The sequence below is a fragment of the Bacillus manliponensis genome, assembly GCF_000712595.1.
Classification (GTDB): Bacteria; Bacillota; Bacilli; order Bacillales; family Bacillaceae_G; genus Bacillus_A; species Bacillus_A manliponensis.
Genome location: NZ_JOTN01000008.1, coordinates 115344 through 173014, shown reverse-complemented (window position 1 = coordinate 173014; position 57671 = coordinate 115344). Strand labels below are relative to the sequence as shown.

Annotated in this window: 54 protein-coding genes, 3 riboswitches and 1 other annotated feature (1 of these 58 only partly in view); of the genes, 12 read left to right on the top strand and 42 right to left on the bottom strand. The window is 36.1% G+C overall.

Going from position 1 to position 57671, the window contains the following annotated elements:
• Window positions 1–71: 71 nt before the first annotated feature.
• Window positions 72–1571 (bottom strand): N-acetylglucosamine-specific PTS transporter subunit IIBC, encoded by a 1500-nt coding sequence (gene nagE, locus BAMA_RS11670; protein ID WP_034639172.1) that lies wholly within the window; start codon window positions 1569–1571, stop codon window positions 72–74.
• A gap of 307 nt (window positions 1572–1878) precedes the next feature.
• Between nagE and glsA the strand changes: the two genes are divergently transcribed.
• The gene (gene glsA, locus BAMA_RS11665) at window positions 1879–2808 is read left to right on the top strand and encodes a glutaminase A (RefSeq protein WP_034639170.1); all 930 of its coding nucleotides are present in this window, start codon (window positions 1879–1881) and stop codon (window positions 2806–2808) included.
• Between the two features lie 110 nt (window positions 2809–2918).
• Window positions 2919–3260, top strand: a complete 342-nt coding sequence (locus BAMA_RS11660; protein WP_034639167.1) for a DUF3969 family protein — start codon at window positions 2919–2921, stop codon at window positions 3258–3260.
• A gap of 23 nt (window positions 3261–3283) precedes the next feature.
• Here the strand turns inward: BAMA_RS11660 and BAMA_RS24900 are convergent, their stop codons facing one another.
• The 11 genes from BAMA_RS24900 to BAMA_RS11610 form a co-directional block, all read right to left on the bottom strand.
• Window positions 3284–3442: a hypothetical protein gene (locus BAMA_RS24900; RefSeq protein ID WP_200874679.1), complete on the bottom strand. Its 159-nt coding sequence runs from the start codon at window positions 3440–3442 to the stop codon at window positions 3284–3286.
• A 135-nt stretch (window positions 3443–3577) separates the two neighbouring features.
• Entirely contained in the window at window positions 3578–4852 is a 1275-nt protein-coding gene (locus tag BAMA_RS11655) for an acetylornithine deacetylase (protein ID WP_034639165.1), read from the bottom strand.
• A gap of 130 nt (window positions 4853–4982) precedes the next feature.
• A complete protein-coding gene (gene truA, locus BAMA_RS11650; protein WP_034639163.1) occupies window positions 4983–5720 on the bottom strand; it encodes a tRNA pseudouridine(38-40) synthase TruA in 738 nt (245 codons plus the stop codon).
• 489 nt (window positions 5721–6209) lie between these two features.
• Complete coding sequence (locus BAMA_RS11645) at window positions 6210–6962, bottom strand: iron ABC transporter ATP-binding protein (RefSeq protein WP_034639161.1); 753 nt, start codon at window positions 6960–6962, stop codon at window positions 6210–6212.
• The gene (locus BAMA_RS11640) at window positions 6959–8023 is read right to left on the bottom strand and encodes an iron chelate uptake ABC transporter family permease subunit (protein WP_034639159.1); all 1065 of its coding nucleotides are present in this window, start codon (window positions 8021–8023) and stop codon (window positions 6959–6961) included. The genes BAMA_RS11645 and BAMA_RS11640 overlap by 4 nt, the downstream gene beginning before the upstream one ends.
• Window positions 8020–9036 (bottom strand): ABC transporter permease, encoded by a 1017-nt coding sequence (locus BAMA_RS11635; RefSeq protein WP_034639158.1) that lies wholly within the window; start codon window positions 9034–9036, stop codon window positions 8020–8022. Before BAMA_RS11635 ends, BAMA_RS11640 begins: the two co-directional genes overlap by 4 nt.
• A gap of 20 nt (window positions 9037–9056) precedes the next feature.
• Complete coding sequence (locus BAMA_RS11630; RefSeq protein ID WP_034639157.1) at window positions 9057–10070, bottom strand: siderophore ABC transporter substrate-binding protein; 1014 nt, start codon at window positions 10068–10070, stop codon at window positions 9057–9059.
• Between the two features lie 515 nt (window positions 10071–10585).
• On the bottom strand, window positions 10586–11965 hold the full coding sequence (rlmD, locus tag BAMA_RS11625) for a 23S rRNA (uracil(1939)-C(5))-methyltransferase RlmD (RefSeq protein WP_034639155.1): 1380 nt from the start codon (window positions 11963–11965) through the stop codon (window positions 10586–10588).
• A gap of 76 nt (window positions 11966–12041) precedes the next feature.
• Window positions 12042–12824, bottom strand: coding sequence for a delta-lactam-biosynthetic de-N-acetylase (gene pdaA, locus BAMA_RS11620; RefSeq protein WP_034639153.1), 783 nt, complete (start codon window positions 12822–12824; stop codon window positions 12042–12044).
• A gap of 135 nt (window positions 12825–12959) precedes the next feature.
• A complete protein-coding gene (locus tag BAMA_RS11615) occupies window positions 12960–14483 on the bottom strand; it encodes a fumarate hydratase (protein ID WP_034639152.1) in 1524 nt (507 codons plus the stop codon).
• 185 nt (window positions 14484–14668) lie between these two features.
• Complete coding sequence (locus tag BAMA_RS11610) at window positions 14669–14851, bottom strand: SE1561 family protein (RefSeq protein WP_034639150.1); 183 nt, start codon at window positions 14849–14851, stop codon at window positions 14669–14671.
• A 323-nt stretch (window positions 14852–15174) separates the two neighbouring features.
• Between BAMA_RS11610 and yfkAB the strand changes: the two genes are divergently transcribed.
• Window positions 15175–16302, top strand: coding sequence for a radical SAM/CxCxxxxC motif protein YfkAB (gene yfkAB, locus BAMA_RS11605; protein ID WP_034639149.1), 1128 nt, complete (start codon window positions 15175–15177; stop codon window positions 16300–16302).
• 35 nt (window positions 16303–16337) lie between these two features.
• Here yfkAB and BAMA_RS11600 read toward each other — a convergent pair whose 3' ends face one another.
• Together BAMA_RS11600 and cax are read right to left on the bottom strand one after the other, a co-directional pair.
• Window positions 16338–17132 (bottom strand): YfkD famly protein, encoded by a 795-nt coding sequence (locus BAMA_RS11600; protein WP_034639148.1) that lies wholly within the window; start codon window positions 17130–17132, stop codon window positions 16338–16340.
• Window positions 17133–17213: 81 nt separating this feature from the next.
• Window positions 17214–18269 carry a calcium/proton exchanger gene (gene cax, locus BAMA_RS11595; protein WP_034639147.1) on the bottom strand — a complete coding sequence of 352 codons (1056 nt, stop codon included), beginning with the start codon at window positions 18267–18269 and terminating at the stop codon, window positions 17214–17216.
• 418 nt (window positions 18270–18687) lie between these two features.
• Here cax and BAMA_RS11590 point away from each other — a divergent pair, with 418 nt between their 5' ends.
• Both BAMA_RS11590 and BAMA_RS11585 read left to right on the top strand, forming a co-directional pair.
• Window positions 18688–19104 (top strand): pyridoxamine 5'-phosphate oxidase family protein, encoded by a 417-nt coding sequence (locus BAMA_RS11590; protein ID WP_034639146.1) that lies wholly within the window; start codon window positions 18688–18690, stop codon window positions 19102–19104.
• A gap of 376 nt (window positions 19105–19480) precedes the next feature.
• The gene (locus BAMA_RS11585; RefSeq protein WP_034639145.1) at window positions 19481–19627 is read left to right on the top strand and encodes a BH0509 family protein; all 147 of its coding nucleotides are present in this window, start codon (window positions 19481–19483) and stop codon (window positions 19625–19627) included.
• Between the two features lie 78 nt (window positions 19628–19705).
• On the opposite strand, the gene BAMA_RS11580 is transcribed toward BAMA_RS11585, so the two are convergent.
• The 5 genes from BAMA_RS11580 to BAMA_RS11560 form a co-directional block, all read right to left on the bottom strand.
• Window positions 19706–20386 carry a lysoplasmalogenase gene (locus tag BAMA_RS11580; protein WP_034639144.1) on the bottom strand — a complete coding sequence of 227 codons (681 nt, stop codon included), beginning with the start codon at window positions 20384–20386 and terminating at the stop codon, window positions 19706–19708.
• Window positions 20387–20501: 115 nt separating this feature from the next.
• Window positions 20502–21449 carry a DMT family transporter gene (locus tag BAMA_RS11575; protein WP_034639143.1) on the bottom strand — a complete coding sequence of 316 codons (948 nt, stop codon included), beginning with the start codon at window positions 21447–21449 and terminating at the stop codon, window positions 20502–20504.
• A gap of 390 nt (window positions 21450–21839) precedes the next feature.
• Window positions 21840–22709 carry a YihY/virulence factor BrkB family protein gene (locus BAMA_RS11570; protein ID WP_034639141.1) on the bottom strand — a complete coding sequence of 290 codons (870 nt, stop codon included), beginning with the start codon at window positions 22707–22709 and terminating at the stop codon, window positions 21840–21842.
• A 9-nt stretch (window positions 22710–22718) separates the two neighbouring features.
• The gene (locus BAMA_RS11565; protein ID WP_034639139.1) at window positions 22719–23225 is read right to left on the bottom strand and encodes a DUF4075 domain-containing protein; all 507 of its coding nucleotides are present in this window, start codon (window positions 23223–23225) and stop codon (window positions 22719–22721) included.
• Window positions 23226–23263: 38 nt separating this feature from the next.
• The gene (locus tag BAMA_RS11560) at window positions 23264–23728 is read right to left on the bottom strand and encodes a low molecular weight protein-tyrosine-phosphatase (protein WP_034639138.1); all 465 of its coding nucleotides are present in this window, start codon (window positions 23726–23728) and stop codon (window positions 23264–23266) included.
• 167 nt (window positions 23729–23895) lie between these two features.
• On the opposite strand from BAMA_RS11560, the gene BAMA_RS11555 reads away from it, so the two are divergent.
• The gene (locus BAMA_RS11555; RefSeq protein ID WP_034639137.1) at window positions 23896–24120 is read left to right on the top strand and encodes a DUF1128 domain-containing protein; all 225 of its coding nucleotides are present in this window, start codon (window positions 23896–23898) and stop codon (window positions 24118–24120) included.
• Window positions 24121–24178: 58 nt separating this feature from the next.
• Here the strand turns inward: BAMA_RS11555 and proS are convergent, their stop codons facing one another.
• Window positions 24179–25609, bottom strand: coding sequence for a proline--tRNA ligase (gene proS, locus BAMA_RS11550; protein ID WP_034639136.1), 1431 nt, complete (start codon window positions 25607–25609; stop codon window positions 24179–24181).
• A gap of 47 nt (window positions 25610–25656) precedes the next feature.
• Window positions 25657–25862: a binding site (T-box leader), on the bottom strand.
• Window positions 25863–25943: 81 nt separating this feature from the next.
• On the bottom strand, window positions 25944–26219 hold the full coding sequence (locus BAMA_RS11545; protein ID WP_034639135.1) for a YesK-like family protein: 276 nt from the start codon (window positions 26217–26219) through the stop codon (window positions 25944–25946).
• 402 nt (window positions 26220–26621) lie between these two features.
• On the opposite strand from BAMA_RS11545, the gene BAMA_RS11540 reads away from it, so the two are divergent.
• Complete coding sequence (locus BAMA_RS11540) at window positions 26622–27905, top strand: MFS transporter (RefSeq protein WP_034639133.1); 1284 nt, start codon at window positions 26622–26624, stop codon at window positions 27903–27905.
• Between the two features lie 39 nt (window positions 27906–27944).
• Here the strand turns inward: BAMA_RS11540 and BAMA_RS11535 are convergent, their stop codons facing one another.
• The 7 genes from BAMA_RS11535 to BAMA_RS23490 form a co-directional block, all read right to left on the bottom strand.
• Window positions 27945–28238 (bottom strand): DUF2087 domain-containing protein, encoded by a 294-nt coding sequence (locus BAMA_RS11535; RefSeq protein ID WP_051758930.1) that lies wholly within the window; start codon window positions 28236–28238, stop codon window positions 27945–27947.
• Between the two features lie 80 nt (window positions 28239–28318).
• Window positions 28319–29512: an MFS transporter gene (locus tag BAMA_RS11530; RefSeq protein WP_034639132.1), complete on the bottom strand. Its 1194-nt coding sequence runs from the start codon at window positions 29510–29512 to the stop codon at window positions 28319–28321.
• A 68-nt stretch (window positions 29513–29580) separates the two neighbouring features.
• Complete coding sequence (locus BAMA_RS11525) at window positions 29581–30162, bottom strand: TetR/AcrR family transcriptional regulator (protein WP_034639130.1); 582 nt, start codon at window positions 30160–30162, stop codon at window positions 29581–29583.
• 81 nt (window positions 30163–30243) lie between these two features.
• Window positions 30244–30387: a hypothetical protein gene (locus BAMA_RS24520; RefSeq protein WP_157405990.1), complete on the bottom strand. Its 144-nt coding sequence runs from the start codon at window positions 30385–30387 to the stop codon at window positions 30244–30246.
• 93 nt (window positions 30388–30480) lie between these two features.
• On the bottom strand, window positions 30481–30711 hold the full coding sequence (locus BAMA_RS11520) for a hypothetical protein (protein WP_034639129.1): 231 nt from the start codon (window positions 30709–30711) through the stop codon (window positions 30481–30483).
• A gap of 20 nt (window positions 30712–30731) precedes the next feature.
• Window positions 30732–31040, bottom strand: a complete 309-nt coding sequence (locus BAMA_RS11515) for a thioredoxin family protein (RefSeq protein WP_034639127.1) — start codon at window positions 31038–31040, stop codon at window positions 30732–30734.
• 63 nt (window positions 31041–31103) lie between these two features.
• On the bottom strand, window positions 31104–32726 hold the full coding sequence (locus tag BAMA_RS23490; RefSeq protein WP_051758929.1) for a C39 family peptidase: 1623 nt from the start codon (window positions 32724–32726) through the stop codon (window positions 31104–31106).
• Between the two features lie 729 nt (window positions 32727–33455).
• Here BAMA_RS23490 and BAMA_RS11505 point away from each other — a divergent pair.
• Complete coding sequence (locus BAMA_RS11505) at window positions 33456–35486, top strand: glycosyl hydrolase family 18 protein (protein ID WP_034639126.1); 2031 nt, start codon at window positions 33456–33458, stop codon at window positions 35484–35486.
• Window positions 35487–35530: 44 nt separating this feature from the next.
• On the opposite strand, the gene BAMA_RS11500 is transcribed toward BAMA_RS11505, so the two are convergent.
• The 7 genes from BAMA_RS11500 to BAMA_RS11470 form a co-directional block, all read right to left on the bottom strand.
• Complete coding sequence (locus tag BAMA_RS11500) at window positions 35531–36199, bottom strand: methionine ABC transporter permease (protein ID WP_034639125.1); 669 nt, start codon at window positions 36197–36199, stop codon at window positions 35531–35533.
• Window positions 36174–37214, bottom strand: a complete 1041-nt coding sequence (locus tag BAMA_RS11495; RefSeq protein WP_034639124.1) for a methionine ABC transporter ATP-binding protein — start codon at window positions 37212–37214, stop codon at window positions 36174–36176. Before BAMA_RS11495 ends, BAMA_RS11500 begins: the two co-directional genes overlap by 26 nt.
• 12 nt (window positions 37215–37226) lie before the next feature.
• Window positions 37227–38039, bottom strand: coding sequence for a MetQ/NlpA family ABC transporter substrate-binding protein (locus tag BAMA_RS11490; protein ID WP_034639123.1), 813 nt, complete (start codon window positions 38037–38039; stop codon window positions 37227–37229).
• Window positions 38040–38123: 84 nt separating this feature from the next.
• Window positions 38124–38237, bottom strand: a riboswitch (SAM riboswitch).
• 169 nt (window positions 38238–38406) lie between these two features.
• Window positions 38407–39156, bottom strand: a complete 750-nt coding sequence (locus BAMA_RS11485; protein ID WP_034639122.1) for an ABC transporter ATP-binding protein — start codon at window positions 39154–39156, stop codon at window positions 38407–38409.
• Window positions 39153–40145: an ABC transporter substrate-binding protein gene (locus BAMA_RS11480; protein ID WP_034639121.1), complete on the bottom strand. Its 993-nt coding sequence runs from the start codon at window positions 40143–40145 to the stop codon at window positions 39153–39155. The genes BAMA_RS11485 and BAMA_RS11480 overlap by 4 nt, the downstream gene beginning before the upstream one ends.
• Window positions 40142–40918: an ABC transporter permease gene (locus BAMA_RS11475; protein WP_034639120.1), complete on the bottom strand. Its 777-nt coding sequence runs from the start codon at window positions 40916–40918 to the stop codon at window positions 40142–40144. The genes BAMA_RS11480 and BAMA_RS11475 overlap by 4 nt, the downstream gene beginning before the upstream one ends.
• Window positions 40890–41210: an MTH1187 family thiamine-binding protein gene (locus BAMA_RS11470; RefSeq protein WP_034639118.1), complete on the bottom strand. Its 321-nt coding sequence runs from the start codon at window positions 41208–41210 to the stop codon at window positions 40890–40892. Before BAMA_RS11470 ends, BAMA_RS11475 begins: the two co-directional genes overlap by 29 nt.
• A 103-nt stretch (window positions 41211–41313) precedes the next feature.
• A riboswitch (TPP riboswitch) is annotated at window positions 41314–41415 on the bottom strand.
• A gap of 136 nt (window positions 41416–41551) precedes the next feature.
• Here BAMA_RS11470 and BAMA_RS11465 point away from each other — a divergent pair.
• Complete coding sequence (locus BAMA_RS11465; protein ID WP_034639116.1) at window positions 41552–41815, top strand: hypothetical protein; 264 nt, start codon at window positions 41552–41554, stop codon at window positions 41813–41815.
• Between the two features lie 150 nt (window positions 41816–41965).
• Here the strand turns inward: BAMA_RS11465 and BAMA_RS11460 are convergent, their stop codons facing one another.
• Window positions 41966–43705: a methyl-accepting chemotaxis protein gene (locus tag BAMA_RS11460; protein ID WP_157405989.1), complete on the bottom strand. Its 1740-nt coding sequence runs from the start codon at window positions 43703–43705 to the stop codon at window positions 41966–41968.
• 127 nt (window positions 43706–43832) lie between these two features.
• Window positions 43833–43921: riboswitch (cyclic di-GMP riboswitch) on the bottom strand.
• Window positions 43922–44210: 289 nt separating this feature from the next.
• Here BAMA_RS11460 and BAMA_RS11455 point away from each other — a divergent pair.
• Window positions 44211–45524 carry an anaerobic C4-dicarboxylate transporter family protein gene (locus tag BAMA_RS11455; protein ID WP_034639112.1) on the top strand — a complete coding sequence of 438 codons (1314 nt, stop codon included), beginning with the start codon at window positions 44211–44213 and terminating at the stop codon, window positions 45522–45524.
• A 72-nt stretch (window positions 45525–45596) separates the two neighbouring features.
• On the opposite strand, the gene thiE is transcribed toward BAMA_RS11455, so the two are convergent.
• Together thiE and thiM are read right to left on the bottom strand one after the other, a co-directional pair.
• The gene (thiE, locus tag BAMA_RS11450; RefSeq protein WP_034639110.1) at window positions 45597–46250 is read right to left on the bottom strand and encodes a thiamine phosphate synthase; all 654 of its coding nucleotides are present in this window, start codon (window positions 46248–46250) and stop codon (window positions 45597–45599) included.
• Window positions 46251–46264: 14 nt separating this feature from the next.
• Window positions 46265–47050: a hydroxyethylthiazole kinase gene (thiM, locus tag BAMA_RS11445; RefSeq protein WP_034639108.1), complete on the bottom strand. Its 786-nt coding sequence runs from the start codon at window positions 47048–47050 to the stop codon at window positions 46265–46267.
• A gap of 564 nt (window positions 47051–47614) precedes the next feature.
• Between thiM and BAMA_RS11440 the strand changes: the two genes are divergently transcribed.
• On the top strand, window positions 47615–49807 hold the full coding sequence (locus BAMA_RS11440) for a DNA topoisomerase III (protein WP_034639106.1): 2193 nt from the start codon (window positions 47615–47617) through the stop codon (window positions 49805–49807).
• Window positions 49808–49855: 48 nt separating this feature from the next.
• Here the strand turns inward: BAMA_RS11440 and BAMA_RS11435 are convergent, their stop codons facing one another.
• The 4 genes from BAMA_RS11435 to BAMA_RS11420 form a co-directional block, all read right to left on the bottom strand.
• Complete coding sequence (locus tag BAMA_RS11435) at window positions 49856–52510, bottom strand: YhgE/Pip domain-containing protein (protein WP_034639104.1); 2655 nt, start codon at window positions 52508–52510, stop codon at window positions 49856–49858.
• A gap of 345 nt (window positions 52511–52855) precedes the next feature.
• Window positions 52856–53647, bottom strand: a complete 792-nt coding sequence (locus BAMA_RS11430; protein ID WP_034639103.1) for an endonuclease/exonuclease/phosphatase family protein — start codon at window positions 53645–53647, stop codon at window positions 52856–52858.
• Window positions 53648–53650: 3 nt separating this feature from the next.
• Complete coding sequence (locus BAMA_RS11425; protein WP_034639101.1) at window positions 53651–55288, bottom strand: PTS transporter subunit IIBC; 1638 nt, start codon at window positions 55286–55288, stop codon at window positions 53651–53653.
• Between the two features lie 201 nt (window positions 55289–55489).
• Complete coding sequence (locus tag BAMA_RS11420; RefSeq protein ID WP_415782951.1) at window positions 55490–57211, bottom strand: glycoside hydrolase family 13 protein; 1722 nt, start codon at window positions 57209–57211, stop codon at window positions 55490–55492.
• A 229-nt stretch (window positions 57212–57440) separates the two neighbouring features.
• On the opposite strand from BAMA_RS11420, the gene BAMA_RS11415 reads away from it, so the two are divergent.
• Window positions 57441–57671: the start of a hypothetical protein gene (locus BAMA_RS11415; protein WP_034639099.1), read on the top strand. Its footprint extends 1467 nt past the window's final position; only the first 231 of its 1698 coding nucleotides appear in the window; the start codon lies at window positions 57441–57443; its stop codon lies beyond the right edge, outside the window.

Here is a 57671-nt window from a genome sequence, read left to right as displayed (position 1 = left end):
ACCACTTATAACCAATAACAGAAGAAAGAAATAAAAAAGTCCCTCGCTATAAACGAGAGACTTTCTATTATTTATACGTGTTTTTTCATATCATCTGCTACAGATTCAACATTTGTACCAACGATAACTTGTACACTTGTATTACTTAATTTCATAACACCTTTTGCACCTGCACGCTTTAATGCTGCTTCATTTACTAACCCTGCATCTTTCACTTCAAGGCGTAGACGTGTTGCACAGTTATCAATAATTGTTAAGTTTTCTTTTCCACCTAAAGCCATTACATATGTTTCACCGATTGAGCCAGCTTCTCCAGCTTCTCCAGCTTCTCCTTCAGTTACTTCATCATCATCTTCACGCCCTGGTGTTTTTAAATCGAACTTCTTAATCATGAAGTAGAAGACAACGAAATAAATTAATGCATAGATTAAACCAATGCCTGCTAATAATAATGGTTTTTGAGCAATACCAAAGTTTAATCCATAATCGATTGCACCGGCACTAAAGGCAAAACCATGATGAATATCCAGCGTTGTCGTAATGAATAACGAAAGACCTGTTAATACAGCATGAACACCATATAATACTGGTGATAAGAACATGAATGAAAATTCAATTGGTTCTGTAATACCCGTTAAGAATGAAGTTAAAGCTAAACCACCAAGCATACCTGCAACAAGCTTACGCTTTTCTGGCTTTGCTGCTGCAATCATCGCAAAACAAGCTGCTGGCAAACCAAACATCATGATTGGGAAGAACCCTGTCATGAACATACCAGCTGATTTATCTCCCGCAAAGAAACGAGCGATATCACCTTGAACAACATCCCCAGCTGCATTTGTAAAATCACCTAATACAAACCAGAAGTATGTGTTCATAACGTGATGTAAACCAATTGGAATTAATAAACGGTTTAAGAAACCGAAGATACCTGCACCAGTTGCACCTAAGTTTACGATGCCATGTGCTACCGCATCGATACCACTTTGAATTGTTGGCCAAACTTGTCCAAATACTAGACCTAATAAAAGCATCACTACTGATGTAATGATTGGAACGAAACGTTTACCAGCAAAGAACCCTAACCATTCTGGTAGCTTAATCTTATGGAACTTGTTATATAAAAGTCCCGCAACTACACCGGCAATAATACCACCAAGTATTGCCATATCAATCTTTGGTGTTAGAGCCGCTGCCTTAGAGATTTTTGTCATTGTTTCGGCTAACTTATTTGGATCAACCGAACTAGCTAAATCCTGAACACTTTTTAATTTATCATTTAACTCCGCAGTCGAATACGTATTACTTAGAGCATTTGTTGTATTCTTTAAAACAAGGTAACCGATTGCACCGGCAAGACCTGCAGCACCACTGCCGTCAACAGATAAACCGATTGCAACACCAATTGCAAAAATAAGTGCTAAGTTATCAAAAATTGCTGCACCGGCTTGTGCCATAACAGGAATATCCCATACATCTGGCTGACCTAAACGTAACAGAATCCCAGCTGCTGGGAGCACTGCGATTGGAAGCATTAATGCTTTACCAATACGTTGTAAAAACTGCAACATTGTAATTCCCCCTATTCACATGATGAAAACGTTATCATAATATACGTGGCTTAGAAAACGCTTTCTAATACACAGTAATCATATCATATAGTTGTATAGATGTGTAGCTATTATTTTTAATTTTTTTATGGATAAAAAACCCTTGTAATAACCTGTAAAATCAACACTTAGACGCTTTATGTACAATAGATATAAAAGTAGCTGTAAAAGAAGTTTTATTTTATCATTCCACTTTTTCATGTTATTATTTATTTCCCAGCTTGTCGGGAACAATATACTTAGTAATCAATATAGGAGCGTTGGTATTATGCAGTGCATCGAGACAAATAACTTACAAGAGTTATTAGACAAAGTAAAACCATATACAAAAAAAGGAAAACTAGCTACTTATATTCCAGAGCTAGGAAATGCGAATCCTGATGACATCGGAATCGCTATTTATCATAAAGATAACCATTACGTTCATGCCGGTAGCTCCCAAACACTTTTTACACTTCAAAGTGTTTCTAAAGTTATTACATTGGCACTTGCTTTACTAGATTGCGGTGAGGAATATGTATTTTCAAAAGTCGGAATGGAGCCAACTGGTGATCCATTTAACTCCATTATTAAACTAGAAACAACAAGCCCATCTAAACCACTAAACCCAATGATTAATGCGGGTGCCCTAGCAATTACAAGTATGATTGCAGGAGATAATAACGAAGAAAAAATGCAGCGTATCCTTCGGTTTGTACGTGATATCGCAGATAATCCTTCTATTAACTACTCCTCTAAAGTTGCCATCTCTGAATTAGAAACAGCTTATTTAAATCGCTCCCTTTGTTATTACATGAAACAAAATGGCATTATTGATGGAGACATTGAAGAATTAATGGATTTATATACACGTCAGTGTGCAATTGAAGTAGATTGCATTGACTTAGCACGCATCGGTCTTATTTTTGCAATGGATGGTTATGATCCATATAAAAAGCAGCAAATCATCCCCAAAAATATTACGAAAATTTGCAAAACGTTTATGATCACATGCGGAATGTACAATGAATCTGGGGAATTCGCAATTCGCGTTGGTATTCCAGCAAAAAGTGGTGTCGCCGGCGGCATCGTTGGCTGTGTAAAAGGTGAAATGGGAATTGGAATTTTTGGTCCTGCTCTAGATGCAAAAGGAAATAGCATCGCCGGATTTAAAATATTAGAACTACTTTCTGCTCAAGAAGGTTGGAGTATTTTTTAAAGAAAAGCGTCATCATGACGCTTTTTTCTATTTCTCGTGCATGTTAACACCAAAGTCTGAATAAGATAGTACAACCTAACTCCATTGTATACGGAGGTGTTAACAATATAATGAAACTCATTCTCCAAATGGAAAAGCTCCCAACTGTTGAAAAAACGATTCTGCTTTTCGTATTAAGCATTGTCGAAAGCTTAAAATTAAAAGTTGTATCACTTGATGAAGCGTGCCGATACATATTTAACCTTGAAGTATTAGAATTATTAATTGATCGAAACATCGATGATCAAGTACTTGAGATTATTAACTTAGGGATGGGGCTTGAAGATATTCAAGCTGTAGCTGCCGAGGAGCTAGAACAAAGTATAGAAGAATTAAAGTGGCGCTGCATTCAAGTAATTAGTGAATATGGTATGTACGAAGAAACCGAAAACTTCATTGAAGATATACGGTGAAAGAGCACCTAATATAGGTGCTCTTAATGTTTCTTTAAGCTGTTTTTATATGTTTCAATATTGACAGGTAGCTCTTCCTCTTCGAGAGTATGTTCATCCACATTTTTATGAATAAATGCACCTTTTGGAGGCTGATGGTCATGCCCTTTTTTCTTATGATCAAACGATTTACCACGGCCCATATCCATACCCCTTTCTATAAAGTGAAACTTCCAGTGGGGGATTCTCCATCCCCACTGATTTTTAGTATGAAGAAAAGACCGTCGACATATGCATTTAGTTGTTGTATTCCCTTGGAAATAGTCGGATAGTGTTTTTCACTTTTTCGTATGACACCATTCGTAGATGAAGGCTGTAATGACTTTTGTATATTGGACTAGCTGTTCAACCTGTACTTTTTCATTAACGGAATGCGCTTCTTCAATCGTTCCAGGTCCGTAAATAACAGCTGGAATATTGAACTCACTAAACCATCCACCATCCGTTACAGTTGCTGACATGTCAAGAATCGCATTTTTCCTCAATACGTTTTCGTGCATAACAGCGAGCTGCTGTACTGCTGGATGATTACTATCTACTTCTAAAGAAGGAAATATTTCACCGCGATCAATAATCATCGATTCTCCGCCCCACTCAAAGATTGGCGGATGTTCTCGAAGCCATGGATCAGCTGCTGCAAGCTTATGAATATGTTCTTCTATTTCCTTTGCCACTTGTTCATGTGTTTCATTTGGATAGAAGTGTACTGTAATCCATAGTCGGCACTCATCGGCGATAAACGCAGCATGACGACCACCTTCAATAACAGCTGGATTAATTGTTGTTGTCCCAGATGGATATCCTTCATACGTCTTCATTACAGCCCAGTGCCGCTCTAATTCTTGCAACCCTTGTATAATTTTCATCATTTTTTCAATTGCACTCGCTCCAAACAACCGCCCTCCTGCATGAATCATTTGTCTGCGCGTTGCATCGTGAAAAGTTTGCGGACTCTTCACTGTAATCCAACCTGTAATCACACCACCCTGCCCTTGCATATGCAAATTACTTGTATCCACTACAACTGCAAAATCAGCAGCGTAACCACGCTTACAACATTGAAGTGTCCCTGCTTCGCCAACCTCTTCTCCAATAACTGATTGAAAGATTAAGTCGCCTGGCAATTCGATTCCTGCTTCTTCTAAAAGTTGAATGGCGAACAGTGCTCCCGCTAATCCACCCTTCATGTCAGCTGCTCCTCTTCCAACTAACCAACCATCTTTCACAAATGGTTGAAACGGTCCACTCTCCCAATTTTCATCTTCTGATACTTCCGCAACATCCATATGTCCATTAATAATCAAACTTTTATACATATCTGAAGCTGTACCGTTCTTTGTTCCAACAACGTTCGGATCGTTCGGATATACATCCCATTTATCAATTGCAAACCTATGCTTCGTTAAAAAATCAGCGATAAATTGCTGTGCTTCGTTCGTATTTCGTGCTGGTGGCGCTGGTGTTTCGTAACGAATGAGCCTCTTGGTAAGCTCAAGTAACTCCTCTTGCCGTATATCAATTTGTTCTAATATGTGTGAAATCTCCTTCTTCATGTTCATTCCCCTTTTGCATCATTCTATTTCTCACTATTATTTTCACAAAATGGAAGACATTTTACAATCTTTAAGCTGTAAACAAAAAGAAGGTAACTTAGCATAACAATACTAGGTTACCTTCTTTTATTTAAAAATCAATTTTCTCTAAATATAATCCATTCCCATCAGCAAGACAGTTAATTGCATTGCGCTGCTTCGCTTCTAAAATGGCTGGGATTTCATTCGCGTCCATTCTCCCTAAGCCTACTTCAATTAAAGCTCCAACAATTTTTCGGACCATGTTATGAAGAAAGCCATTTCCACTTACGCGAACTTGAATAAAACCATTCTCTTTCGTAATTGAAAGAGAATAAATTTCACGAACCATAGATTTCTTCTTTGATTTTGCATTCGAAAAAGCTGTGAAATCATGTAATCCAATGAAGTATTGAGCTGCTTCCTTCATTTTTTCAACATTTAATTTCTGCTCGACATGCATGCTGTACTTACGCATAAATGGATTTGTGTGCTCTTCGTTCCAAATTTTATATACATACGTTTTTGATTTTGTATTGTAGCGAGCATGAAAACGATCAGGAACTAGTGTTACATCAATAACACTAATATCTTGTGGCAAATAACGCGTTAAATACTTTTTCACTTCATCTGTAGTCCAATCCCCGTTTAGTTTCACATTTGCCACTTGATGAAGTGCATGTACACCTGCATCCGTTCTACTAGAACCAATAATTTCGATTTCTTCGCCAACCATCTCTGATAATACACTTTCAATTTTTCCTTGAATTGTATTGTCACTATTTCCAAGACGTTGCCATCCTTTATAACGGCCACCATCGTATTGAATCGTTAATTTATAATTATTCATTTCATTCTCCTTTTTTATTTCAGCACCATATCCATCAAGCCCTTGTGCCTTACAAAAGTTTTGTTTCTATACTATTTGTTGGGGTGTAACAAACAATTCACATGTAAAAGTTCATAAAAAAGGCACGTAATCTCCGTCTATCTTATACTTGAGTTGACTAGACGAAAGTAAAGATAGGAGATACATGCATATGAATTTTATCACGACATTACCAAGAATGGAAGAAGTAATTATTACACGGGATGATACCGTTTTTAATTCATTCGTTTCAATACTTTCTTTAGGTTGACGATGAAAATCGTCATTGCTCCTTATACTTCCATGCCGAGCTTTCCTAATTGCCATATGTCCTGCTTTGCAAACATACATTCCCATATCTTTATTGAATTCAAATTCATTTTCCTTTGTGCGAGCACCTTGTGTGACAAAAGGGTTTCTTTGTCATACTTATTTTTCTGAAATGCTTCTCTTTTTTTAAAAATTTTGTAACTAATAAATCGCTATTGGACCATAAGGACCATCAATAATTTCTATTTTCGTTTCAAATATATCTGTTAAAGTTTCTGGGTCCATAATCTCTTCTACTGTTCCAAAAGCGGCAATTTGTCCATCTTTCATAGCACAAATTCTGTCAGAATATTTGGCTGCAAAATTTATATCATGCATAACAGTCAAAATTGTTCTTCCAAATTCATTAGCAGCACGTCTCAAATGCTCCATCATTTGAACAGAACGGGCAATATCAAGATTGTTCAGAGGCTCGTCTAAAAGTACATATTCAGTCTCTTGACACAAAACCATTGCAACATATGCCCTTTGCCTTTGACCACCTGAAAGCTCATCTAAATATCTATTTTCTAGATCAGCCAAATCTAGAAAATCTATATATTTAGAAACAATAGACTCATCCTCTTTCGTTAATCTTCCCTTAGAATAAGGAAAACGTCCAAATCCAACTAACTGTCTAACAGTAAGCCTCGTTACAAAATGATTTTCTTGCCGTAAAATAGTCATAATTTTCGCTAAGTCTTTTGATTTAGATTCAGAAACATCCATATTTGCCACCATAATTTGACCTTCGTCCATATCCAAAAGTCTTCCAATCATCATAAGTGTTGTAGACTTTCCAGCACCATTGGGTCCAATTAAAGAAGTAAAACCTGCTTTTGGTATTTCAATATCCAAAGGTCCTATTTTGACCTTATCAGTATACAATTTTCTAGCATTAGCAATCTTTATCATAGAGACCTCTTCCTTAAAATTACAATTAAAAATATTATTCCACCAAACAGTTCGATAATAACTGAAACTACAGCTTGAGAATCGAATACATGATACATTAAAAAGTATGCACTCGTTAGTATAAAGAATCCTATAGCAAGGGCCATTGGAAAAATATATCTGTGATCATAAGTTGGCGCCGCTTGATAACTCAAAGTTGCAACTAAAAACCCATAGAAAGTAAGTGGCCCAACTAAAGACGTTGAAATTGACATTAAAATAGCAACTAATATAAGGGTATAAATTACACTAGATTGATATTTAACCCCGAAAGAAGTAGAAACATCTTTTCCAAGTGACAATACATTTAATTTCTTAGAAAAAGCAAAAAGTAATAATCCTATAATTATTACCATTGGAATTACAATTGGAAAATATTCAGCATCCGCATTATTGACAGAACCAAATAATCTTGCCTGTAAAAGATCAAACTCAGACGGCGCAAGAAGTTTTCTCATAAAAGTTGACACAGAATTCAGCCCAGTTCCAATGATAATCCCAACCAAAAGCATAAGTTGTAAATTTCCATACTTTCCAGAAAGCAACCACCCATAAAGTATCAAACTCATCAAGACCATAACAATAACTTGAAATAGAAATGATCCAATACCACTAAAATTGACCAATACACTAGCACCAAAGAAAAACATTGTACTAGTATGAATTGTTGAGTATAGTGATTCAAAACCTAAAAGAGAAGGACTTATAATCCTATTATTCGTAATCGATTGAAAAGCAACGGTCGACAAACTGTGACAAATTGCAACAATAATCATTGCAACAAGAGCAACTATTCTTCTCATAACAACTGGGATAAACGAAGGTGAATCTACTGGAACCGGATTGTTATAAACTAAAAGTCCGTACGAAGAAAGAACACCCAAAACAATCAATGTTATGAGCACAATCCAATAACGTTTTTCATCTTTCTTAGAACGAAAAGCTCTAGCAGATCTATTTTTATTATGAAGGCTAGAATCGATTTCGACATTTTCCTTATTTCTATATTCCAATGCGTTCATCTTAGCCTCCTTGGTTTTCTTTGTCTCAATAATATAGTAATAAATACGACTGCTCCGACTGTTCCAAGTATTAAAGAGACAGGCACTTCAAAAGGCATAATAATTGTTCGAGAAATTATGTCACAAAGAGTTATAGTACCCATTCCTATCACACATACCCAAGGCAAATTACTTCTAAGATCATCTCCTCTAAACATTGAAACAATATTTGGGACAATTAAACCTAAAAAAGGTAAGTTTCCAATAACAGCTGCAACAATTCCAACTGCAAACGAAATAAGAGCAGTAGCAAAGAGAATAATCCTATTATAATTTACTCCAAGACTTGTTGTAACATCTTCCCCAAGTCCCGCTAAAGTCAATCTATTAGCATAAATAAAAATAAGAATAGTAACTATAACAATTAGCCATAAATATTCATATCTTCCAACTTGAACACCCGCAAAAGAACCTACAAACCAACTTTCAATAATTTGCGTCATTTGGAAAAAGAGTCCCATAAAAGTGGAAACTGCAGAAATGACTGCTCCAAGCATCAGTCCAATGATGGGGACAATTAAAGACGAACGAAGTTTAACTCTTCTTAAGAATAAAAAGAAAATCATAGTTCCTATAAAAGAAAAAATGATTGCACCAGTCATTCTAAGAACTAAAGTTGGTGCAGGAAATAATAAATAAACAGCAAGAAGTCCCAAACCTGCCCATTCAATCGTTCCTGTTGTGGTAGGTTCAACAAAACGATTCTGCGTAAGAAGTTGCATTACGAGTCCTGCCATTGCCATGGCAGCTCCGGTAAGCATTAGTGCAACTGTTCTTGGAACACGAGTTATGAAAAACATTTCCATTCCATCTTCTTGTCCACGTATATCATAAACTCCAGTAAACAGCGATATACTAGCTAATATAATAACAACTATAATCGCTAGTATAAAAGGTTTTGTCCATATTTTATTGTGGTTATAAAACCAGGATTGAGAATTACTCTCAATCCTGGTAATGACATTTTTCGGCACTATGTTATACTCCTTTACACTTACTTAGCTAAATTTTTCGCAAAATTTTCAAACAACTCCGAATAAGTTTGGATTGATTCATTTAAGTAAGTGTCCTCTGGTGCATAAACAATCTGTCCTTTAGAAACAGCCGTTGTTTTTTGAAGAGCAGGTGATTTATCAATAACATCCTGAGCAGGAACTTTATCAGTTTCGCCAGTTATTGGAGCATCACGATCTAGTACGAAAAGCCAATCAGGATTACTTTGTGCAATAGCTTCAACAGAAACTTCATCACCTTGATGATCTGTAGAAGAATCTCCTTTAACCTCTAATGCTGGAGTCCATCCAAAGATGTCATACATTGGTCCCCAAACACGTCCAGTATGAGGAGCTGAAAAGCCAATATCTCCGCCAGAAACTATAACACTCATAACTTTATCTTTTCCATTATATGCAGACTTAGCTTTTTTGATAGATTGATCAAAATCAGCTGTCAATTTTTTAGCCTCTTCATTTTTATCAAAAATTTTCCCCAAAGTAATTGTAGTGTCCTTAAGTCCATTTACCAAGTTTTCTCCAGGTGCAGCAGCTTCCTCAGAAACATCAATATTAAGATCAATAACAGCTGCATTTGGTACTAATTTTTTTATATCTTCATAATAGCCAGAAAATCTTTGACCCACAATTACAAGTTCTGGGTCTACAGCTGCTATAATTTCAAGGTTTGGCTCACCATGATTCCCAACATCTTGAACTTTTTCATCAACTACATATGGTGAATCCGCAGGCATTATAGCCTTTGGAACAGCAGCTAATTCAATTTTCCAATCAGCTAAAGTTTCAAACGTTCTATTATCCAAAGCAACTACATTCTTAGGATTTACAGGAACCGTAACAGTTCCATGTGCATCAGTGACTTCAACTGTTTCAGTAGAGTCTTTTTCTTTCTTCTTAGTTTCAGTCTTACCAGTTCCATTACTTGGATTTGAGCAAGCTGCCAACATCAAAACAAAAATTGCCATCATAATAACAGTTAATTTAAACTTTCGCATTCCTCATACCTCTCCCCTTATGTATAAATTTTATAGACAGATTATTGAATTGATAAAATTAATATCTATGTTATGTTTTTATGCGTGATTTAAATAACAATTATCTCTATTTCACATAGTGCACAGCGATAACACAAAACAATGATAACGATTATCAATTTCAACATTCTATTCAAGTATACCTTATTGAAAAACATTATCAACCCCCTAATTATTCACCAAACATATAAAATCCCACTAAAAAGCTTTCATATCGGCTTTTTAGCGGGATTCTATTTTTTTCCTAAAATATGACAAAAAGACTCATTTCGGTTAGAGTGATTGCGACTAAACAAATTCACCACAGAAAGGATTCTAATCACGATCGAAACAGAACGCAATGATTTGTTTTTGCACCAAACAGCCGATTCATCTCCCACCTTCGCTATACTTAGAGGAAGGTGGGAGATGAATCGGCTGGAAAGATAAACCCTTTGAGAATGCCGAAAACAAGGCATTCTCAAAGAGTTAGATTATTACTTCAATTCCAGCTTCGCGACCGTCTCCACATGCGCTGTATGCGGGAACATATCAACTGGTTGCACGTACTTAATATGGTAATTCTTCATTAATTCTTTTACATCACGTGCTAATGATGATGGGTTACACGATACATATACAACCGTTTCTGGTTTTACTTTTAAAATCGTTTCCAGTAACTTATCATCACATCCTGTACGTGGCGGATCAACAACGATAACATCTGGACGCCATCCCTCTTTTACCCATTTCTGTAGCCATTGCTCTGCTTTTCCAGCTTCGTACTTCGTATTCATAAATCCTTGACGCTTCGCATTTTTTCTTGCATCTGCGATTGCTTCTGGAATAACATCCATTCCACGCACTTCCGCCGCATCGTTTGCAAGCCAAAGCCCAATCGTACCAACGCCGCAATACGCATCGACCACTGTTTCTTTTCCAGTTAATGCTGCTGCTTTTTTTGCTTCATTATAAAGGACTACGGTTTGTTCTGGATTTAACTGGAAAAATGCACGGGCAGAAAGTTCAAACTCTAAATCACCCAATGTTTCTTGAATTACTTCTTTACCAGCTAATCGGAACGTTTTGTCTCCGAAAATAACCGATGTTTTACGCCCATTTACGTTTTGCATAATCGATTTCACAGCAGGCATTTGCTTTTGTAACTCTTTAATAAATTGATCTTTGTTTGGAAATTCTTCTTTTGTCGTAATTAATGTCACCTGTACTTCTCCAGTTTGTACAGCTGCGCGCGTGACAATCGTACGAACAAAACCTTTTCCTTTTCGTTCGTTATAAATAGAAATGTTTAACTTCTCTAAAATACGCTTAACAACTTTTGTTGCTTCATTTGTTGCTTTATGTTGAATCATACAATGTGCAATATCAATTAAACGATGAGAGTTTTGTTCATATAATCCCGTAATAACCTTCTCATCTTTACGTCCCACCTGTAATTGGCTTTTATTACGGTAATGCCACGGATCTTCCATGCCAAGCGTTGGACGAATTTTCTCTTCCATTCCTGTATCCATATACTTTTGAAATGCCTGTACAACGATATCTCGCTTTTGATTTAATTGTTCTGCATACTGCAAGTGCTGCAATTGACAACCACCACATTTTTCATATACAGGACATGGTGCCTTTGTGCGATGCGGTGAAGATTTACGAATTGTTTTCACCTTTGCCTCTGCGAAACCACGCTTAATGTTTGTCGTTTCTGCTACGACCTCTTCGCCTGGTAATGCCCCTGGAATAAAGACAACTTGACGCTTAAAATAACCAACACCTTCTCCATTAATTCCAAGACGTTTAATCGTTACTGGGAATGTTTGTCCAACTTGTAACTTACTTTCGTGTTGCTTTTGTGCCATTGTTACACCTCTACTTTATACTTGTCCGTCCTATTTACACATCATTATAGCATGAGAAAACCGTAAGCATACATGCTTACGGCTTATCGGTTTTCACTAAATCATCTAGACTTTTAAAATGATACCCTTTCTCGCGTAAATCATCAATGATTTTCGCGAGCGCTTCTGTATTATCTTTTGATACAGAATGAAGTAAAATAATTGCACCAGGGTGAATCATATTCATTACGTTATTATGTGAATACTGCCATCCTCTTTGTTCGTTTACTTTCCAATCTAGAAAAGCAAGTGACCAAAAAACGTTATAATATCCCATATCTTTTGCTAAAGCTAGTGTACGTTCACTAAAAATACCACGCGGTGGTCGTAAATATTTCACCTCTTTTTGCCCAGTCACCTTTTTAATATCTTCCGTTACGATTTGTAATTCTTCTCGAAGTTTTGTGTCAGGAACTGTTGTGAAATCTGGATGTGTTTGCGAATGGTTTCCAATAATATGTCCTTCTTTTACCATTCTTTTTAATAAATCTTGTTGCCCTTTTATATAATGACCTGTAACAAAAAATGTTGCTGGTACTTTCTTCTCTTTCAACACGTCTAAAATCCTTGCCGTATAGCCATTCTCATATCCATTATCAAACGTTAAATAAATATCTTTTTTCTTCGTATCTCCTAAATAAAAACCACCATTATTTCGTAATAAACTTGTGAATTTTTCTCCAGCGTCTGGCGGTGTTTCATTTTTTGCTCTTGGAATACCCCAATGATTTGGAGCATTCGTATAAGCGAAAGTTGAAACTGGAATAAGCGCCATGATAATCATAAGTATTATACTTATATGTGCTAATTTCCACTTCATACATAAACTCCTTTCAATGCATGTTACGTATAGTTTCTGTGTAACCTATTATTTCATGCCGCTTATGTTTTTCCATTCATTCCAATATAAAGCAAAAGACACTTCATTTTTCAGAAGTGTCCTTTGTTTTACATATTATTTAAAAACTGGCTCTTTAAATTGTGCTAATTTTTCTAACGATGTTTTATCTACGTCCGCGTGTAAGCTATTTCCATGAGAATCCATTGTAACAACTGCCTTAAATCCTTCTACACGTAAATGCCACATCGCTTCTGGAATACCGAACTGTAAGAAGTCTACATTTTCTACTTCTTGAATGCACTCTGCATAGTACTGAGCTGCACCACCGATAGCATTTAAATACACACCGCCATGTTCTCCGAGAGCAGCTAGCGTTTTTGCTCCCATGCCACCTTTACCGATAACAGCACGGATGCCAAACTTCTTCATAATATCACCTTGATACGGCTCTTCACGAATACTTGTCGTTGGACCAGCCGCTTTAATTTTCCAATTGTCATTATCATCTTTCACAACAACTGGACCACAGTGATAAATAACTTGTCCATTTAAATCTACAGGACAATCGTTATCCATTAAATGCTTATGAATTGCATCACGGCCTGTGTACATCATGCCGTTAATTGTTACAACATCACCAACTTTTAGTTCGCGAATTTGTTCTTCTGTAATTGGCGCTTGCAACACAATTTCACGTTGCTCAGTTTTATTTTGTTTGTCTTCTTGCTTTAATGTATCTTCACCGTCTTGATACAACCAATCAATAATTTCTCCCGTTTCTGGATGAATCGTAATTCCTAGACGGCGATATGCCCAGCAATTATAAGCAACAGAAACATAGAAGCTTGCTGGAAGGCGGTTATATGCACCAATTTTACAACCAAGTAACGTCGTTTCACCACCAAATCCCATCGTACCAATGCCAAGCTTATTTGCATTTTCCATTACATACTCTTCTAATTGCTGAAGTTCTTTGATTGGATTTGTATCATCTAATGTACGGAATAATTGATTTTTCGCTAACTCGTAACCAGACGTGCGGTCTCCTCCAATTCCAACACCGATTACACCAGCACTACAACCTTGTCCTTGCGCTTGATATACAGCATGCAGAAGACATTTACGAATCCCTTCTAAATCACGCCCCGCTTTCCCAAGCCCTTCTAATTCACACGGTAAGCTGTATTGGATATTTTTATTTTCACATCCGCCACCTTTTAAAATTAAACGTGCATCAATGTAATCTTTTTCCCATTGTTCAAACTTAATAACTGGTGTCCCTGGTCCTAAGTTATTGCCACTGTTATCACCAAATAAAGAATCAACTGAGTTTGGACGAAGCTTTCCATCTTTTGTTGCTTGATCGATCGCTTTGTAAATCGCTTCCTTAATCATTAATTGATTTACACCAACTGGCGTATAAATTTTAAACGTTGGCATCCCTGTATCTTGGCAAATCGGCGAAATATTGTCATCCGCCATTTTAATATTATTTGTGATTGTACCAAGTGCCATCGCAGAACGAGTCCCTGTATTCTCTCGCTCTTTTGCTTGCTGGATAACACGACGAACATCTTTTGGTAAATTCGTCGATGTTTGAACAACAAGTTCATACATGCTTTCTTGAAGCTTTTTCATTGTTACTTCCCCCTCAATTGTGAACGCTACCAATACGCTTTAAAAATTGTTACACATCGATTATACTCTTTTTTCTAAAGAGGTGCACTTTGAAAAAGCCTTTCTTTTTTCTGTTGCTGTGAACACATACACGCACAATTCCTTATAAATTTCCCAATAAAAAAGAACTAGCGTCACGCTAGTTCTTACTCACTTTTTTTAAATTGCTCACATTTTAATTCTAATTCATCTAACATTTCAAGAAGACGATCGATATCTTCTATTTCAACATCTTCAGGCTCTATTGAATCAATAACTTCTAAAAACATATTTAAACGATCTTTTAAATATACTAGTTGTGAATCTGGATTATGAATTGCATTTCCCACGAAGGCACTCTCCTTTTTATTCGAGTTGCTTATATTATACCGCAAAAATGATACCGCGGAACACGAAATTTTTTTATCAATTTTAGCAAAATGGTTTATTAAATGTTCGTCTTCTTCTATTATAGAGAATGGACAAATTGTTATCCCGCTATTTGCGGGCTGTAAAACTCACATCCTACAATTTGAGAACTACAAAAAATTTTAGTTGAAAGAGGCAACAGCCCGTAAAAGCCTGATTGATCAGGCTAACAATCAGCGAGGGATAAAGCGCCCCCGCTAATTGAAGTTTCACTTTATTTCAAACAGTCAAAGGAGTATTTCAGATGAGTATATCACAAACATTGAAGCCGATTACTCCTTCTTACGATCCATGGGAAGCGTATATGGACCTTGAAGAGTACGGCAAACTATTATTAACAAACGTTGAGTTTACAACAACAACGTTATGCAATATGCGCTGTGAGCATTGCGCCGTTGGTTACACGTTACAACCGAAAGATCCAGACCCGCTTCCAATCGACCTTTTACTACAACGACTAGAGGAAATTCCTCATTTACGTTCTTTAAGTATTACAGGTGGGGAACCAATGTTGTCAAAGAAATCTGTTGATAACTATGTTGTACCGCTTTTAAAATATGCCCATGAACGTGGCGTTCGCACACAGATTAATTCAAACTTAACTATAGATTTAGCACGATATGAACAAATTATTCCGTATTTAGACGTTCTTCACATTTCTCATAACTGGGGTACAATCGATGATTTCGTTGAAGGTGGATTTGCGATGATGGCCCGCAAACCATCATATGAACAACGTGCAAAACTATTTGAACGAATGATTACAAATAGTAAAGCTCTTTCTAATGCAGGAGTTATCGTTTCAGCAGAAACAATGCTCAATAAGCGCACATTACCTCATATGGAGCATATTCATAAACAAATTGTTGAAGAGATGGGCTGTAAACGTCATGAAGTACATCCAATGTATCCAAGTGACTTTGCGAGTAACCTTGAAATTTTAACAAAAGAGGAAATTCGTGATGCAATTGAACATCTCTTGCAAATTCGCGATGAGAATGTATGGATGTTATTTGGAACACTCCCATTTTATGCATGTAGCGATGATGAACGAGATTTAGCTACACTAAAGCAATTACAAAGCAGCAAAAATGTAACAGTTCGTAACGATCCAGACGGACGATCTCGTTTAAATGTAAACATTTTTGATGGCAATATTATCGTTACAGACTTTGGCGATGTTCCGCTTCTTGGTAATATTCAAACAGACACGTTGCAACAAGCATACGAAAGGTGGTCTGCATCTAAAACGGCAAAGTCACTTAGCTGCCATTGTCCAGCTATAAAATGCCTTGGACCAAACGTTCTTGTAAAGAATAGCTATTATCCAAATGAAGACTTCTTAACAAAGAAAGCAAAGATTACGCTATAAGAAAAACGTCAGCTTCCTATGCTGACGTTTTTTGTTTACTGCGGTATTTGCGTCAAAATAAATTTAAATGATACATAATCTTGAATAGGAATCGCTGCACTAATACCTTGCGACGTAATATTTTTAATCATAACCTCACGCTTGTTTCCTTTTAGCACAAGATATACTTCTCCAAATGTCACCTTTCCTTTTTCACTTACAGCTGGCGCAAACGCATATAAATAGCCAAAATATTTTGCAATCACATTGTGAACACTTCCGTGATGTGTTCCATAACCAACAACTGTTCTAAATGAAAGAGGTAAGCTTACTTTACTCATCGCTTTTCGAAGCATCATCTTTTTAATATCTTCTGCATCTTGAATCTGAGAAGTTAAACCACCTTCTACAATCTTTTGTGCTTCTTGTCGATAGCGAAGTGGTTGCGTATAAATTCCCGCCCTATTGTCGTATACGTTGCGATTCACTTGTTTATATTCCCAATTCACCGTTGTTTCTTTTGACTCATAATTTAATGGCCATTGCCCTAAATAAATTTTTGCTCTATATCCTACTGCAAGCGGGGCATTTGAAATCGATGTTTCATTAAACAACCGAATTAAATCGGGATTTTCAATTGAAATTGCTGACGTTTTCAATAATTCTTGCGTAAATTTACTCGGCTCCAATCTTGGCAAGTCTTGCGCTGGATTTGGATACGTATTGTTTTTTGAAATATTTACAACAGATGAAGGTACTTTTACATTTACAACTTTTGCAAAGCTACTGTCAGGAAATAATAAAATGAACGATAACAAAATAGAAAGGCAAATACTATATACTCGTTTCACCTGTAGAGCTCCTTCCTAAATTAAACGATTTAAACTTCATACTATATTGTTTTCTCCTCCATCGTTTGTTATCCAATTTTTTTACAATAAATAAAAGCCGATACCCATAATGAAGTAAGCTGCAAGCAAAGTTAGTCCTTCAAACCAGTTTGTATCCCCATCATTCAAGATTGCAATCGTTAAAAACACTCCTGTTACCATTACAACAAGTTCTGGCAACGTAAATACAAGGGGCATTTTCGTAGTAAAAAACATGGAAAGAATGACAAGAACCGGCGCTACAAACATTGCAATTTGAAGTGTAGAACCAACTGCGATTTCAACAGCAATATCTACTTTATTTTTATAAGCCATAATAATTGCTGACGCGTGTTCAGCTGCATTCCCAACAATCGCAACGATAATGACCCCAATAAATAACTGGGACCACCCAAATGTTTCTCCTACTGCTGTAAATGTATGAACAAGTGCTTCTGATACATATGCAACCGCTGCAGTTGCAATTGCTAAAATAAGCAATGCTTTTTTCTTCGACCATTCTGGTTCTTCTTCATGTTCTTCTACTTCTGTTTTACTTTGATATACACCTCGGTGCGTTACAAGTTTAAAGAATAGTGCTGCTAAATATAAAGCAATTAAAATTATTGAGATACCAATACTAAACTGAAACGTTTCATCAACATCCATATTAATAGAAAAGACTTCCGGAACAACAAATGCTACAACTACTCCAAAAATAAGCAAAGCTGAATTATGTCTTGCATCATAAACATTAAAACTTTGTCGTTTATATTTGAGTCCTCCTACAAAGAAAGATAATCCGCCAACTAATAACAAATTACCAAGAACAGAACCAGTTAACGAAGCAAGAACAACTTCAACTAAACCTGCTTGAAGTGCAAATATCGAAATGATTAGTTCTACTGCATTTCCGAAAGTTGCATTTAATAGCCCACCAATTCGCGGTCCCGATACAATTGCTAAACTTTCTGTTGCTCTCCCCATAAACCCTGCTAATGCAATAATCGTAATACAATATACAGCAAACATCATAGTTTGTGGCCAATGGAGTGTATTTCCTAAAATAGATAACGGAAATCCAATCACTACAATTAGTAAAAAGAGCTTATTAACCATCGTTCTCATCCTTCCACTTCATAATATTTTTCTTACACGATTCACCAACTGTCCAACTCTCTCTTCATAATTTGAGAAATTGAAAAAAGATAATGGGACAAGTAACAGCTAAACTAATTTGGCGAATAGCCCGTGAGTTGGAGCATCTTCCTCTGAATGAAAGCTTCACTTTATCCCGCTATTTGCGGGCTGTAAGACTCCCCACTCAAAACTTGAAAGAAGCAATGAAGTTTAGTTTGGAGATTAACAGCCCGTAAAAGCCCGATTGGTCGGGCTGACATTCAGTGTGGGATGCCCCCACTGAGTGAAGTTTCACTTTATTATTCTTTTCCTAATCCTCCCTATTTCATGATATTTACGTTTAAAAAATGGTAGGAAAGAAAAAAGTAATAGAGGTAAAGAAAAAGGAGGCATTTACATGCATATAAAAGAAAAAATTATGAGTATCATCCAAAATGATAAGACTGGAGTCCTTGCTACCATTCGTGACAATAAACCACATAGTTCCTTTATGATTTTTTTTCATGAAGACTTTGTTTTATATGTAGCGACTGATCGCCAGTCTAAAAAGATAGCTGATATCGAGAAAAATCCAAATGTACACATTTTACTCGGAAAAAAAAGTAAAAACTTTGATGAAAGTTATATTGAAGTTGAAGGAACTGCTTCTATTGAAGAAGATGCAACATTAAAAAATAAATTTTGGAATAACGGTTTAAAACGCTGGCTACTTGGACCTGAAGACCCGAACTATGTACTGATTAAAATTAACCCAGATACAATTTATTACATCGATGGTGCTGGCACTTCCCAACCTGAATTTTTAAGGTTATAACATTCCCCCTCTCTCATATTTGAAATATATGAGAGAGGGCTTTTCTTTTTTAACATTCTCTCTTATTAACAGGTTATAAAGTTCGACTAACAATCATTAAGGGGTTTCTCCATCCCCACGACTAATCGGGCTTTTATAGGCTGTTAATCTCCCACCTAAATTTCTTCGCGTTCTCTCAAGTTTTGAGGTGGGGATCTTAAAGCCCGCAAATAGCAGGATAAAAATCAGCTTATCGTTAAAACCTCACCACTATATTTTGTCGAACGATTATTCTTCAAAAAAATGTGAAAAAAGCTGGAACTTTCTAAAGATTCTGTTATATAATAGTATCAACTTAAATAAACTGTATTAAAACAGTGTGGGAGGAGAAATACAAATGAGAAGAGAAGAACGGAAAAATATGATTGATTTTATTGAGAAGAAAAAAGAAATCGAACGTGAGGAATTACTCTATATGACAGATGAAGAAGTGGAACATATTTATAACGTAACGTACTTTGTTTACGAAGAAATTGCAGAGTAGTACAGGTCTATATCATATTCATAATTTATCCCAATAAAAAAATCCGATTTTTACTGTATAAGTAAAAATCGGATTTTTTTAAATTCCAACATATATAATACACATTTGTGCAGCTATGTACGTCGCCCAAATAAGGAGTGGATCATATTTCACTTTCCTGTCTCCAATTTCTGTAATTCCAATAATCGCATCTGAAATAACAAATAGCAATCCACCAATCGCAGGAATCCACCATATCCCGTTACCTGCATATGCTAAAGCAAACGCAAAACACGCCATTCCACCAACCCAAATACCATAAATAAAAGAGCCAATTGTAAATACCTTATCTCGTTTTGAATTTCGAATAAAAGTAAACCAAGCAATAATGAAAACTAAACCATATAGGACTACACCTATTAGCAATCCTATCGTTGAAATACCTGTTAGTAAAAACGCTGTTACATAAAAACAATGAGCAATTGCAAAAGTCATCATCCCTCCTATTAAACGATGACCAAATGGAACAAGCCCTGCCATAAATAAATCACCAAGTGTCGAAAATGTCATACCCATTGCAATCCAGTGGCGATATGGATCTCCTGGATTTTGCACCCACATCCATATCGCTGCTCCTGTAAGCGAAAAACTAAGTAAAATGCGAATAAATAATGGTAACGGTTCATTTTTCCCCGTCTTATTTGATTTCCACACACCAGATATCATACCGATTACAAGTAGTGTAATTTGTAATCCTATTAATATGTACATTTCATTCATACAACTATGCTCCTTGATAAATAAATGTTGATATGTTATTCGTGATTGAACGATCATTTTCCTTTTTTATAGCGAAATTTGTCAAATAAAAAAAGAAGAACATATTTTGTTCTTCTTATATTGTCTGCTTTATCTTCTCTGCCCTTTTAATACCTTGCGGACGATTGACAACAATAATTCCGGCTGCTACACATGCTAAACCAAATAAAATAAAGGAATGTAACTCTTCTCCCAAAATGAAGCTTGATAATAGAACACCAAACATAGGAATAAAGAACATGTACATAGACACTTTTCCCACTTTGTTATATTTCATAATTGTGTTCCATATACAAAAACCAGCTGCTGATAAAAATGATAAATATAATAACATAAGGAACGCATTCAAACTAAACGTAAATGGGGCAACCCCAACCTGTAAAATTCCAATGAATAATAGACCAAAAGAACCGATAATCATTTGATAGGCAGTCATATAGCCAACGTCCATCGTTTTACTTCCTTCTTTTGCGAGTATATTTCCATATGAATATAAAAGTGCCGCACTAAGAAGTAATAGTTCACCAATTCCAAAGTTAAATGTCATCTCTCCTCTTGGAATATTTACAAGAATCACACCGCAAAAACCAATTGTTACACCAACTATTTTTCTTACATTTAATGCATCGTCTTTATATAAAAAGTGTGCTATTAAAATTTGAAAAAACGATGAAGTTCCCGATAAGATTGCTCCTTCTACTCCTGTGCTATAACTCAAACCGATATAAAAACATACATATTGTAAAAACGTTTGAAATAAACCAATTTGTACAAGTTGCTTCGTTGTTTCCCGTCTAAAAGCCATACGCTGCCCAATTAACTTAAAGAAAATAAGCAACATAAAACCAGATAAGAAAAATCGATACCCCGCAAATAAAATTTGCTCACCAACTTCATGCGGCTGAATATGCAGCTCAGTATAACTAAGTTTAATAAAAGGAAATGCACTTCCCCAAAGAAAAGTTGCAACTATAGCAGCGATAAAAACGCCTAGTGGATGAGTAAAAATTTTTTCTACTTTCACATTTTTTCTTCCTCTCTCATCTTGTTACAAACAAGAGTAAAATGTAACAAAACAAAAGGAAAAACACAAGTTTTTTAACTTAACTATAAAAATAAAGTGAAACTTCATACAATTTTTAGCGTTACCGCTTGACTAATCGGTCATGAAGGAAGTACGATTCTCGTTTTTTAAATGGCCTACGCCTGTTAAAAGATCACAATTAAACGGGTTCCGAAAAGGAACCCGTTTTTTTAATGGAAACCGTTATGTGAGTTTGCGCTACTGCTTGTTTTGTGCTTAGGATGTGAACTACTTTTTTGTTTACCTTGGTTTTTATTGTTATGATTTTTCTTATTGTTACTCATGGCTGCTTCCCTCCTCTTCGGTTCTCTTCTAGTATGGGAAAAGAGGCTACTTTCCATTACGGGAATTATTGCTATCTATTCTGTAACAATTCAGCAATGCGTTAATTTCTCCGCCGAGTAGAATAACCCACGCGGTTAAGTAAAACCATAACATTAAAACGATAATACCACCGAGACCACCGTATGTAGTGGCGTAATTTCCAAATCTTTCAACATAAAAAGCAAATGAATACGATACCACAATCCACCCAACTGTTGCAAATAGAGCACCCGAAATTACTTCTCTACGTTCTAAATGCTTGTTCGGTGCAAATTTATATAGGAAGCTAAACAGACCAAATAATACGAAGAAACTGGCTACTAATCGAACAGCGCTCCATACAACTGCAAAACTCTCTGATAAACCGAGTATGCGAAAAACAGCAGCTCCAATAAGTTGCCCGAAAACAGGAACGATTAAAGCAAACATAATCATAAAAACCATCGCTAACGTCAAAACGATAGAGAGTGCCCTTGTTGTAATAAAAGAACGTGTTTCTTTTATATCGTAAGCACGATTAAATGCATTCATAACCGCATTTACACCATTTGAAGCAAACCATAACATTGCGAGTAAACCAAATGATAATAAACCACCATTTTGTTCATTCATTACTTTTTGGACGTTTATTTCAATTAATGCCATTGCATCTTCAGGTACATATGTCTCTAACAATTGCAGAACGTCTTCTGTCTGAATAGGAATATAACCAACAAGTGTAATTAAAAAAACAAGACCCGGGAAAATAGCAAGCAAGAAAAAATAAGCGAGCTGTGCTGCCAAGCCCGCTACATCATCTCGCATCGTTCGCTTATACAAGTCTTCTCCAAACGTATAAACGTTATTTTTTCTTGCTCTTTCTAACAATTTTTTCATCTTATTTATTTACACACTTTGCTTCTCTTCTTTAGTTGGCTGAATTTCAATAAATTCTTCTGTTACCTTCTCTTCTGTTTTCATAAACATTTCACGTGCTTCTTGCATACCGCCATCTTCCGCTACGACAGGTTCAGTTTCACTTTGTAATTCTTTCCCTTCTGTATTTACAGGCTGAATCGCAACTGTCTCTTTCTTTTCAATAGCAGCTTCTTTTTTCTTATTAAAAATTTCTTTCGTTTCTTTTAACGTTTCAACAACTGTTGGTGTCAGCTTTTTAATTTCAGCCACTTTCGCCTTTACAACTTCTAAATCTGCGAATTCACGCCCTTTATCGGTAACAGTCTGAACTTTTTCACGTAGCTTAGCGTTTTCACCAATTTCAATCATTTTTGTTTTTGCTTTTTCAGCAGTGCCCTTCACCTTATCGCGATTTTCCTTCTTTAACATCGAAACCGCCACACCTGCCGCTACACCAATTGCAATGTTTCTAATTACATTATTTTTCTTTGCCATATTCCTTCACCCTTTCAATTATTTTGTTAGAACTTAACTCATATTCCTTTTTGTGTGCGAATGAATGTTAATAATTTTGCACATCCTTCTGTTACAAGGTCATATACCTCTTGAAAGTTCCCTGTAAAATAAGGATCCGGAACATCAGTCCAACCACCTTCTGGAACAAAATTGGAAAGTTTTCCAATATAGCCACTTATATTACCTAAGCTTTGTAAATCTGAGAAATTTTTATTATCCATTGCAATAATATAGTCAAACTTTGTTAAATCTTCTTTTTCTACTTGGCGAGCTGTAATTCCTTCAAAAGAAACTTCATTTTCCATTAAAATTTTTTGTGTTCCTGTATGAGGTGGGTGACCGATATGCCAATCTCCTGTACCAGCAGAATCAACTTGAATTTGATTTGCTAACCCTTCTTTTTTTACAAGCTCCCGAAAAATCGCTTCTGCCATCGGAGAGCGGCAAATGTTCCCAAGACAAACAAATAATACTTGAACCATATTTGCTTCCTCCCTTCATGATGCATTTCTTATATATAGTATAAACAATCAATAATCTGTTATAAAGGAAATCTCTACTAATTTAATACGATTGAAAACTTACATTAACGAAAATGATAAAAGATGATAAGATAAAGCTATGTATTGTAAAAAAGGGGGATCCTTTCATGGATTTATCAGTAAAATCACAAGAAAACGTTGAATATATGGTTGAAACGATCAAAGAAAAATTACGTATGGTAAACGTTGGCGCAATGAAAGCTTCTAACTTTGATGAAGAAACATACGAAGATTTACGTGACATTTACGACCATGTAATGAAACGTGAAACATTTAGTATTAGTGAAATGCAAGCTATTACAGAAGAATTAGGTTCACTAATAAAGAAATAAGTGATAAAAATCGCGTAAAGCATGTAGATATCCCCTCATGCTTTACGCGATTTTTTTATTAATATGCTTTTCCCCAGTACACCATATGCTTTGCTTCTTTTTCACAACATACACAGTTCTCCGCTAATTTTTCTTGCTCAAATGGTATGCAACGCGATGTCACACCAACTTCTTCTTTCAATCTCTCTTCGCACTTCACATCACCGCACCACATTGCCTTTATGAATCCTTGTTTTTCCTGTGCTAATTCTTTCATTTCTTCAAATGTCACGGTATGATATGTTTTTTCCTCACGTAATACCTTTGCTTTTTGAAATAAAGATTCATGAATTTCATCAAGTAATATTGGAATACGCACTTCTAATTCATCCATACATACAAACTCTTTCTCTTTTGTATCACGTCTAACAAGTACAACTTGATTCTTTTCAATATCTTTTGGCCCTACCTCTAAACGAATTGGTACACCTTTCATTTCATACTCATTAAATTTCCATCCAGGTGATTTATCACTTACATCCATTTTCACTCGTGCGACCTTTTTAATTCGATTTTGCAACTGATTTGCCTTTTCTACTACACCTTCTTTATGCTGAGCAATTGGTACAATCATCACTTGCGTTGGTGCAATTTTTGGTGGTAGTACAAGACCGTTATTATCACTATGCACCATAATTAATCCACCAATCATCCTTGTTGATACACCCCAAGACGTTTGATGCGCATATTGCCATTTTCCGTTTCGATCTAAAAATTTAATATCAAACGCTTCTGTAAAGTTTGTTCCAAAATTATGAGATGTGCCTGTTTGTAATGCTTTGCCGTCATGCATTAAACTTTCAATTGTATAAGTTGCTTTGGCCCCAGCAAATTTTTCTTTCTCTGTCTTTTGACCTTTTACAACTGGAATCGCTAAATATTCCTCACAAAATGAAGCATATAAATTTAAAATACGGATTGTTTGCTCCTCAGACTGTTCTGCTGTTTCATGAACTGTATGACCTTCTTGCCATAAAAACTCCGCCGTACGTAAAAATGGACGCGTCGTTTTTTCCCAGCGCACGACAGAACACCATTGATTATATAGCTTTGGCAAATCATTGTACGATTGGACAATTTTCGAGAAGTGTTCGCAAAATAATGTTTCTGATGTTGGACGAACACATAACCGTTCTGCCAACTTTTCATTTCCACCATGCGTAACCCACGCTACTTCTGGTGCAAATCCTTCAACGTGATCTTTCTCTTTTTGAAGCAAACTTTCTGGAATGAACATTGGCATATACACATTTTCGTGCCCAGTTTCTTTTAATTTCTCATCCATTATTTTTTGTATGTTTTCCCAAACTGCATAACCATACGGACGTAAAATCATACAACCTTTCACACTAGAATAATCAACAAGCTCTGCTTTCTTTACAATATCGGTATACCACTGAGCAAAATCATCTTCCATCTTTGTAATTGCTTGTACTTGTCCTTTCGCCATTGCTTTTCTCTCCTTTTTTGTAAAATAAAAAAAGCCCGCATCCCTAAAATAGGGACCGAGCTTTTATCGGCGTTACCACCCTGATTCATATACAACATGTATATGCTCTCTTATTTGATAACGGGCTTCACCCGCTGCGCAAGCAGAAACTCAAAGGTAGGTTCCATATCGCTCAATAAGAATCTCACAGCCAAACCGATTCTCTCTCTGAAAAAGAGTAAAATATGTACTAATCCTTTTTCCTTGTTTTTTACCATATATTTATTGTTCCTTATCATAATACACAGAATTTAGGAATGCAATACAAAATTTTTCACTTTTGGACTTTTTAAATTCAAAGTACACCTTTCCTAACAATCTTCATTATTTGGTGAAGTATCATACCAATCAGTGTTCCTATTAGAATGAACAAGTAAAGGAATCCATATGCCATCCCTTCCCATCCATTCTCAAAATACATTGAACCGAAAAAGCCGACAATACAAAGAATAATAACAAGAAATCCAAAACTAATATCGAATGAACGAGTAGGAAACATTTTACGTAATATAAAAGAAATGATAAACATAACAATGGCTGCTACAATACCGCTAAGTATAAAAATTTGCATTATTTTCTCCTCCCTTCCGTCATTAAATTGATTATACGTCAAAAAATCAGAAAATAAAAAAACTTTAATTAGAGATAATCTTATATAATTAGATACTAATAACAACATACAAACTTTTATCCCGCTATTTGCGGGCTGTAAGATTTCCACCTCAAAACTTGAGAAAAAGCAAAGAAGTTCAAGTGGGAGATTAACAGCCCGATTGGTCTGGCTAACACTCAGTCGGGGGTGAAGAAAATCCCCACTGAGTAAAGTTTCACTTTATGAAAGCGACAGAATGAGCATTGCGGTCTATTCATCTTTAAATACATGTAAAAAGTATGTAAAGATTTATACACTGTCTCTTTTTTGCACATCCCTTTCTGTAAAATGGTATTAAGATGATTAAAAGGAGGAACATTCATGAAGAAAATGTCCAAGCAAGAAAAAAGCTGGATATTATATGACTGGGCAAATTCGGTTTTTTCGCTTGTTATTACGACAGCACTATTTCCAATTTATTTCAAAACCGCTGCAAGTGAAGCCGGTATATCTAGTACGGATTCTACGGCCTTTTGGGGGTATACAACTTCATTAGCAACATTATTTGTTTCTATACTTGCACCACTTCTTGGGACAATTGCAGATTATAAAGGGTTCAAAAAACGTTTTTTTACATTCTTTTTTGCACTCGGTATTATCTTTACGAGCATGCTTAGCATTGTACCTACTTCACAATGGTTACTGTTGCTTGGATGCTTCATGATTGCTTTAATTGGATTCGCGGGAGCAAATATTTTTTACGATGCCTTTTTAGTTGATGTAACATCATCTGACCGAATGGACAAGATTTCATCTCGTGGATTTGCCCTTGGTTACATTGGAAGTACAATTCCGTTTATCGGGTGTATCGCTCTTATTATGCTTGCACAAAATGGTGTGCTGCCCTTTTCTATAGGAATCGCGAGTCAAATTTCGTTTGCAATTACAGCACTTTGGTGGGGACTATTTACAATCCCTATGCTTAAGAACGTAGAGCAACGTTATTATATTGAACGTCATCCAAAACCAGTTGTCACGAGCTTTAAACGTTTATTTGAAACATTTAAGAACATTCGTCAATACAAGACTATTTTTTGGTTCCTCCTTGCATATTTCTTTTATATTGACGGTGTTGATACTATTATTACAATGTCGACTGCATACGGGACAGATCTTGGCATTGGTGCAACAGATTTATTAATTATTTTATTTGTAACACAAATCGTTGCTTGTCCATTTGCATTATTGTATGGTAAACTCTCTGAAACATTTACCGGCAAGAAGATGCTATATGTCGGAATCATCATATACATTATCATTTGTTCCTATGCTTATTTCTTAGAAACGACGCTTGATTTTTGGATTTTAGCAATGCTTGTTGCTACATCACAAGGCGGCATTCAAGCATTAAGCCGTTCTTACTTTGCTAAACTTGTTCCGAAAGAATCAGCAAATGAATTTTTCGGTTTTTATAACATTTTCGGTAAATTTGCTGCTATTATGGGGCCAGTTCTCGTCGGAGTTACAACGCAAGTAACGGGACAAACAAATGCTGGTGTACTAAGTATTATCGTCTTATTTATTATCGGTGGTATTTTATTAACAAAAGTACCTGAAGTAACTACTTCTGTAACACCCCCGGGTCAAAAATCTAAGACGTTGTAGCAAAGAACCTCCTGTATCTATATACAGGAGGTTCTCTTATCATTTATTTATTTTCCAAACTTCTTCTCGGTTCACTTCATACATACTATTTTCACGGTCCATAAATGCTTGCACGATAAACTCCCTTCGAATCGTCGCAAAATCTTCATGAAACCTCTTAATATACTCATTGATTTCTTTCTCTGTATACTGCCTTCCATACTCCAATCCTTTTACCATATGTTCAAGCACGATGAGCTTCTTTTTATGCTGTGCGGGTATATTTTTTATCGCCCCTGATTCTGTTAAAAAATTTTTTAATACGGATTGTTTCTCTTGCTCTGAAATTACCATAACACTCTCTCCCTTCCCATTCTTTTATTCTCTAAATCTTTTTTAAAACCCTTTTAGAATGGGAATATACATAATAAGGATTAGTTTTGTTTTTCATCCATTTTCATTTTTAATATTGGTAAAACTGCTACAAGTACAAGCAATGATGCAATGCTAAATACAGCAATTAATGAAGTTGCTGCCTTTAGCACTCCACCTAACGAAACTCCAATTAACATCATACTCATGAATAACGGCAAGATTGTACCATTTACACGGCCTATCATATTTTCATCTACAAGTTGAATCATGAACGTGCCAATTATAACGTTAACAGAAGCTAAGCAAATTCCAGTTAGAAGGCGCATTGTAACAGTTAGTAAAAATGATGTAGAGAAAGCTTCTACAACAAATGACATTGCCAACATTGTAATCCCTGCTACGAGTACATACTTCGGCTTTACTTTTGTAGTAATAATTGCTGCAACTAATCCACCTACTAACATGCCAATGCCATCCGCTGCGGTCAAATATTGCACTGCCTCTTTATCCATTCCTAATCGCTCAATAACAAGAAATACTTCCAATGGTTGTGTTAAACCTGCAGCCAAGCCAATAATCGCAAAAGTAATTGCTAACATACATAACTGATTAGAGCGTAATACATAAAACCACCCTACTTTTATATCACTCCATAATGATGAACTCGTAACAACTTCTTCTCGCTCCCACTTTGGCAGAAATAGAAGAGAACATGCTGATAATGCAAAAATAATAATTAAGCTATAAAGCGACACAGATAATCCAAGCTGTGTGTATACGAATGTTCCTAACGCTGGACCAAATATAAGAAATAATGATTGTAAACTTTGTGATATGCCAATCGCTACAGGGACATGTTCTTTTTCCACATGATGCTTAAATACGCGGGAAGTAGATGGCTGAGAAAATTGACTCACAACAGCTGATATGAACGTTGCCGCAAATATTGCTTGCCAATATCCACCTTGAAATAATAAAGCGATAAGAATAATAGAAATTGTACTTAATATATCACCTGCAATCATTGTACGCTTCGGATTCCAGCGATCAGCTAGTGCTCCTCCAATAATAGAAAAGATAAAGATTGGTGCATATTCCATAACCGATAATAAAGAAACAGCAACAGGATTATTATTCGTTTGCTCCATCACAAAAAATAGTAATGCCATATTCCTTATCCAAATTGCTAATTGTTGTAAAATATCCGACGTCATTACGAGCATAAATACTCGATTTTTTAATAAAGTTTTCATTCTATAGTCTCCTCCTGTTAAACCGACCATCCAGTCTAATTTAGTGTAAAAGAAAAGCTGCTGATTCATTATTCAGCTGCTATCCCTTTTAACAATACATCGATTGCCTTTTTATAAATACGTTTCATTTCTGTTTCGTCCACTTCATAATACAATGTGCCAAGTCCTGATAATAAACCATTTAAAATGTACATGAGATCATTTGCATCGTCTTGACGGAATTCACCTGACGCCATTCCTTCTTCTATTAGCATTTTAAAAATACGATAAGACTCTCTCGATAGACTTATCATTTCATCCATAATTTCTTTACCAACGACTTGACTTGTGACAAATTCTTCTACCGTACTAAAAATAGGACTTTGCGCATCTTCAGCGAAAAACTCAGCTAATCCATATAACTTCTCTTTATTTGTTTCATATTGCTTTTCTTTTTCTTCCCATTTTTCAAGCCAATCGTACGTATGCTGCTTTACGACAAATAAAAATAACTCTTCTTTACTCTTAAAATGGTAATAAATACTCCCTTTACTACGCCCGGTAATTTCACATATATCTTCCATAGATGTTGTTGCATATCCCTTTTGTGTAAATAACTTTTCTGCCTTATAAGCAATTTCTTTTTTTATTTCTTCTGCACTTTTCCTCATTCTCTACACCTCACTATACCGACCGTTCAGTCTAATATTAACATGTGAATCATCTCTTTTACAAGAGACAATTCCCTATATTTAGGAAAATACTTTCTCAAGTGCTATACGAATAGCTTGAAATGAACCTATTTTCAAACCAAATTTGAGAAGGATAAACCCGCCACCAATTACAGCACATATCATCATTTTCTTTTTATTTTTGATTCGAACTTTCTTCTCCATAATATCCCCTTTTGTATGAATAGATATAACCTTTCTAGCATCTAATCAAACGTTTGTTTAAACAGAAAATGCACTCATATAGAGCGTACTTTTTTAATCTCCACCACCGCCGCAGCTTCCACCATCTCCACCTGAAAATCCACCATCACTACTTCCACAATCATTAGAGCTATCCGGACCTGCAAAATAGGCAGGTGATGAAGTTGTAGCAGAATAATTACTGTTCTTTGACTTGTTATGTGGGTTTGCTTTAGGCTTGCCAGAATTCGCTACCGCAATAAGTCCTATAATAAAAACGATTACTAATATAACTAGAAACTCCATGATAAATCCCCCTTTTCGTTTTAAAATAGTTGAAGCATTCGTTCAATCTTTCCTAACGAAATAAAGCGAGACTCCCTCATTATTTCCTTACCATCTTTAAATAATATAATAGTCGGTGCTGTAAAAACTAAATATTTTGCTGAAACTTCTTTCATATCTTGTAGAGAAATAACAATTTGCTTTACATTACAATATTGGTTAAGTAAAGTACTCACCTTTTCTAGCATTACATCGCATACACCACAATTTTCTGTCTTAATAAATAATGATACTAGTGGTTGCTGTTCTATATACGTTGTAAGTTCTTCTACATTTTCAAAATTCTTCACGTACACCCCTCATTTATTCTTATTGTAGAGGCTGCACATATACAGCCTCTACTTCAGACTATATTAGTTCATACTTAGCGCCTTTTTCCCCATATAGTTATAGCTGCTAATAAATTTACTCTTTGATACTTTTGCACCTTTTCCTCTTCTTAGCGGATCATTGAAATATACATAATTATCATCATATCCTGTTACTAATACAGCATGCATATCAAAGTCTGCATAAATTGTTTTCCCAGATGTTGTGCGCCAACTTTTTGGTGCTACCGGATGTGAGAATGATGCAGTAATCCAAGTTACAACTGGCTTTCCTTGTTCTAACAAACGTTCAATACTTGTAAAATCAGATCCTGTTAAATCTATACCGCTATTTGTATAACGATCTAACACTTTCTTTAAAGGTGCAGGGTCAATAGAATACCCTTTTGATATTCCTTTCACATCTCCAACAAATCCAACTGCTGGGTCACCCCATGTAACAATTTGTCCAGAGCTGTTTGTTCTAACAGATGTTGTATCTAACGGCATTTGCATAGCAAGAGACATTTTATCAACATTATAGCCATGATATTTTAACATCATTGTCATTGAAACAACTTCACAACCATTTTTTAATTCTGGAAGCTGAAAAATCATAGGGGCATCTAAGTAAGCTTGTCCTTTTTTCATCACACCATCTTCATAAAGATAATACCATTTTCCTCCATCTGAAACCCAACCTGTTTGCATTGCACCAGTTGAGCCAAAGTAGTACCAATTGCCTCCGTCTTTGTACCAACCCGTCTGCATTACACCGTTTGAGCCAAAGTAGTACCAACTTCCTCCATCTTTGTACCAGCCTGTCTGCATTACACCGTTTGTATCAAAATAATACCAACTTCCTTCATGCTTTTGCCAACCTGTTTGCATTACACCATTTGGGCCAAAGTAGTACCAGCTTCCCTCATGCTTTTGCCAACCTATTTGCATTGCACCGTTCAAGTCAAAGTAATACCAACTTCCTTCATGCTTTTGCCAACCTGTTTGCATTGCACCGTTTGGGCCAAAGTAGTACCAATTTCCCCCATCTTTGTACCAACCGGTTTGCATCACACCGTTTACATCAAAGTAATACCAACTTCCTCCATCTTTGTACCAACCCGTTTGCATTACACCATCTTGTCCAAAGTAGTACCAACTTCCTTCATGCTTTTGCCAACCTGTTTGCATTACACCATTTGGGCCAAAGTAGTACCAACTTCCTCCATCTTTGTACCAACCTGTCTGCATTACACCGTTTACATCAAGGTAATACCAACTAGTCCCATCTTTGTGCCAACCCGTTTGCATTACACCGGTCTCTTCATGAAAATAAAACCATTTCTCTTCTATGTACTTCCAATCTTTTTGAACTACGTTATTTATGTAGTAATAAATACTATCATTCTCTTGAATCCAACCATTCTTAATGCTTTCTTCGATATCCTTTTTCTCTACGATATCTTCTCTACTATCTTCATTTATGACTTCTTTACTTTTTTGAGTAGTTGTAGTTTCTTCCGCTACTACTTCTTCATGCTGCTCTTGTGGTTGTATCACCGGAATGCTCTCTGTTTTTATTACTTCATTACTTGCTTCTGCTAAACTATGCATTGGTGATGCGAATAAACTAGCAGATAACAATAAAGCTGTCTTTTTTTTATTCATGATTTTGATTACTCCTTAACTCTATCTTTTTAATAAAGTGAAACTTCACTCAGTAGGGGTTTTCTTCATCCCCCACTGAGTGTCAGCCCGACCAATCGGGCTTTTACATTCAAAAGCGAAGACGACTGTTCAAGCACGAAAAGCACAAGATAAGCCTTGGCGTGGCGAAGTTTGCCACAGAAAGGATTAGCTTGTGGCTCGAGTGCTTAGGAGTCGTAGCTAGATTCGGGCTGTTAATCTCCTGCCTAAACTCCTTCGTTTTTTCTTAAGTTTTGAGGTGGGAGTCTTACAGCCCGTTAATGCGGGATAAATAACTTTAATTATTTTAATCATTAGAAGTTTTCACTCCTAAATTTCTATTCTACTATTATTTTATATATATAATGACCATCACGCCACAATTGTTTATATCTTACTATTCATATAAAAAAGGAGATATTTATCAACTTTTGAATTTCTAAACAAATTCGATATATTCTATAACCGAAAATTAATTTCACTCCTTATTATTATCGCATTTTTCTGCTCCCATATGTTGAGAAAAAAGCGACTCTTCAAATAAAGCGTTTACATAAATATAGACATTTGCTACGATGAAAACACCTCTAATTTGTATAGACCTCATGATATCTATCCTTTTTGGTTGTATAGATGTTTTATCATCTTGATTCCTATTGGTTTAATGGCATTACCATTAAATAGATTATTTATTACGAAAGGGGCAATACTATGAAAGCAAAGAAATTTACACTTTCTCTTCTATCCGTACTACTCTTCTTACCTCTCTTTCTAACAAACTTTGTAACTCCTACTGCAGCTGCCGCAACTCAGTCAAACACAAGTCAAAAAATTGTTGGTTATTTCCCTTCTTGGGGCATTTACGGTCGCAACTATCAAGTCGCGGACATTGATGCATCAAAACTTACTCATTTAAACTATGCATTTGCCGACATTTGTTGGGACGGAAGACATGGGAACCCGTCAACTCACCCAGATAATCCAAATAAACAAACATGGGCTTGTAAAGAACCTGGTGTACCATTACAAAATAAAGAAGTTCCAAATGGAACGCTCGTATTAGGGGAACCTTGGGCTGATGTTCAAAAATCTTATCCAGGATCCGGAACAACATGGGAAGATTGCGATAAATACGCGCGCTGCGGAAATTTCGGGGAACTAAAAAAGTTAAAAGCAAAATATCCCCACTTAAAAACGTTAATTTCAGTTGGCGGCTGGACTTGGTCGAATCGCTTTTCAGACATGGCAGCTGATCCAAAAATGCGCAAAACATTTGCGGAATCCTCTGTTGCTTTCATCCGTGAATACGGGTTTGATGGCGTAGATATCGACTGGGAATACCCAGGTGTTGAAACAATTCCTGGAGGTAGCTATCGTCCTGAGGATAAACAAAACTTCACCCTGCTTCTACAAGAAGTACGACAAGCTTTAGATAAAGCTGGACAAGAAGATGGAAAGAAATATTTATTAACAATTGCTTCCGGTGCAAGTCAACGTTACGCTGACCATACAGAGCTTAAAAAAATATCTGAAATCCTTGATTGGATTAACATTATGACTTACGACTTCCACGGTGCTTTTGAATCATCTACCAACCATAACGCTGCATTATACGGTGATCCAAAAAACCCAGTACTACCGAAGAAATATTACGTAGACGGTGCAATTGATGTGTATCAAAAAGAAGGTGTACCGTTAAATAAAATTGTATTAGGTGTAGCATTTTACGGCCGTGGTTGGCAAAATTGCGGGCCAGGACCGGATAATACTGGAGAATATCAACCTTGTAAACCTGGAGTGAACGGCGGATACGGAGCGAAAGGAACTTGGGACGACTTCTCTTCAGGTAATACAGGTATTTTCGATTATGGTGACTTAGCAGCAAACTACGTGAACAAAAATGGATATGTTCGCTATTGGAATGATGCAGCAAAAGTACCTTTCCTTTATAACGCTACAACGGGTGCTTTCATTAGTTACGACGATCCAGAATCTATGAAACATAAAACAGATTATATTAAAACAAAAGGTCTTGGCGGTGCAATGTTCTGGGAGCTAAGCGGCGACTGTCGTACAAGTCAAAAGTATACGTGTACTGGTCCAAAGCTTCTTGATACGTTAGTAACAGAATTACTCGGATCACCTATTAACTCAAAAGATGTAGAAGCACCAACAAACGTAAAAAATATAACTGTTGCAAATAAAAATGCAACGCTAGTTCAACTAAACTGGACAGCTTCATCAGACAATGTCGGTGTGACAGAATATGAAGTAACATCAGGTACCGGAAAATGGACAACAACGAAAAACAATATAACAATTAAAGACCTTACACCAAATACAGAGTATACATTCTCTATCGTCGCTAAAGATGCAGCAGGTAATAAATCACAACCAGCTTCTATTACTGTAAAAACAAACGATGGTACTACACCACCAGGTAGTGGAAATAGCGACGTAAAATTTACAGTTACATCTAATTGGGGTACGAGCTACAACTTCTCAATCACAATTAAAAACACAGGAACAACCCCAATTAAAAATTGGACTTTAGATTTTGACTACAATGGAACGTTAACACAAGTTTGGGACTCCAAACTTGTAAGCAGCACAAATAACCACTATGTCATTACAAACAATGGTTGGAATGGTGAAATTCCTGCTGGTGGAACGGTGACAATTGGCGGTGCTGGAACTGGAACTCCAGCAGAATTATTGAACGCTGTTGTTTCTGGAGATTAATAAAAAAAGCGGTATCTCTTATTAGTGAGATATCGCTTTTTCTATTAATCTTTCTTTAACTTCCTTGCAAGACCATTTCCTAACGATTGTAATCCTTGAACAAGAACAATTAAAATAAGTACAGTTACATACATCACTTCTGGTTCATAACGTAAGTGCCCGAATCGATATGCCAAATCTCCAAGACCTCCAGCCCCTACTAACCCTGCCATTGCCGTTGCACCAATTAATCCAATTGTTGCAATCGTTAATCCAAGAATAAGTGATGGACGTGCTTCTCTTATCATCACGTGCCAAATAATTTTCATATTTGAAATCCCCATCGCTTGATATGCTTCGATAATCCCCCGATCGACTTCCAATAATGCTGTCTCCATTAGACGTGCAATATACGGCGCCGTAAATACAACAAGTGGTACAATAACACCTTTCACACCAATTGATGTCCCCATAATTAACTTTGTAAACGGTAGAATGAAGAATAATAGAATGATGAATGGAATAGATCGAATAATATTAATACCCGTATTAAAAATGACATATACAATTCTATTTTCTAATTGACCATTTGGTCTTGTTAAAACAAGAGCCATACCAAGCGGCAGTGCAACGACAATTGAAATTAGCAGTGAAATAGATGTCATCTGAAAAGTTTGAACAGTTGCTTCCCATATCACTGTTCCCCATTCATCCAAAAAGGATTTGCTCCCCATAGTCTTTTTGGCTCCTCTCTACAATAATTCCTTGTTCCTGTAAAAATGTAAGCGCCTGTTTCACTTCGCTTTGTTCCCCTTGCATATGAACAACTAACCTGCCGTAAGCTTCACGCTTTAACTGTGTAATGTTACCCGACAAAATATTTGGATATACTTGAAAACGTTTTGTTGCTATAGCAAGTGCTGGCTCACTAGAAGAATTCCCTATAAAAGAAAGAATTACGATTTCTCCTTTATTTTGTAATTCTTCTTGCAGCCCTTCTGGGATTGTGAACGAAAAAGCACTACTTATGAACTTTTTCGTTGCCTTATGCTTCGGATCTGTAAAAATAGATTTTACTGTACCAGTTTCAACAATAGCCCCGCGCTCCATAACAGCAACGCGGTCACATACACGCTGAATTACATTCATTTCGTGTGTAATCAATAAAATGGTAATCCTCATTTTCTCATTAATTTCTAGTAATAGCTCTAAAATGGACTCTGTTGTTTCTGGATCTAGCGCACTTGTCGCTTCATCACTTAATAACACCTCTGGTTCATGTGCTAAAGCTCGGGCGATTGCAACACGCTGTTTTTGACCACCAGACAGTTCACTAGGATATGCCCCTCTTCGCTCTAACAGTCCAACAATACGTAAATATTTCTCTACCCGTTTTTCAATCTCCCTTTTAGAAACTCCAGCCAACCTTAAAGGTAATGCAATATTTTCATACACATTAACTGTCTTTACTAAATGAAACCCTTGGAAAATCATCCCGATTTTTCGTCTAGCCTGTGCCAATTCTTTTTGGGATAAGGAAGTTAAATCTTGACCATTCACAATTACACTTCCAGTTGTCGGTTTATCTAATAAATTCACACAACGTATTAATGTACTTTTACCAGCACCACTATAGCCGATAATACCAAATACTTCTCCTCTTTCTACTTTTATTGATGTTGGCTTGAGTGCTTCAACTTTCCCTGTTTTTGTTGTAAATACTTTTGATACATTCTTTATTTCAATCATTCTTATCAGCCCCTACCATGACGGCAATACCGAACCATCAAATTTTTCCTCAATAAATTCTTTCACTTCTTTAGAGTGGTAAGCTTTCTTTAACTTTTTCAAAGCCTCATCGTCTTTGTTTTCAGTACGAACGACAACCCAGTTTACATATGGCGAATCTTTCCCTTCGCGGAAAATAGAATCTTTTGATGGATTTAAATTTGCTCCTATTGCAAAATTTGTATTAATTGCAGCTGCCTTCACTTCACTTAATTGAGTCGGTAATTGCGATGCTTCTAATTCTACAATCTTCAAGTTTTTTGGATTTTCAATGACATCTTTTGCTGTTGCTTTTTCTGTTGCCTTTGGATCTACTTTCAACACACCGGCTTTTTCGAACAATTTTAATGCACGTAATTCATTTGTTGGATCGTTCGGCACAGCAATCGCATCTCCTTCTTTTAAATCGTTTATATCTTTTAAGTTACTGGAATATATACCCATCGGGAATGTTACTGTTGAAAATGCTTCTGTTAATTCCATTTTTCTTTCAGCCTTAAACACATCTAAATATGATTTTGTTTGATAGCTATTTACATCAATTTCTTTTTCATCTAACGATACATTTGGCATAACATAATCGTTAAAAACCTTTATCTTAACTTGTAAACCATCCTTTTCCGCTACTTCTTTTACTTTCTCAAAAATTTGTTCATGCGGTCCACCAGTTACACCAACTGTGATTTTCTTTTCATCTAACGCCTTTGTTTCCTTACTCACATCTTGACTACATGCTCCGAGCAGCAATACTGCCCCGCCTATCATACTTAACAACCACTTTTTCATATACATTCCTCCTCAATATATGTTTTTACCAATAAAAAACACCTCTCCAATAAGAGAGGTGTCAAATAGACAAGAGAAACGCCTCTCTTATCTTTCAAAACGAAAACCGTTTTGCAGGAATTAGCACCTAAGCTTACAATTTATAAGCTCGGTTGCCGGGTATCATCGGGCCAGTCCCTCCACCACTCTAGATAAGAGTATTCATATAAAATTTTCCAAAACTATGTAACTAATAGTAGGGGTGATGCAAAAAAATGTCAATATTATTTTCTGAAAATATATTTTTTTATAAACTATCATTAAACATAAGTTACAATCATTTCGAAATAAAAAAGGACATCCTAGTAGCTTTCTAGGATGTCCTTTTTTATTTTCTCATATAAGGCGCTAAAACCTCTAAGATTTTCGCCTTGTCTTCTTTTAATTCTATCGATGTTAACATATCCATCGTTCTTGGACGAGGTAAATTCACATTTATTTCCCCAACAATTGTTGCTGGTCTTTGCGACAAAATAAAGACACGATCGGACAATAAAATCGCTTCATCTAAATCGTGTGTTACCATCACAATCGTTTGCTTTTCTTGTTGCCATGAATGTAAGAGCCAATTATGAACTTCCATTTTTGTAAAAGCATCTAACTTTCCAAACGGCTCATCTAACAGCATAATCGGTTTGTCGCATAAATGTGTTCGTAAAAAGCTAATACGTTGCCTCATTCCGCCTGATAATGCATCTGGATAGTGCTCAGCATACTCAGCAAGTTCGAACTGCTCCAACACTTCCATCCCGGCCGCAATGCGTTCTTTTTTCGGCATACCATCGATTTCTAGCGGAAGAACAATATTTTGTAAGGCAGAACGCCACGGTAACAATAAGTCTTGCTGGGGCATATAACTTACAACATCCTGCCCTAATATAGAGTGATTTTCATATCGTACATCACCTTTGTTTGCTATCTCAATTCCAGCAATAATATTTAATAATGTACTTTTCCCACAGCCACTTGGTCCAACAAACGAGACGAACTCACCTTCTTCAATGTGAGTGCTAATTTTCTCTAAAACATTTTTTCCATCAAATTCTTTTGTCACATCTTTTATTTGTAATCCACTCATTTTTCACTTGGAAGGAATTCGTTCGTAAACGCATCTTTTACATCGATTTTCTTCTTAATCACTTTGTTTTCATGTAAGAAATTCATGTAATTTGTCCAAACTTCTTCCTTCTGTACTCCCCATGCTTTTGCATCGTCCTGATATTTCGTACTTAACCACTCTTGACTATCCTGCACTAACTCTTTATTAATATCTGGCACACTTTCAATTAAAATGTCCGCTGCTTCTTTTGGATTTTCAATTGAAAAGTTATAGCCATCTGCTGTCGCCTTCATAAACTTTTTCACAAACTCTTTATCTTTTTGTGCATGCTTTTCACTCGTAATAATAACTGGGCTATAAAAATCTAACGCTGGATCTAAATCTTTTACCATAATCATATTTAAATCGATACCTTGGCGCTTCGCTTCAATACCGTCCCATCCATAATAAATCCATTCAAAATCAGCGTCACGTCCAATTGATTTAAAGAAGTCTGTTTGGCCAAGTACAATGTTTTCAACTTTACTATAATCAGCGTTATGCTTATCCATAACTGTTTTTAGCATCGCTTCTTCAACAGGCGCACCCCAGCCACCGTAACGTTTGCCTTCAAAATCTTTTGGAGATGTAATATTCGCTTCTTTTAACGAAGCAAATGCTGATGTATTATGCTGAATAATTGCCGCAATTGAAACAACCGGAATACCTTCTGCACGAGCCGATGTTACATTTTCTTGGTAGCTAATTGCAAAGTCAGCTTTTCCTGATGCCACCATCTGTTCGCCAGATGTGTTATCTCCTGGCTGAATAATCTCTACATCTAACCCTTGTTTTTTATAATACTCTTTTGTTTCTGCTACATATAACCCTGTATGGTTCGTATTTGGGAACCAATCTAGTACAACTGTAACTTCTTTCTCTGTACTGTCTTCTTTTTTATCAGTTCCGCAGCCAGCTGCTCCCAATGCAAGAAAAGCTGCTAGCATAATCTTTAATCCCTTTTTCATTTTTTATCGCCCTTTCTATAAATCCATGGTGCTGTTAGTCTTGCCATAAACTCTACGATGAAATACAACATAAGCGTCATTACAACGATAACGGCTGCAATTCCAAATACACGTGCTGTTAAAAATGATTTTGTCGCGCGCGTTAACATGACCCCTAATCCTTCACTCGCACCAAGCCATTCACCAATAATTGCCCCCATTACACTATATGTAACCGCAATTTTCAAACCTGAGAAGAAATATGGTAATACCGCTGGAAACTTTACTTTTTGATACACTTGCCATTTTGTTGCACGCATCGTTTGCAGTAACTTCAGCATCCCTTTATCAACTGTTTGAAAACCTTCTAAAATACTAAGTGTAATCGGGAAGAAACAAACAAGAATGACAACCATTACTTTTGGAAGCATTCCATACCCAAACCAAATAATAAATAATGGCGCTAACACAACAATTGGAATCGTTTGTGAAATAACTAATAACGGATTAATAAGAACTCGTAATAACGGAATGACATCCATTAAAACTGCGATTGTTGTTCCAATTAGAATTGCAAAAAATAGTCCAATTAAAACTTCTTGTAATGTTTGCCACATATTTGGTAACAGTAATTCTCTCATTCCAATAATTTCACTAACAATTGCTGATGGTTTTGGTAAAATCCACGGCTCTATTTGAAATAATAAGACGGCTCCTTCCCATATTCCAATGAGAAGGAGCAGCCATACCGCTGTAATAATTCCATTAGATTGCTTCTGGTTTTTCATATTCATCACGATACTTCCACACTTTTTCATCAATTGTTACACCCGTACTTGGACGATAATGGATTTTAATAGAAGTCACTACTTCTTCAGCTCCAGCATCAACACAAGCTTGCTGCGCACGTTTCACTACATCTAAAAGTACATCTAGTTCTCCCTCTAATGTTGTCTCCATCGCACCAACTTCATAGCGTACACCCGATTGTTGTACTACTTCAATTGCTTTATCTACTACAGAATAGACATCCTTTGTTTTTGCTTGCGGTACAACTGAAAATGACATTGTAACTTGCTGTGACATGCTACATTTCCCCTTTTAAAGTTAATTTTTTTCAAAAAGAAAAGGCTTTCTTACTTAACGTAAGAAAGCCTTTCATCAAAGTTATCATAGAATAACATATACTACGACTCTTGATAGAACTCCCTACGCTGGCATAATCCAGATCAGGTGAAGGGTCGATATATTACCATATCCTCTCAGCCAAATGGCTCCCCTGTCCCAATTCGTTATCATTGTAGCATGATTTATTTTTGCGGACAAATAAAATTACATATTCTTCATAAATGTACTACTTCCCACCTTCTTGCTTACATATATTTTATTGTTATCAAAATTTAATCATTATACAAGGAGGGATAACTGTGGGTATTCGCTTTATTCAAATTTCAGCTATTTATTTTGTCATTGGTGTTTGTATGGGGTTGTTTATGTCCATAACCTCAAGTTTCAAATTAACAAGTGTACACGTTCATGTTCTATTATTAGGCTGGGCCTCTATGATGATTTCGCTAGCTCTAAAGATTTATGGAAACCATGCTGTAACTCCCTTTATTGCAGTAGGAAGTATTCTCGTAGTTCTTTCAATTATTTTATTTGCTATTAATATTTTTTCAAATATAAAGTGAAACTTCAATCAGGCTTTTACGGGCTGTTAATGCGGGATAAAGTAGTACCTTATAATGGAGCTCTTCTGTCAAAATAAAGAAAGCAGAAGTTCAGTTAGCCTTCTGCTTTCTTTATAACTTTTGTGTAACTAAGTGCAGTTACACATTATATTAACTTTTAAACTCTCCGATCATATCTTGCAATTCTTGTGATAGCGTACTTAAAGACGTCGCTAGTTCTGCAATTTCTTGAACCGACATCTCTTGTTCTTTCACACTTTCTTCTACATAACTACTACTTTCTTCATATGTTTTTGCAACGTGTGCAAGCTCATTTACAAAATGAACAACTTCTTGATTATTCTTTGAAATCTCATTCGAAGTTTCAGATACTTCTTTTACTTGCTTTGTTACATCCTGTGCTGAATGTGCAATCTTCTCAAAGAATGCTCCGCTACTATGTACAAGAGAAATACCCGATTCTACCTCTGTTGCGCCTTTTTGCATAGATGCAACCGCTTCTACTGTTTCCGCTTGCGTTTCACTAATTAATTTCGAAATATCTTTCGCTGAAGTTTCTGTTTGCTCTGCTAGCTTACGTACTTCTTCAGCGACAACAGCGAAACCTCGTCCCGCTTCTCCTGCACGTGATGCTTCAATAGAAGCATTTAATGCTAATAAATTCGTTTGGTTTGAGATTCCTGTTATCACGGTAACAATATCACTAATTTGCTGAGAGCGATTTTCTAATGAATAAATAATAGATGACAAATCCTTTACAGCTCTTTGAATTAAATTCATTTGATTTATAATTTGAACGATGACTTCATTTCCTTCAGCAGAATGATTTTCCATCCCTTCAGACGCTTTTGCAACATGCTGCGTCGCACCTGCAATTTCATTCACTCTCATTTCCATTTGATTTACAATATCCAAACATTGCTGTACAGATACCTTTTGCGTTTTTGCTCCTTCATGTAAGTTCTCCATTGAACTTGCAATTTCTTGGACAGACATATTATTTTCCTCTGTACTAGCTGATAGTTCACTTGAAGACGCAGAAACTTGTTCGGCTGTTTCTTTTACTTTATCGATGATTTTCCGGAACTTTTCAATAGAATTATTAAAATAAGTATTAATAATTCCAATATCATCTAATCTTTCTTTCAAATGAACATTTAAGTCACCTTCGCCAACCTTACGCAACCCTTCACGTAATTCTTGCAGTGGTGCTAACGAAGCACGTATAACAAAGAATTGTATTGACATTGTAATAACAAGAAATACAGTAATTAAAATAGAAATTTGTATTAAAAACGTTCTCTTCGTATTTGGAATAACAGAAGCATCCATATCTGATGCAACAATAGCAACAATATTATTGTTGTTATCCATAACAGGCTCGAGTATTGTTACCCATGAACCTAATTCATCTTCATATATATCTGTTACCGTCGCTTTTTTCGAAGAGAGAACTCCATTATATGCTTCTATCCAATGTGCAGGTTGTCTGTAGTAATCGCCGTTTTCAAGTTTTGTAGCATCCCTTACTGCCCTTGGCATGCCGACAATTTGCACTTCTTTTTTTTCGTTTAACTTTGCACCTGTTACATACACTTGTCCGACACTATCTATTGTCTCCGTAACTTCCTCTAATTGTTCTGTCAGTCTTTCTTGTTTAATTCTTTGTGCAGTAGGGTCTTTCGCTAGTTCTTTCACTATACTTTCATCTATATCACTTAAAACAATTTCCCCTGTTTCCATCGCCCTTTCTTCCAATAAAGCCATCATACTTTTTTGGAAAATATTAAAACTAAATATTGTCATGCCACCAACAAGCATGAAAACGACAAGAACAGTCAGTGATATACTTTTCTTGAAAAAAGACATCCTTTTCCAAAAATTCATAATTTAACATTCCTCTCTTATGTTATTAACTACAACAAAAACGCAATTGAAAGATCTCCAATTGCGTTTCAAATATTAATAAAAAAAGAGACCAATGAAACAAAACATTGGTCTAGACCAACCCCATCCGTACGGTAACTGGCTAGCCGAGTCTAGACTTGACCTTAGGCTCCTATAGCTTTGCGTCCTTATGTTTCCACAAGTTTGCCTTTCTCAATGAATGAGTTAAACGATATGGGAGTTTATGAGAATTACATTATTCTCTTATTCATATATTACAACAATTCCCGGGGGATGTCTACAAAATATTTATATCTATAGATAATATGTTTTATTGAATTGTTTTTTTAACATAATTTCATCAAAATTTATGAATCCTACTTTCTAAGTGTTATATAATATAAAAAGGTTTGTACGACATTGGAGATGTTAAATCTTTGTTTATGCAACTTATAAAATTACATGCATTGAAAATACATGTATATAACGATCCCGGAGGTATTCAACTATGTTTTGGCTACAATTTATGACCTTATTGATCTGTATTTTCATTGGCGCACGTCTTGGTGGTGTCGGCCTTGGTGTAATGGGCGGAGTTGGTATGGCTATTCTTGTATTTGTCTTCCAATTACAACCAACCTCTCCCCCTATCGACGTTATGCTCATGATCTTAGCGGTAATTACAGCCGCAGGGGCCTTACAAGCTGCTGGAGGAATGGACTATCTCGTCCACCTTGCAGAAAAAGCACTCCGCAAAAATCCAAAACGCATTACATTTTTTGCGCCTATCGTGACATATTTATTTACATTTTGTGCAGGAACAGGTCATGTTGCCTATTCTGTTTTACCTGTAATCGCTGAAGTATCTCGTGAGTCTGGTATAAGACCAGAGCGTCCGATGTCTATTGCTGTTATTGCTTCACAGCAAGCCATTACAGCTAGCCCGATTTCAGCTGCTACAGTAGCATTACTTGCTATGTTAGCTGATTACAAAATAACATTACTAGATATTTTAAAAGTTAGCATCCCTTCTACTTTTATTGCTTGTATGTTAGCAGCTTTCGTTGCTAGCAAAATGGGGAAAGAGTTACATGAAGATAAAGAATACTTAAAACGATTAGAAGAAGGAATGATTCCAAAATTAGAAAAAAAGCAAGATTTTGTTATAAGAAAAGGGGCTAAACTATCGGTTATTCTTTTCTTACTTGCTACATTCTTTGTTGTACTTCTAGGTTCATTCGAAGCATTACGTCCTGGATGGACTGTAGATGGTACATTCACACGCCTTTCAATGCCAAGCGCAATTGAAATCGTCATGTTCACTGCTGCGGCACTTATCATTCTTCTTTGTAAGCCAAACGTAGAGAGCATTGTATCTGGAAATGTTTTTAAAGCAGGTGCTACTGCTGTTGTAGCAATCTTTGGTATCGCTTGGATGGGAGATACTTTCTTTAACGGTAATTTAGACATGATTCAAGGTTCAATCCAACATATCGTAACGAGTGCACCTTGGTTATTTGCTATCGCACTATTTATTCTATCTATTTTACTATACAGCCAAGCTGCTACGGTTCGTGCTTTAATGCCACTTGGATTAACACTTGGCATTTCACCACCGCTATTAATTGCAATGTTTCCAGCTGTAAATGGATACTTCTTTATTCCAAACTACGGTACAATCGTTGCAGCCATTAACTTTGACCGTACAGGAACAACACATATTGGAAAATATGTTTTAAATCATAGCTTTATGATCCCGGGTCTGGTCGCAACTATCGCTTCTGTTAGCATTGGGATGTTATTAATTTCAATTATGTTTTAAGTAAAAAGAGCTAGCCTTAAACGGCTAGCTCTTTTTAATCAAACGTTTGTTTAACTGCTATAATCTACTTTATTACTGCTTTACTTGCATTACCAATTGCTTCGTACTTTCATACGGAGATTCCGCCAAACTAATCGCAGAAATAATAGAAACGCCATCTGCACCAGCTTTTACAACAGACGCAGCGTTTTCTACTGTAATCCCTCCAATTCCAACTATCGGCACTTCAATACCATTTTGACGGAAATTACGTAATCCCTCTGTTCCTTGTACTGCCTTTGTATCTGTTTTCGTGCTCGTTGGAAAAACAGGACCTATCCCTAAATAATCGGCTCCCTTTTCAATTGCAAAACGTGCTTCTTCTATTGTATGCGCTGAAACTCCAACAATTTTATCGCCCATTTTTGCACGTACTGTTTCAATTCCTTCGTCATCTTGCCCAATATGAACGCCATCTGCATCAAGCTCTATCGCTAACTGCACATCATCGTTTACGATAAATGGCACATTGTACTCTTTACAAAGTGCTTGCAGCTGCTTGGCAAATGTAAAATATTTTTCTCCAGTTAATGATCCTTCGCCCTTTTCGCGAAACTGAAATAAGGTAATCCCTCCATCTAACGCTTCTTTCATCACTTGTAGTGGTTCAACAGTACAGTTGTTACTTCCCATAATAAAATATACTTGCAATAGCTGTTCCATATTTTGTTTATGAATACGTCCCATTGTTTCTTCCCCCTTTAACATACTTCTTCAAATTCCCCATGTTTCTCTACTTCAACTGCTGTAATACATGCAAGTTGGTTTAAAAATTCAATTTGAAAACTTCCTGGCCCTTGCTTATTCGTCTTGCTTGCTGCAAATTCCGCCGCGACGCCATAAAAAACTAAAGCAGAAGTTGCTGCTTGTACATAATCTTTTTCAACTGCAGCAAACGCACCAATAACAGATGTTAATAAACAACCAGTCCCAGTTACTTTCGTTAAAATTTCATGGCCATTTCGAATAATATACGTGCTTTCTCCATCTGTAACGATATCTTCTTTCCCAGTTATCACAACAACTGCGCGAAACTTGTTAGCAGCTACTTTTGCAATCTCTGTCACATCACCATTACCTTCTCCCGCGTCCACGCCTTTCGCATCCCATGTTTTCCCTACTAAACTTGCAATCTCTGCTGCATTTCCTCGTAAAATAGATACACTTACTTCTTCTAAAATAGTTGCCGCCACTTCTTTCCGATACGCCGTCGCTCCTGCACCAACGGGATCAAACAAGACCGGTACTTTATTTGTATTTGCAGATTTCCCTGCAATTATCATTGCTTCCACCTCATCTTGGCGAGGTGTCCCCATATTTAATACGAGCGCTCCAGCCATGCTTGCCATCTCTGCAACTTCTTCTTTTGCATATGCCATAACAGGTGATGCTCCTAACGCAAGTAAACCGTTTGCTGTAAAATTCGTTACCACAATATTCGTCATATTATGGATAAGTGGATTATGTTCTCTTACTTTCTCAATCATTATATATTCCTCTCCTTTTTCAGAGCGGGAGGTCAATAAAAAAGACACTTTGCGTACGCAAAGTGTCCCTACTCGTCCTACTACACTCCCTACGCTGGCATGATCCAACAGGTTCAAACGGTCAACGACGGATTAGTCGTACTCTCAGCTTACATCCGTAAACTCCCACTGTTTATTATATTAAAAAGTATACTCTTATATAAAAGAAAATGAAACCTATTAAAAATAGCTTAAGACCTTTTCTTTTCAGGTAGGATAGTACGTTACTCCATGCAAAGTAACGGTCAGTGCCTCGTGCCATGTTACAACACAAGTAGGGATCGAGTGCAGGATTCTTTATTATTTTGCATAACCACAACCTTGTTTCAAAAACAATGGGCAAAACCATACATCAGGATATAATTTCAAAACTGATATTTAAACTTCTTTGCTAGAAAAGAACATTTTTCCGTATTACAGAACTAGATTCCGTCCTTTCTTTTCTCATTAGGTCATGTATACCTGAATCAATGCGGGATGTATGCTATATTTAACTTACGGAAATTTGAAAGGATGTTTTAAAATATGGCAAAAAGTGTTGTAATTGCTGAGAAACCTTCTGTTGCACGTGATATTGCGCGTGTTTTGAAGTGTGATAAAAAAGGAAATGGTTATTTAGAAGGAAATAAATATATCGTCACTTGGGCTTTAGGACACCTTGTGACATTGGCTGATCCAGAAAGTTATGATGTGAAATATAAAAAGTGGAATTTAGAAGATTTACCAATGCTACCTGAACGTTTGAAATTAACAGTCATTAAACAAACTGGCAAGCAATTTAACGCTGTTAAAAGTCAACTAATTAGAAAAGATGTAAATGAAATCATCGTGGCAACAGATGCAGGACGTGAGGGAGAATTAGTCGCTCGTTGGATTATTGATAAAGTAAAAACAAATAAACCTATTAAACGTCTTTGGATTTCATCTGTTACCGACAAAGCAATTAAAGATGGTTTCGCGAACTTAAAGCCTGGCAAGGCATATGACAATTTATATGCTTCAGCAGTTGCCCGTTCTGAAGCGGACTGGTATATCGGTTTGAATGCAACGCGTGCATTAACGACTAAATTTAATGCACAACTCAACTGCGGTCGTGTACAAACACCTACTGTAGCCATCATCGCTAGTCGTGAAGAAGAAATTAAAAACTTTAAGACACAAACATACTATGGTATTGAAGCACAAACAACAAATACATTAAAACTAACTTGGCAAGATGCAAAAGGTAATGGCCGTAGCTTCGATAAAGAAAAAATCGATAAAATTGTAAATACATTAGGGAAACAACATGCTACTGTTGTAGAAATTGAGAAAAAACCGAAAAAGACTTTCTCACCGGGGCTGTATGACTTAACAGAACTGCAACGTGATGCAAATAAAATCTTTGGCTATTCTGCTAAAGAAACATTAAACATTATGCAAAAGCTGTATGAGCAACATAAAGTGTTAACTTATCCTCGTACAGATTCGCGCTACATCTCATCGGATATTGTAGGTACACTACCAGAACGTTTAAAAGCTTGCGGGGTTGGTGAATACCGTTCTCTTGCTAACAAAGTGTTAAAGAAGCCTATTAAAACATCGAAATCATTTGTTGACGATAGTAAAGTAAGTGATCATCACGCGATTATCCCAACAGAAGGCTTTGTCAACTTCTCCGATTTCACAGATAAGGAGCGTAAAATTTACGATTTAGTTGTAAAACGTTTCTTAGCTGTTCTATTCCCAGCTTTCGAATATGAACAACTTACATTACGTGCAAAAATCGGAGCTGAAAGCTTCGTCGCACGTGGAAAAACAGTTGTTCACTCTGGTTGGAAAGAAGTGTACGAAAATCGCTTTGAAGATGAAGATGCAGCAGATGATATAAAAGAACAAGTATTACCACGCATCGAAAAAGGCGATACGTTACAAGTGAAGTTAATTGCACAAACATCAGGTCAAACAAAACCACCTGCACGCTTTAATGAGGCAACATTACTTTCAGCGATGGAAAATCCAACGAAGTATATGGGAATGCAAAACAAACAACTAGCAGATACACTAAAATCAACAGGTGGACTCGGTACAGTTGCTACACGCGCTGATATTATTGATAAATTATTTAATTCATTCTTAATTGAAAAGCGTGGGAAAGATATTCATATTACATCAAAAGGTCGTCAATTACTTGATTTAGTACCTGAAGAATTAAAATCTCCTACGTTAACTGCTGAGTGGGAGCAAAAACTTGAAGCAATCGCAAAAGGAAAATTAAAGAAAGACGTATTCATTTCAGAAATGAAAAACTATACGAAAGAAATCGTTACTGAAATTAAATCAAGTGATAAGAAATATAAGCATGATAACATCTCCACAAAAACTTGCCCAGACTGTGGAAAACCAATGCTAGAAGTAAACGGTAAAAATGGGAAAATGCTCGTATGCCAAGACCGTGAATGCGGCCATCGTAAAAATGTATCTCGTACTACAAACGCCCGCTGCCCGAAGTGTAAGAAAAAACTAGAACTACGCGGTGAAGGTGAGGGGCAAATGTTCGCATGTAAATGTGGCCATCGCGAGAAGCTTTCTTCATTCCAAGATCGTCGTAAAAAAGAATCTGGTAACAAAGCAGATAAGCGCTTTGTACAAAAGTATATGAAGCAACAAAAGCAACAAGAAGAAGAGCCTTTAAATAACGCATTAGCGGAAGCATTAAAAAAATTAAAGTTCGATTAATCTAGATATTAAAAAAGGTTTCTGCCGAATTGGCAGAAACCTTTTTCTTTAATGTATTAACTTACTTCCCTTCGCATTGTTCACAAATCTCTCACTAGATTTATTAATTTTCTTTTTCAGTAAGAGCGCAATAATGAACATCACAACGATATATATACTTAGCACAGCTAAGTCCACCAACACAATATCCCAAAGCATACCACCAACGGTTTCACGAATAACACTAATCGCATACGTAAACGGTAAAAATGGGTAAATCGTTTGGAAGAAGTGCGGCGTCATTTGAATTGGGAATGTACCACCTGAACCCGCTACTTGCAATACAAGTAAAATAATTGCCATCGTTTTCCCAATGTTTCCAAATACCGAAACAAGTGAATACACGATACAAACAAACACGGCACTAATAAATAAGCCAAATACAACAAACCAAAACTTATCTACAACATATGTTTCAAGAATAAATAAATTCCCCATTGTTACGATAAATGCTTGCATAAATCCAATGGATAAGAATGTTAACAAACGTCCGAAATAAACTTGATAACTCTTATATTCTTCCGCTTGATCATGGTGCACTTCTACCGTTAATAATGAAACCATTAATAACGCCCCTACCCATAGCGCTAGTACTGTATAGAATGGTGACATAGCAGAACCGTAATTTGGAATCGGGAATAATTTATTCTCTTTTAAATTTACCGGATTCGCAAAGTAATCACTTTGTTTTTCCACGTCATTTTTTAGAAGACGAATAATTTCCTGCATATCCTCTGTTTGTTCAAACTCACGAATTTTATTTGCAAGCTCTTTAATTTTTTGTTCTGCAGCAGGCATTTCCTCTTTAATCTTTTGAACTTCTGCTTCTCCTTTTACAAGCCCTTTTGAAGCATCTTCTAATACAGTCTTTACATCTGGCAAACTTTGATTTGCTTCATTTAAAATGTCAGAAGTGTTCGTAGACATACGCTTTACTCTCTCAATTGCGTCATTGAAAGCTGGAACAATTTCTGAATCATATGTTGCTAAAATATCACCAATGCTTGCTGATGCATTTTTAGAAATCGCATTTAAGCTATCAACTACATCTTTTGCTGGTTGCTGTCCTTTATCAACGCCATTAATTAATTTAGCTGTTAATTTTGTTCCTTCTTGTAGACTACCTTTTACCGTATTTAAGTTATCAATTGTATTTGGAATATTTGTCGTCTTTCCAAGATTACCGGCAATGTTATTTGCGTCGTTTAACACAGGGATAATTCCATCAATAATTTTAATCCCGCTTTCAAACTGTGACTGTAAGCTTGTTAGTCCATTTTTTGCTGGTTCTAAGTTCGGGTTACTACCACCATTTTCAACCCAATTCATTGCTTTGTTCAGTGATGAATTAGCAGACCCTGTCATCGTCACAACATTTCCTGCTGCTTGATCGATGTTATTTAATGCACTTTCTATAGATTGCTTATTTTCTGTAATAGCACCAGCTGCTTCTGATCCACTTTTTGCATATTGATTAATCTTTTCAAGTTGTGTTTTTTGATCCGTCAATAACTTAACTATTTCTTCTCTATATGGCATATTAGAAAGTTGTTCCGATGTCTCCAACATTTTAATAGCGAGATCTACTTGTTCTATAGCTGTCGCAGACATACGATCAATATTATCTAAATGCGGTTTTATTTGTTCTGCTACTGGTTCAGCTGTATTTAATACTTCTCTTACTTTCCCTGTGCTCTCTGGAATATGAGTAGCTGTATCCTGCACGGCCTGCACTGTCTCTTGGATTCCTTGGATTTTACTTTTTACTGTATCTTTATTCAGCTGCGCTACTGGATCTTTCAACATATCCGTAAGTTGTGCTGCACCATCCGCACCTTTTTGTAACAGCATTAAGTCTCTTTTAATTGTTGCTGGCGCATCTTGTAATACTTGTTCATTCGTTACAAAGAATGCGTCCAAGTTTTTCGTCATTTGTTGTCCATCACGAATGACACTCTCTACCGTCGGCAACACATCTTGCGCCGTTTTCACAAGTCCTTCTGCTTTCTCTGCATCTGTTAATGCTGTATCAACTAGTTCATATAACTCAGGGAATTTCCCCTCTAGTTTAAAGACAAGTTCTTTCACCTTTTCAATACTTGGTAAATTTGTTTCTAAATCGATTCCAAGTTCGTTAAAAATCTTAAAGATTTCAGCGTTAGCTGTTTTCACAAAGTTTTTACTGATTTCTTCCGTGATACCTGTTGCACCTTTGACAGTAATTTTCGGTGCAATTGCGTTAACCTTTTCATTTACATAGTACTGAATCTCTGGTTTTTTTTGTTCATCACTAATAACAGTTGCGATCTTTTCTGAGAAATCTGCTGGAATCGTGATACTTGCATAATAATCGCCATGTTCAACACCATGAATTGCTTTCTCTTCATCGACGAACTGCCAGCCAAGGCTCTTATTTTTCTTTAATGAATCAACCACTTCATTCCCGATATTAATATCTTTCCCTCTTAAATTCGTTCCCTTATCCTCATTGGATACTGCAATTGGCACTTCTCCTGTATTAGCATACGGGTCCCAAGAAGCCTCAATGTTAAACCACGCATAAAGCGACGGCAAAATCGCCAAACCTAATACGATAACAATTGCAGCCCAATGCTTTGTTACATTACGAATATCTGTCGTATAAATACGCCATATTTGTTTCATGTCATTTATCACCTAGTTGTTAGTTTATTTCCCTTCATTACATGTCGACTAGAAATATCCCCTCATGAAACACCCTTTTATATTTTGCGAATAAGCTTATGTAATTATTATATAATGTAAAAAAGAAAAAATGAGTACAAAATGACTAAAATGGTATTACATTCATACATATCAACTACACTTCAAATGTAATAAAGTGAAACTTCACTTAGTGAGGGTTCTCTTCATCCCCCACTGATTGTCAGCCCAACCAATCAAGCTTTTACGGCCTGCTCGTTAATGCAAAATAAAAAACCAACTATTTTCAAGAAGAAAATAGTTGGCTTTTATTTTTTGTTTCTACTTCTACATACGAATCTGTACTTCTAAACCGAAGTGATCAGATATAACCTTTTTATTCACACCATTAAAAATGACTTGTGACGATACAACTTTAACAGGTTGATTACTTAGGATTAAATCAATTCGTAACTCTTCTTGATTTTCATCCCAACCAGCAATTTTTCCTTTTACTGTTGTACCAGCATCTTTTTCTTCTGCAAGTTCGTACGTGTCATATAAACCTTTACTTCGTAAATAATCGTATCCTTCATCCCTAATATGAGCATTATTATTAAAATCACCAAGGAAGAATGATAACTCTTCTGCATTCACATGATTCATTAACTGCTCTACTTGGAATGAAAATGGATTTTCTTCATCATTCCACCAGCCAAGATGACAAGAATAACATGTAACTTCTTTCCCTTCATAAGAAACCGTTACGCTTACAATTTTACGTGTTTTCCAATATGTTGTATCCGTACTATTCGATATAAAAAATGAATCTTGCTTTACAATTGGATGCTTCGTTAAAATTGCTAATCCTTCTTCATATACATCGTAGCCAATATGGGCAAAGTCCCATACAATGCTGTAACCTGTTACTCCAAGCTTTGCTAATTCATCAAGCAGTACAAGCCCATAATTATCGCGCTTCATATTATGGTGTGCATGCTCTGCCTCAATGGACTGGCTCACTTCTTGCAAAGCAATGACATCATAATTACGTTCTTGAATGACCTTTGCAAGATGCTCAATTTTTTCAAGCTGATTTTCTTCTTGCCACGAATGACAATTTAAAGTTAATAATTTCATGAATTATGCACCTAATTGATCTTGAATGTCTGACTTAATTACGTCAGCTTTCGGACCATAAATCGCTTGTACTCCCTTATCTTTTACAATTAATCCAAGCGCACCGTTTTGTTTCCATTCTTGTTCTGATGCGACAAGTTCTGTATTCTTTACAGTTACACGTAAGCGTGTCATACAAGCATCTACGTCCTCAATATTCTCTGGCCCACCTAGTAACTCGATAATCGTTCCAGCTAATGATCCTTCTTTCACATTTCCTTCATTAGCTTCTCCTGCTTCTTCATTATCAATGTAGTTACCAGCACGACCTGGTGTTGGTATATTGAACTTTTTGATTAAGAAGTTGAATAATGCAAAGTTTAAACCAAAGAATGCAAGTGATACAACTACGAAGTTAATTAAGTCTTTTGTTAATCCTGCATTCACCATCATTGGCGTACGTGTTAATAGCTCGATAAATCCAAAGGCATGAACACGTAAATCAATTAAATCTGCTAATGCAAACGCTAAACCAGTTGTAATCGCATACACAACATATAATACCGGAGCAATAAACATGAACATAAACTCAATCGGTTCTGTTACACCTGTTAAAAATACTGCTAGTGCTGCAGAAAGGAACATTGGTTTATATTTATTACGCTTTTCTTTATCAACGTTACGGTACATTGCAAATGCAATACCAATTAAAGAAGCTGTTGAAATAATAACTTGTCCTGCTTTAAAACGAGCTGGTACAACTTCATTTAGTAACTGCTCATATGCTTTCACATCGCCAGCCGCTAGTAAGTTATTTAAATCTGTAATCCAAGCAAGCCAAAGTGGATCTTGTCCTGCTACAACTTGTCCAATCTTTGTACCCGTTAACATCGTATATGTGCCACCAAGCTCTGTATAGTTCATTGGAACCGTCAACATATGATGCAAGCCAAATGGTAATAGTAAACGCTCTAACGTACCATATACGAATGGTGCAACAATTGGTGCACTATCTTTTGAAGTAGCAATCCAACGTCCAAATTCGTTTAACCCATTTTGAACGAATGGCCATAATAATGATAAAATAATTGCCGTTACTGTGGAACCAACAATTACTACGAATGGTACAAAACGTTTTCCGTTAAAGAACGCTAATGCTTGTGGTAATCGATCATAGTTATAATATTTATTATATAATGTAGCTCCTAAGAAACCTGAAATAATACCAATAAATACTCCCATGTTTAATGCAGGTGCACCAAGCACAGATGTGAAGTAATCTTTAACAAGTAAGTCCCCAGCTAATAAAGAAGATACTTCTGCTTTTGAATCCGCTAACATTTCACTGTTTACACCAAACAATGCTCCTGTAATACGATTCGTTAAAATAAATGCGATAAGCGCTGCAAATGCACCACCTGCACGATCTTTTGCCCACGATCCCCCAATTGCGACAGCAAATAAAATGTGCAAGTTCGTAATAATTGCCCAGCCGATATCTTCTACAACTCTAGCAATCGTATGAACAGCATTGATATCACCAGCAAACATCCCGATAAGTTTCCCGATAGAAACCATCAGGCCAGCAGCTGGCATAACCGCTACAACAACAAGTAACGCTTTTCCGAACTTTTGCCAAAAATCAAAAGATGTAATTTTCATCTTTCTTGTCCTCCCCTTTTATATATATCATTTCTTTTATAAATATAAGTGCATTCATTCAATGAAAACGATTCCTTTTGATAAATTTACGCAACCGTTTTCATAAATCTATTGTAATAAAAGCGTTTTCACTTTGCAATCATATTTTTAATAAAATATAAATTTTTAATAAAAAGGATGCTATTTCTAGCATCCTTTTTATTAAGAAATACGATAAACTCTTGTCTCATAAGGTTTTAATTCAATTTTTGTTGTTGCTTCATGATTTGCTACTTCATAGTTATTTAAAAGCAAACGATTGCATTCTAGAGCGAATGCTTCCTCTTCATATACTGCTTCACTCTTTGAAATGTTACTAATTACAATTACTTTTTCCTCACCAAGCGTACGTGTATATGCATAAATTTGTGGATCTTCTTCTAACAATAAATCATACGTGCCATAATTAAATACTTCATTCTCTTTTTTCAGACGAATCATCTTTTTATAGAAGTTTAAAATAGATTCGGAATCAGCTTCTTGCGCTTCAACATTAATATCTTTGTAATTTGGATTCATACCAAACCAAGGTGTACCTGTTGTAAACCCAGCGTTTTCTTCTTTATTCCATTGCATTGGTGTACGTGAATTATCACGGCAAGATGCCCAAATAATCTCCATCATCTCTTTATGCGAAACACCTTCTGCGATTTTTTCGCGATATAAATTTTTAACTGCTACATCATCATAATCCTCGATATTTGGAAATTGAACATTTGTCATACCAATTTCTTGACCTTGATAAATAAACGGCGTCCCATGCATAAAGAAGTACAATGCTCCTAATGCTGTTGCACTTTCGCGCCAATACTGCGCATCATCTCCCCAAGTAGATACGATACGTGGCTTATCATGATTCTCAATGTACAATGCATTCCAACCTTTATTCTCTAAACCTTTTTGCCATTTTGTTAATACCTTTTTTAGTCCAACAACATCAAGCTCTTTCTTCTTTTCTGCATCCCATAAACTTAAATGTTCAAACTGGAATACCATATTGAACTTGCCGTTCTCTTCTCCAACCCAAAGCTCAGCATCTTCAATTTTCACACCGTTTGCTTCACCAACCGTCATAATATCATAGTTAGAAAAAGTTCTCTCTTTTAGCTCTTCTAAAAGTGGCTGAATACCGTCTACATTCATATGTTTATCGAAAGAAGAAACATATTTTAAACCTTTTGGATTTGGCATATCTTTCATGCCATCTTCTTTTTTAATATGACTAATCGCATCAACGCGGAAGCCATCAATTCCTTTATCTAACCACCAATTTACTGTGTCATATAAAGCTTCACGAACCTCTTCGTTTTCCCAGTTTAAATCTGGTTGCTTACGTGAGAATAAATGTAAGTAGTATTGATCTGTTTCTTCATCATATTCCCAAGCTGAACCATTGAAGATACTTTCCCAGTTATTCGGCTCTTTTCCATCTTTTCCGTCACGCCAAATGTACCAATCACGCTTTGGATTATCTTTAGAAGAACGAGATTCAATAAACCATGGATGCTCATCACTCGTATGATTAATAACTAAATCAATAATAAGTTTCATTCCGCGCTTATGAACTTCTTCTAATAATTGATCAAAATCAGCCATCGTACCAAATTCGTCCATAATTTCTTGATAGTCACTAATATCATAACCATTATCATCATTCGGTGATTTGTACATTGGACAAATCCAAATTACATCTATCCCTAAGTCTTTTAAGTAATCCAACTTTGAAATCATACCTTGTAAATCGCCAATACCGTCACCATTTGAATCCATAAAACTACGAGGATAAATTTGATAAGCGACTGCTTCTTTCCACCAAGTTTTGTTCATCATATTGTCTCTCTCCTCATGCATGAAATAATGCAAACGTTTTCGTAACACTATCATAACAAAATATGAAGAGTTTGCAACGTTTTTTATTAGAACTTGTTATTCGCTTTCCAACATGAAAAATTTCAATTTTTCTCATCTTATATTATGAAAAGTTCTATTACTCTTCCCTGCTAAAAACATCGATGACTATACTTTCTATTATCATAAGGTTTTTGTTGCTTATACATATGAAATCCATTATCTTAAAGGATATCTTACAATTCTAAAGCTATATGGAGGGCTTATGTTACTATCTTTGAAAATAAAGAAATTGTGTGCAGCCATGCAAGATAACAACTTTAACATTCGTTATCAAGCGATGCTTGATTTACATAATATAGAAGAAAATACGTTATCAATTCCTATACTAGTGCAGCTCATTGAAGCTGCATGTGAATCATATCCAAAACCGTTTAATGAACAAGATGATCCAAGCTTTTGTATCATGTCTTTTGTAAATAAATATGCTAATGAA

What these genes read in the sequence shown, in the direction of transcription:
- BAMA_RS11475 (WP_034639120.1), bottom strand. Translation starts at nt 40,918, where the DNA reads ATGAATATGAAAAACCAGAAGCAATCTAATGGAATTATTACAGCGGTA.
- BAMA_RS24900 (WP_200874679.1), bottom strand. Translation starts at nt 3,442, where the DNA reads ATGGGCCGTGGTAAATCGTTTGATCATAAGAAAAAAGGGCATGACCAT.
- truA (WP_034639163.1), bottom strand. Translation starts at nt 5,720, where the DNA reads ATGAATAATTATAAATTAACGATTCAATACGATGGTGGCCGTTATAAA.
- BAMA_RS11525 (WP_034639130.1), bottom strand. Translation starts at nt 30,162, where the DNA reads ATGAGGAAAAGTGCAGAAGAAATAAAAAAAGAAATTGCTTATAAGGCA.
- BAMA_RS11490 (WP_034639123.1), bottom strand. Translation starts at nt 38,039, where the DNA reads ATGAAAAAGTGGTTGTTAAGTATGATAGGCGGGGCAGTATTGCTGCTC.
- thiE (WP_034639110.1), bottom strand. Translation starts at nt 46,250, where the DNA reads ATGGGACGTATTCATAAACAAAATATGGAACAGCTATTGCAAGTATAT.
- BAMA_RS11485 (WP_034639122.1), bottom strand. Translation starts at nt 39,156, where the DNA reads ATGAGTGGATTACAAATAAAAGATGTGACAAAAGAATTTGATGGAAAA.
- BAMA_RS11520 (WP_034639129.1), bottom strand. Translation starts at nt 30,711, where the DNA reads ATGGAGTTTCTAGTTATATTAGTAATCGTTTTTATTATAGGACTTATT.
- cax (WP_034639147.1), bottom strand. Translation starts at nt 18,269, where the DNA reads ATGGTTAATAAGCTCTTTTTACTAATTGTAGTGATTGGATTTCCGTTA.
- BAMA_RS11455 (WP_034639112.1), top strand. Translation starts at nt 44,211, where the DNA reads ATGTTTTGGCTACAATTTATGACCTTATTGATCTGTATTTTCATTGGC.
- glsA (WP_034639170.1), top strand. Translation starts at nt 1,879, where the DNA reads ATGCAGTGCATCGAGACAAATAACTTACAAGAGTTATTAGACAAAGTA.
- BAMA_RS23490 (WP_051758929.1), bottom strand. Translation starts at nt 32,726, where the DNA reads ATGAATAAAAAAAAGACAGCTTTATTGTTATCTGCTAGTTTATTCGCA.
- BAMA_RS11585 (WP_034639145.1), top strand. Translation starts at nt 19,481, where the DNA reads ATGAGAAGAGAAGAACGGAAAAATATGATTGATTTTATTGAGAAGAAA.
- BAMA_RS11535 (WP_051758930.1), bottom strand. Translation starts at nt 28,238, where the DNA reads ATGGTAATTTCAGAGCAAGAGAAACAATCCGTATTAAAAAATTTTTTA.
- BAMA_RS11660 (WP_034639167.1), top strand. Translation starts at nt 2,919, where the DNA reads ATGAAACTCATTCTCCAAATGGAAAAGCTCCCAACTGTTGAAAAAACG.
- BAMA_RS11640 (WP_034639159.1), bottom strand. Translation starts at nt 8,023, where the DNA reads ATGAACGCATTGGAATATAGAAATAAGGAAAATGTCGAAATCGATTCT.
- rlmD (WP_034639155.1), bottom strand. Translation starts at nt 11,965, where the DNA reads ATGGCACAAAAGCAACACGAAAGTAAGTTACAAGTTGGACAAACATTC.
- BAMA_RS11580 (WP_034639144.1), bottom strand. Translation starts at nt 20,386, where the DNA reads ATGAATGAAATGTACATATTAATAGGATTACAAATTACACTACTTGTA.
- BAMA_RS11645 (WP_034639161.1), bottom strand. Translation starts at nt 6,962, where the DNA reads ATGATAAAGATTGCTAATGCTAGAAAATTGTATACTGATAAGGTCAAA.
- yfkAB (WP_034639149.1), top strand. Translation starts at nt 15,175, where the DNA reads ATGAGTATATCACAAACATTGAAGCCGATTACTCCTTCTTACGATCCA.
- BAMA_RS11430 (WP_034639103.1), bottom strand. Translation starts at nt 53,647, where the DNA reads ATGAAATTATTAACTTTAAATTGTCATTCGTGGCAAGAAGAAAATCAG.
- BAMA_RS11565 (WP_034639139.1), bottom strand. Translation starts at nt 23,225, where the DNA reads ATGGCAAAGAAAAATAATGTAATTAGAAACATTGCAATTGGTGTAGCG.
- BAMA_RS11480 (WP_034639121.1), bottom strand. Translation starts at nt 40,145, where the DNA reads ATGAAAAAGGGATTAAAGATTATGCTAGCAGCTTTTCTTGCATTGGGA.
- BAMA_RS11560 (WP_034639138.1), bottom strand. Translation starts at nt 23,728, where the DNA reads ATGGTTCAAGTATTATTTGTTTGTCTTGGGAACATTTGCCGCTCTCCG.
- BAMA_RS11630 (WP_034639157.1), bottom strand. Translation starts at nt 10,070, where the DNA reads ATGCGAAAGTTTAAATTAACTGTTATTATGATGGCAATTTTTGTTTTG.
- thiM (WP_034639108.1), bottom strand. Translation starts at nt 47,050, where the DNA reads ATGATTGAGAAAGTAAGAGAACATAATCCACTTATCCATAATATGACG.
- BAMA_RS11555 (WP_034639137.1), top strand. Translation starts at nt 23,896, where the DNA reads ATGGATTTATCAGTAAAATCACAAGAAAACGTTGAATATATGGTTGAA.
- nagE (WP_034639172.1), bottom strand. Translation starts at nt 1,571, where the DNA reads ATGTTGCAGTTTTTACAACGTATTGGTAAAGCATTAATGCTTCCAATC.
- BAMA_RS11495 (WP_034639124.1), bottom strand. Translation starts at nt 37,214, where the DNA reads ATGATTGAAATAAAGAATGTATCAAAAGTATTTACAACAAAAACAGGG.
- BAMA_RS11420 (WP_415782951.1), bottom strand. Translation starts at nt 57,211, where the DNA reads ATGATAGTGTTACGAAAACGTTTGCATTATTTCATGCATGAGGAGAGA.
- BAMA_RS11470 (WP_034639118.1), bottom strand. Translation starts at nt 41,210, where the DNA reads ATGTCACAGCAAGTTACAATGTCATTTTCAGTTGTACCGCAAGCAAAA.
- BAMA_RS24520 (WP_157405990.1), bottom strand. Translation starts at nt 30,387, where the DNA reads ATGGAGAAGAAAGTTCGAATCAAAAATAAAAAGAAAATGATGATATGT.
- BAMA_RS11500 (WP_034639125.1), bottom strand. Translation starts at nt 36,199, where the DNA reads ATGGGGAGCAAATCCTTTTTGGATGAATGGGGAACAGTGATATGGGAA.
- pdaA (WP_034639153.1), bottom strand. Translation starts at nt 12,824, where the DNA reads ATGAAGTGGAAATTAGCACATATAAGTATAATACTTATGATTATCATG.
- BAMA_RS11570 (WP_034639141.1), bottom strand. Translation starts at nt 22,709, where the DNA reads ATGAAAAAATTGTTAGAAAGAGCAAGAAAAAATAACGTTTATACGTTT.
- BAMA_RS11615 (WP_034639152.1), bottom strand. Translation starts at nt 14,483, where the DNA reads ATGAAAAAGCTTCAAGAAAGCATGTATGAACTTGTTGTTCAAACATCG.
- BAMA_RS11545 (WP_034639135.1), bottom strand. Translation starts at nt 26,219, where the DNA reads ATGCAAATTTTTATACTTAGCGGTATTGTAGCAGCCATTGTTATGTTT.
- BAMA_RS11435 (WP_034639104.1), bottom strand. Translation starts at nt 52,510, where the DNA reads ATGAAACAAATATGGCGTATTTATACGACAGATATTCGTAATGTAACA.
- BAMA_RS11590 (WP_034639146.1), top strand. Translation starts at nt 18,688, where the DNA reads ATGCATATAAAAGAAAAAATTATGAGTATCATCCAAAATGATAAGACT.
- BAMA_RS11540 (WP_034639133.1), top strand. Translation starts at nt 26,622, where the DNA reads ATGAAGAAAATGTCCAAGCAAGAAAAAAGCTGGATATTATATGACTGG.
- proS (WP_034639136.1), bottom strand. Translation starts at nt 25,609, where the DNA reads ATGGCGAAAGGACAAGTACAAGCAATTACAAAGATGGAAGATGATTTT.
- BAMA_RS11505 (WP_034639126.1), top strand. Translation starts at nt 33,456, where the DNA reads ATGAAAGCAAAGAAATTTACACTTTCTCTTCTATCCGTACTACTCTTC.
- BAMA_RS11530 (WP_034639132.1), bottom strand. Translation starts at nt 29,512, where the DNA reads ATGAAAACTTTATTAAAAAATCGAGTATTTATGCTCGTAATGACGTCG.
- BAMA_RS11440 (WP_034639106.1), top strand. Translation starts at nt 47,615, where the DNA reads ATGGCAAAAAGTGTTGTAATTGCTGAGAAACCTTCTGTTGCACGTGAT.
- BAMA_RS11655 (WP_034639165.1), bottom strand. Translation starts at nt 4,852, where the DNA reads ATGAAGAAGGAGATTTCACACATATTAGAACAAATTGATATACGGCAA.
- BAMA_RS11425 (WP_034639101.1), bottom strand. Translation starts at nt 55,288, where the DNA reads ATGAAAATTACATCTTTTGATTTTTGGCAAAAGTTCGGAAAAGCGTTA.